Origin of the sequence: Flavobacterium sp. 38-13 (genome assembly GCF_001899155.1) — a bacterium.
GTDB lineage: Bacteria > Bacteroidota > Bacteroidia > Flavobacteriales > Flavobacteriaceae > Flavobacterium > Flavobacterium lindanitolerans.
On record NZ_MKVG01000006.1, the window covers coordinates 85097 to 142767 of the forward strand.

Genomic DNA, 57671 nt, shown 5'->3' on the forward strand with positions numbered 1-57671 from the left:
CAGCCGCATTAAAGGAATACGCAAAACAATACACTTCGGGAGTCTGGATACCGTGCTTGGAAAGGGGGGTACCTCCGTCTGTGAACTGTTCAAAAATCTTCTGCCTTAAATCAATAATCGCGTTCCATCTCTTTCTGTTGAGCTCTTCCAGAGCCTTTTCCTTTTCCCGCTCCAACGCTTCTTTGCGTTCCCTCTCTTCCCTTTCAGAACTATTAAATAAGGAGGCTACCGTTCCCACAAATTCTGCCGTGGCCTGTCCCGAAGCCGTACCGTCGTTAAAGAGAAGATTCGTTCCTGCACGGGTGGATTCATCCGCAGCCTGTTTCCAGTTTTGTGCATCTTGGCTAAGGGCATTGTATTTCTGGTTAAATTCCGCTTCCAATTCTTCGACTGTTCTATAGTTTCCCGACAGTTTTGAGTTCTGCTCCATCTTTTGGTAACCTTCAGATGCCGCCTGGGCAGCATAAAATGTAGTATTCAGGTTATTGGACCACTGGTTTACTTTTCTTTCCGTCTCCTGCCGATTCTTCTCATTTTCCGCCAATATTTTATTCGTCCTTTCTATTGCCTGTTGCGCTTCCCTTGTCTTTTTTTCCTGCGCCGTTTCTGTCTTGGATGATCTTGAAACATTGGATTTACTGCTGCTGTTTCCATCCGCACTGTCCCAAAAATCACTTGTTTTCGAGCTTTTTGACGTGTTTTGTTCTATTTTTGAGACTACCATTTCCTTCCGGTTTTCTTCCTCTTTCTGTGCTGAGTCGACCTTCCTATACCAATTCTGCAGTGCCTGTCTGTCATTGGCATCAAGATCCAGTTCATTTGCCTTATCAAGAGCTATCTTGGCACCGTTATAGTTTTTCTGCTTAAGGTATTTTTGCACATTTCCTAAAGTTGCCTGCCATTGCTGTTTGGCCTTTCTTTTGTCCATGGAGTGGTTTTTGGTGACGAGCCCCAGATAGCTAACCCCGACGATCGTATTTTTTGTTCCATCAACTTCGGTTTTTATACATTCCTTATCGGTCGTTTCCTTCAGCCAATCGCTTGAGATAATTTGCTCCATTCCCCTTATGTAGTAGTTGATCGAGTTTTTTTGGACCCTTCCGCAGGTATAGGTTATGGCTACCTCGAATTTGACATCAACATCGTCGCCCGTTTTGTTTGTGATAATGAACCGGGTCGTTTGGTAGCCGGTCATAGTAGAAAAGGAGCTGAATGCCTCTACGGTAAAAGCATTATCGCCTTGGAAACTACCAAAGATTGCGATACGGTTTTGTGCACTACTTATGTTGCACAATAAAATAAGGCAAGGCAGTAGAAAGTTTATCTTCATTGTTTCTCTATTACTGTTAGACGCTTTTGATTCGGGGGACAGCTAACTGTAAGGATGCAGGCTTACGATAGCCTATTTGTTAGAAATAAACTGGGACGAAGGCCCCTGACTTTGTTACGGAGATAAAATTAGGCACTTTAAACCATCAAAAAAATACCGCGTATGCGGTATTTTTTTTAAGAAATGCATTATTTTTGAATCAAGCACTACCAAATATGAAGCCGATCAGACACGTTTTAAATAAGGTCTGGGAGAAGTATCCCCAGGCAATGGAGAACAAGCATAAGGAAGTCAATGTGCCTATCAACATTGGGGCGCTAGTTTCAGAAATGTTCGCTGTGGGAGAATTTTACTACTATGTGATTAACATTACAGATAGCACGATTTCCAATTTCCATTCCAACATTTTAAGCATCCACGGTCTTTCAGCTTTTCCAAAACACTTAAGTGAAATCATTGCACTGATTCATCCTGATGATGTGAGTTTTGTAATCGATGCGGAAAATTGGACATTGGTCAAACTCGCCGAAATAGGTTTTGAACACCAGCTCAACATCAAGTCGGGCTATTGTTTCCGTATGAAAACTGCCGACGGAACTTATAGACTATTTCACCATCAGGCCATACATACGGCAAAGGATGAGAACGGAAAACTGGTACAGTCTGCCAATATCCATACCGACATTAGCCATCTGAGTTCGCAAAACAACCATATTGTGACACTGTCCGGCATAGGAGGAAGAAGTGATTTTTATCAGATACAGCTCTCGGCCGACCCTTGCTTCACCTATCCTAGCCCAAACCTTACAAGAAGGGAAATCGAAATTTTAAAATTTCTTGGACAAGGATATACCTGCAAAGAAATCGCCAGCCACCTCTTCCTTTCGTACCATACGGTACGCAGCCACCATAAAAATATCCTGAAAAAGACCGAATGCAATAATACTGCCGGATTAATCAAAAAAGCAATAGAATACGGCTATCTGTGATTCAGCTTCCGCTAGGCAATGGCTATTAGCGTACAATCGAAATCACAATTTAACAACTTTCACCTTGAGTAAAAGTTCAACTTCACTTCTGTACCTGGGATCAAAAGAAGGACGGTAGATTATATAGCCCATTTCCTGTAGCTCCTTAAAATATTTATGGTAAGTTGGTAAGGTGGCAATGTGGGAAAGAGCCATAAGCCTGCGCCTGCTTACACGAATGACCTTGTACTGATTTTGCAGACAGGCAAGGTGTAGAATCGCATTCATCAGCGCATGGTGCCAGACATTCAGTTTACGGTCATTTTCAAGCAACCTCATATAACCTTTTAAAACATCAAAAGTCATTTCTTTCCTCCTTTTATTTCAAATAGCGCCCTGAGATCAGTTTCATTGTAATAATATGAGCCAAGCACCTTTTTGTATCGGACCTTTCCACTAATTCTAAGATTCTGTAATGTTCCCGCCGACATATCGAGCATGCTTCTCACCTTCCTGCTTTTAATCCATCCCGGATAAATTTCGGTGTGCTCTGTTTGGGTACTATTTTGTATCTCTAACATTTTACGTATTTCATTTTTAAGCACTAATCCAAATTGCCTAAGGTCGTCTTTTGTTATTCCTCCTTCCATAATTCCTTCTCCTTTTAAATTTCTTACCGATCTAGCTGTTAAAAAACACCTTGCTACCCTGATTATTCTTATAAGATGGGATATATTTTATATATCCGTAATCATTCAATTCCCTGATACATTTATAGTATGTTTTTACAGCAGATATTTTCGCTATTCCCATTATATCATGGCTGAATAAAACGACAGGATTAATAAAATTATTTCTCATCCTGTATTCCAACAATGCCGCGTAAATTCCGATATGGGTAATGCTTATCCTTCCATCCTTTTCAATTGCAGCAAAGAAATCATTCAACGCTTTTACCTGTTCCATCATTTTAATTAATCTTTTTTGAAGCCTTTCTATTGATAGGCTTTTCTCCTATCCAATTTACCATGCTGCGCACGGCACTCAAGTCATTTGGCTCTACCGGCTTGTTTATTGTAATGTTTTTGGAATGTTCATCGTAAATGGTAAGCGTCCTGAACTGTGGATTAGCCTCAATAAAAATCTTTACCTCCTTACCATTAAATATTAGCGTTGCCTCTCTACGTTCGCCTGCTTTTAGGGCATCTACCAGCTTTTGCTGGTTATCAAAACCAAAATCCTTCAGTGGCAAATTTTTCAATTTTTCCCGCAGATCGTACTCTTGGCCCGTGCGGTAATCTTTTAGGAGATAGTTTCCATTTTCGTCCCTGTCATTAAAATCCAGTTGGCACCATTTGCCGTTCATTTCCACCGAGCGGCCTGAAAGCAGATGGAACGCCTGAATGGCATCCACACTATTTATTTGTCCCTGTTCAAAGAACCGCCCTTTAATGTCAGCCGTTTTTCTACGATCAAACAAAGCCGCCTCGAAACCTTTTACATGGTAACTACCATTTCCGTGAGCAACTACAGCAATCTTGTAGTCCATTCTCCTCTGGTCATCCATAAAGTGCGATACCGGAACACTGAATTGGCTATGCCCCTCCCCAATCTTTTCCTGCACTTTCTCGAATACGTCTGAAAAGCCCATACGTTGGAGTCTTTCTTGCAACGCACGGGTATTTGCTTCCATATTTTTTTCTTCAATTTTTGCCACTGCACTTGTTAGTATAGGCGCTGTCAACACACGGCGAAAGAGTCTTATCAGCAGGTTCGGATAAAGCTGCCTTTCGATGTTACGCCTTTCAGCCGCAACAATAGCCAAAGTATATCTTTCGCTTAAATTGGACGTCGCCTTGTATTTGCTGACCAATAGGTTATACCGTCCCAACTTCTGCTGTAATACAACCCTATTGGCAGAAGGCGTATTGGAAAATAGTTTCCCAATACGTGCCTCCATTTCCAGCCATCTGGCTAATTCCGTTTCAACCCTGTTGCTATCCATCGTTTACCTGTCTTCTAAAATTACCTAGACTGCCTTGCCGCCCTTTTTTTACTCTTTTGCTCTGGAATATCGGGCGCATCGTCATGGTCATTTGCCTGCCTTTCGGAACGCTTCTGCGATTGGCCGTTTTCCTGTCCTTCCTTTTCCTGTTTTGCTTGTCGCTGTCCTTCACGCTTCATATTTGCATCGTAGACATTGATCGACTTGAATTGCGGGCTGGCTTCAATGAACTTTTTGATTTCCTGGCCATCTTTTTGAAAGGTCGCCGATTGAAGATTTCCCTTCTTAAGGGATTTCAACAGATTCGCTTTGTGCTCAACATTTGACAGTTCTTTTATCGCATGTTTGCCAAGCGCATCTTCAAGGTCATAACCGTACTTTTCGCTGTAGTATTTTGTCTTGAAGTTTCCGTGTTCGTTGGTTTGTGTGAAATCCAACTGTAGCCATGAGTTGTACATCTCTCCCTCGCGGTTGATTAAATCCTTATTGACACATCTTCCGCACAGTAGGTTGTAGGCTTCCTTCAGATAAATATTGTTCTGCCTGTTCTCGAAACCGTTAATGAAAAAGGTCTGTGAAACCTTTTCCTCATTTCCTTCCTTTTGCACTTCGGCCTTATAGGAATTGAAGAAATACATGTCTGTGGACTTTGACCTGCTAAAACTCAATTCAGCATTCACCTCATCGTTTCCAAACTTCGTTTGAAAGTCCAACTTGAAATCTGCGGGTCCCCCTGATATTGCATTAGCAATTTTTTCAGTCAATTGGTCTCCAAATCCGGTCTTTTTGACCTGCTCTTGCAGGTATTCTAAATTTGCCATGTTCATCGCTTTTAGTTTTATGTTATCGATTATTTCGTTTTTTTTTTTTTTGCACTGGTAAGGTAGTTTGTAACCATACCCCCAATGTCCACGATTCCGTTGCTATGCATTAGCTTGTCCAGATCGTTCTTGGCGTCTGACATTAACCTGTATGCCATTCTAATGGCGATGTAATCGAAACGGGCCACGTCGGTAGTCATTTCATAACAGAACTCTGCCGCTGCCTCTGCTGTGGAAAAGGTGTGCATTCCCTGCCTGTCAACGGGCGAGTTGCTGTCACAGAATGCAATTAATTCGTCCCCGCCCTCCCACCGTTGTTTCATTAGATACTCCAGGACTTCTTCATAGTCCTCTATCCTAATCTTCATATTTATTTAAATTTTGCTTTCGATTTCTATCGAATTCTTGACTTCGAACCCGAATACATCCCATCCCTTAAAAATTTCGCCATGTCCTGCATCCGGCCTGTCCCTTGCGAAAAGTTCCACCCGTGGGAGAGCTCCGAAAAGCTTGGTAATGCGTTCCCGCACAGCGTCCGGTTTTTGGGAGTGTCGGCTTCTGGGCTCCATAATTACCTGTCTGACATCCTTCGCCTTTCTTTCCAATGCCTTCCCCTTGGTAAAAAGGAGTACCATTTCGGCATTCGCCCTGGTGTAGTGGCCAAGCCCGACAAACAGTCCGCCGCTTTTAGGATTGGTCTTGACCCATACGAAGGCAACGGTCTTGTACCTGAATCCCCAACTGCCTGCCAATTCCAGTCCTTCCCTAAGATTGGGAAAGGTTACCCAAAGGAACAGGACGCAGTCAGCGGCACATATCTGTGGCACATTCAGTTTTTTAAGGGATTCGAGGCTTAGCGTCAGATAGTGGCTTGCGGCTGTCCTACCCTTTCCCTTCTTCTTCCAAACATTATATTCCCAGGGAGGGTCTGCATATATGATACTATATTTCTTCACAAGCCTTCCTTCTATCTGGTTGTAGGGATATTGATCTGGTTGACCTTGAAAAGTATCCTGTTTTTTATACGCAGTTCCAAATGCCTGCCTCCGTTGCCTTCCATTAGCTGTATGGCCAGAAACTTCTTTTCCGGGATGGTAAATTTTGGCAGTGCTACGACCATGGTGCTTCTCTCACGCGGAAGTATCCTGGTAAGGCCATTAAATAAATTTACGGGTGTAACCTCCACCTCCTGGCTGGCAGTCCTCTTGGCCTTCTTCTGGTCGAGTATATAGAATCGCAGCTGGTCAACATCATAACCGATATTGGACCTGTTTTCTACCCTCATTCTGAAGTACATTAGTTTTTTGTGTATAAATATCCCGTCCAGCCTAAAACCGATCCCGAAGTTTTTTTCATGGATGCCGCCCAGCCTCTTTCGCGAGTGAAATGCCTGTTTCGAGCAGGCCAGAATTTCGGCATGGTCGATCTGGTCCGCCGAAAGGAAAATGGCACCCTTTCTGGCATCATCTCCAAGCGATACGTTCAACTGGGCCGGTTGCTTTGCATAGGTGACAATGAAGGAATTGAGCTTGCCATCGGAAGTAATAACGCTAAGGTTACTTTCCCTGATGCTGTCGTTGGCGGCCTTCACCTGCAAAATGTTCTCGGCCCCTTTCGCCTTTTGTACCAGGATATGCCTATCGCCCCTATCCACACTGACTATTCCAAAGGGAAAAATGATGTTGGTGGTCTTGTCAGTGCTTATCTGTATTCGATAAGCCTCTATCGTTCCCAATACCTTCTCCTGCGCCATGCCCTTTAAAGGCATTACAAATAGGGCCACAGCCCAAAAAATCTTGCTTATTGTTTTCATTTCTCTGTGTTTTGTTCATTAATAGGATTGTTTCTGTTTTTCGTCCCTCAGAAGGACCTTGTAGCCGGCCTTTACCATCACCTTTACCAGTTTTATTTTTCTGCTGACCAGCGATTTCACGGCCTCGATTCCCGCTCCCGCGGCCTGCGCTTCTACCGACGGGTCGAGCGAGGTCATTCCTATGGCCTGAAGGGAACGGTCAACAGACTGTTTGGCAACATCCCTGGTAATCGCCCCCGGAATACGGATACCGTCCATTCCGTCAAGGTCGAAGACTGCAAGCTCAACCGGATAGAGGGAATTTCTGTACCGGATACTGGCAATTTTGATTGTCAGCCTTTCGCCTTCGAGCGATGCCTTACCGAACACAAAATTGTCCTTGGGGATGAGCGTGCCGTTCACCGTGATGTCGTTCAAAAGCCTTAGCTTTATGGTTGAACCTGTCACGATCGTCTGGTTCTCGTGTACAGCTGCCTGTATGGCATTCTGCCCTATCGTTTCGGCATTCTCCTCGAGAGCGAAGAAACCGGCTTCATTTCCTGTTCTTCCAGCTGTTAAAACTGTAATGTTATTCTCCTTTTGTGCTCCGGTAACGGCATAGACCTGCCCGCGCTTTGCATCACTACCGTCTTTCAGCTTTTGCCTAACCCTGTCGGGATGTTGGATGTCAAGGATTTTCTCCAGCATGCCGTTAAGCTGGCGCATTTCCGGATCATCGCCTTCCGGCTGGCTCATCATGTTCATCATCTGCTCCAAGCGGTCGACCTCCGAACCTTTCAGGGCATTGGCTCCCCTTTGTCCCATCGCATACGGATCCTGGTATGGATTTCCGCTGCCAGGTCTTGCCAGTTCCCTGTTGAGCATGGAGAGGCGTTCATAGACCTTTTGGGTATTCGGGTCATTGTAGCCGGAGCCATACAGGGAATTGTTCATGCCCGTACCGGCTGGCGGGTAGCCGTTAAATTGCTGGGCCTGTCCTTCCATCGGCCCTGCGTCCCGATAGGAAGGGTCGTTCCTTAGCATCTCCTGGAATTTGATGGAGTCCTTTTTGGCCTTGGTATAGTAGCCCATTTTATCAAGGTCCGCTTCCTCGGATATCTGCGCATCCGGTAACCTGAAGTTAACTCCGGGTATCTTTTTTTCGGATGATTCTGTTCCGTAGGTTCGCCCACCGCCCAATGCCCAAAAAATGAGGGTAATAAACGGCAGTACAAGCACGGGGAGAATCAACATCAGCTTTCGCTTTCTTTCTCGTTTCAATTGATTTTCCATTTTTATCTATTTTTAATTTGTGATTGGTAATATTTGATGATCCTGCCTAGGCTATCGGGAATACCGGGATGTCTGCTGACTATCTTCAGGTATCTTACCCGCCCTTCCGGGCTTTTCTGGAGGCTATCGAGAAACGCCCTATATTCCACCAGCCTATCAAATTCCGCTTTGGTCAGCTGATCCCGATTTGCACCTTCATTTTCGGCCGGCGGACTGCTAATCGTTCTTGTGATCCGTTCAAGGCTAAAGGCTTTTTCAAGCTCTCCTGTCAGCCCGCCGATGAGCAGTAATCCTGATACTGCACCTCCGAGCATGATGAAGATTGCCAATAAAATTCCCCATGTCCTCCTGTTGTAATGTCTGGTAGATTTTTCGAGCCAGTCGGCGCCTCGCCTCTCGGCCTGTCGGATTTTTGCGGACAGTCCCCTCTTCGCGAATCCCTCTTCTTTTGACTTATCCATAATCATTATTTTTAGTGGTTTCTATTCGTGCTTTTGATATCCCTGTTATCCAATGTGTTCCATCGTTCGATGAGAAAACCGTGCGGGTTATTATCGCTTCTGGATATGCTACGTAGGCTGCCTTCCGTTAGGAGGCTCCTGGTAGTTACCGTGGTCGGCCTTATAATGGTTTGGGTGGCATAGCACCGGAAACGGTAGGGATGTGAATTGATGTCAATCATTACGCTGTCAATGGCGATGGTCTGGTTTACATTCCCGCTGATCAGCCCCGCATAGTACCCGTTTTCCTTCAGGTCATCATAGGCCCTTTTTGCGCTACCGTCGGCCAGATATAGGGCTTTGGCGATATTTGCCTGTATCGCCTTATCGTCGGGGTCGAGGGTAAAAAACAGCTTGTGAAAGGTTTTTACGTGGTCTCGGGCCTCAACAGGGATATTTTCCTTACGGTCTGAGGAATAGGCTTCCAGCGCCTTCCCGTTAGCCAGGATGTAGATGCGGGCCTGCATTTCACTTACCAGCCTAAAGCTGTGGTACACCGCAAAACATGTGGCCAGTATGCTGCCGCATACTACCGCCAACGTAAACTTTCTGACTTGGGCAAACGCGGTATCTATATTTTTCATTTTTGTAAACATGCTGATGTCTTTAAGAATTTCCCTTTAACCTTTCATTCTGGTAGCCTGCCGGCTTCCCGTTACCGTCATCGAAATACGGTGCGCTGTTTCCGTTTGCGGCCATGCTCTGTGACATCTGTCCTGCAACTTTTCCCATCGCGTCAGCAGCCATGCCCACGCCTGCTGTAGTGGAGCTGACCACGGTCTGCGTGCTTCGTCCGAACATGCCCGTAATTTTCTGGCCCAGGGCTCCGCCTCCCCCTGCATGGACGATATAGTTCGCCACGGACGGTACGGTGAAATAGCCCACGATTCCGATTATCATAAAGACCAGGTAGGCCGCATCCGTACGGCTGAAAAAGGTATCACCAGTGGCATTGATCTGGGAAATGTCATAGGCCAGCATCTTTTCCTGGATTTTGCCTATAATGCTTCCAAATATGTTTGCTACCGGAAGCCATAGGAAGATGTTGATGTACCTTGCAAGCCACACAGTGAGCGTATGTTGGAAGCCGTCAAAGACTGCCAATCCAAATACCAATGGGCCAAGTATGGAGAGCACGACAAGTTGGAAGGTCCTGAGGGTATCTATGCAAAGTGCCGCAGCTTCAAACAGTATACGGAGGACTTCGCTCATCCACTCCTTGACGGAGTTCCTGAAATTGTAGGACAGCTTGGACATGGCAAACTTGATGTCATTGCCTATGCCTTCAAACATTCCTTCGTCATCAGGGCTTGCGTTATCGTGCGTGTATTTGTACCAACGGTCGCGGTCCCCGCTGCCGCTTTCTCCCACGTACATCTGCCACGCATTTGTGGTTTTGATGGCTTCCTCCTTTTTTTTCAACAGGACGGCAATGGCCTTGTTGCTTCCCTCGACCATTTTGGCGGTTCCGGTAACGGGGGGTTTCATCACGCCGTTGATGATTGCCATCACGGACGGGAAGAGCAGGATGCACAGGCCGATGGCAAATGGCCTCATCAGGGGATAAAAGTCTATGGGCTCGGCATTGGCAAGATGGCGCCAGACCCTCGAGGCAATGTACCATAGTGCTGCAAATCCGGCCAGGCCCTGGCCGACCCCGATCAGCTGGCTGCATAATGGCATCATTTCATTGTAGAGCTGGTCCAAGACACCATGCAGCCCGTTCATTTCATCGGCAAGCCCCTGTGCCCTTCCTAAAATGGGAAGAAGTAGCATCAGCATTGCCAAGGCTATTTTTTTCGTTGTTTTCATGTGATTATTAGTTTGGATTTATTCCGTGCAGCCTGCCGACGGTTTGCGCGTCTTTTCTTTCTTTTGCCCTTTGCAGTGCCAGCACCGATGTGTTGTTATTAAAGTTTCGCAGGAACAGCACCTTGTCCTCCATATCCGCGAAAATGCGGTCAATCTCCCTAAGGCGTTCATCGTCGCTCATACGTGCCCTGCCTGCGGTGATTATGGTAGCCAGGTCATCGAGGTTCCTTAGGCTGTCGTCGAACAGCCTACCGTAGACCGTGGAAAGGTATTGGATTTCCTGGGGCGTGAAATTGCCCTCCCTCCTGAAGCGTCCGAATGCGCTCCTGTATTCATCGACCAGGGTAATCTGGTAGTTTACGATGCCCGCCACCTTGCGGTAGTTCCTGACTGTGGGACTTACCTGGAGAAGGCCATCAAGGAAAGTTTTGTGCAGGCTGAAATTCCCTTGGGAGATATCCTTGACCGTATTGTAGCCATAGGTCAGTATCTCGTAGCCTTTTTTCATATCCTTTAGCAATTGCTTGAACTGGGACAGTTTTTCCACGTTCAGCAGTAGCTGCTGCGCCTCATGTGACTGCGCTCGTGCCGATCCTCCTAAAAGGACCACGCATAAAATGGAGGTCAAGATGCTTTTCATGGTTCCTGGTTTATGCCATACATTGCACGGCTGGTTTTAACATCGGTCTCTTCGTACTTTCTGGAAAGGGCCATTACTTTGGTATCGTTGGTAAGCCCTTGCAGAAAAGTGTATTTCTGCTGCATGTCATTGTGAAGGGCGTCAATGCGCGATAGCCGCTGGTCGTCGGTCATTTCCAATGCGCCGCTTGTAGTCACATCAATCAGCGCATCGATCGTTTGGGAACAGTCTACCATCAGCCGGCCAAATACCCTACTGAGATATTCCAGCTCATCGATGGACAGCATACCGCCATCACGCAGCTGCCTTACCGTCCTGTTATAGTCCCGCACCATCCTCAGCTGCAGTTCAATGGTCTGGCCCACCTTTACCGAGCGTCTCACTTTCGGGTTTACCGTTTTCAGGGAATTGAAAAAATCGGTGTGCAGGCTGAACTCGCCACGTTTGAAACTGCCGATGGTAGTCAGTCCTTTCTTGGCAATACTGTAGCCTTCCCTTACATATCCCGCATATACTTTCAGTGCTGCGATCTGCTGCACGAGGTACTTGCGCTGTGTCTTTTTCTGCTTGGTCCATTCGCTCCACGTTTGTGCCTGGGAGGTGTGTATTGCTGCTATCAGCAGGAATAAAATGATGAATGTCTTTTTCATGTTCAAATCTTTAGGGTAGTCCATATAGTTTCTTTACGGCCGCTATTTCCTGGGCGGTCTTGGCACGATGCAGGCTTAAAACCATGTTCTGCCGGTTAAAGCGGCGTAGGTCATCGTACGTAATGTCGATCTTATCTGCGGCATCATTGATGAGCTGCAACCTTTTGGCATCGCCCATATGAAGGGCAAAGGACTCGATGATTAGCGTAATCTGGTCTATATTGTCTATAGTGGCCTCCAAAATGCCGCTATACACCTTTTCCATATAGGCCAGCTCGTTGGCGGTAAAGTTCCGGTCGCTACGGATGAGTGCCCAAGCCCTGCTGTACTCGTTGACCATCGCAACCTGCTTTTGGGCCACTTCACGGATACGCTGGTAATAGGTAATCATGGCCTTTACCTTAGCGAGCTCCTCATAGTATTTCCGATATTGTTCCTTTTGCTTTTCGGTCCATTCCGCTATTTCTTTGAGCTTCAGTTTTGACAGGGCATTTTCGAGTGTCTTTTGCGCGTTCTGCAACCATATCGTTTTGTTCTGGAGCCTTTGTATCTTCAGGTCAACGGCACGGATTACGCGCTTGATGCCCTGTTGTATTACTGCCATAATGCCGGCCTGGGCCCTAGCTTCATGGACTGGCACCGAGGCAATGGACAGTGCAAGTGCAGCCAACAGTATTTTTAGGTATTTCTTCATGGTTTTTGATTTTTAGGTTTTACTCCTGATTTCTTCGGCCATCGCCATGATGCCTTTCTGGATATTGCAGCCGAACCTTTCTGCATATTCGGCCAGTTTTACCTTTTCGCTCTGCTCGGTCGTATAGGCGAGATATTCTTCCAGGCTAACCTCTGTACGGTACACCTTGCTCAGCATACCACCGAGGCTGATAAAGACCTCCTTGTATTTTTTGGAAGGGTCATTGGCTTTGTTGACGGATAGCACCAATGCCTTCTCCTTTTCGGTAAGTCCCAATAGTTCCTGGATCTGGTCGAATTTGTTCTGGTACTTGCTCTGGTCGAGCAGTATCTTGCAGTCTGAATTGTTAATAATGGCCTGTTTTACGATAGGCGATGAAATGATATCCTCAACCTCCTGTGTCACGACAATGGCCTCCCCAAAAAACTTCCTAACGGTTTTGAAAAGGTATTTGATGTATTCGGCAAAACCCTCCTTCATCAACGCCTTCCACGCCTCCTCTATCAGGATCATCTTCCGGATACCCTTCATCTTTCGCATCTTATTGATGAAGACCTCCATGATGATGATCGTTACGACCGGAAAAAGAATGGGATGGTCCTTGATATTATCCAGCTCAAACACAATAAACCTTTCCGTGAGCAGGTTTAGGTTCTCGGTGGCATTAAGGAGATAGTCGAATTCCCCTCCCTCATAGTACGGACGGAGTACATAGAGGAAGTTGTCAATGTCGAAATCCTTCTCCTTTACCCTGTCGCCTTCCAGTACCTTTGTATACTTCTCACGCAGAAAGGCATAAAAAGAATTGAAGCACGGAAATACCTCGGGATGGTTTTCAAGATGTTCGTAGTACCCGCCGATGGCGTTGGAAAGCGCCACATACTCGCTGCGCCTGAACTGCTCGTCGTGCTTCTTCCAAAGTGCGAGAAGTAGGGTTTTGATACTTTCCTTTTTCTCGGTGTCCAAACTGTCGCCCTCCCCGATATAGAAGGGATTGAAACGGATGGGGTTCTGCTCGCTATAGGTAAAGTAATATCCATTTACCATGTCACAGAGTCCCCTGTAGCTATGTCCGACGTCTACCAGCACGATATGCGTTCCCTGTTCGTAGTAGCTACGTACCATGTGGTTGGTGAAAAAGGATTTTCCGCTGCCCGATGGGCCAAGGATAAACTTGTTCCTGTTGGTACAGACGCCCAAGTCCATCGGCTCGTCCGATATGTCCACATGTACGGGCTTTCCCGTCAGCCTGTCACCCAAACGGATGCCGAACGGACTGAGCGAGGTGCGGTATCCAGTTTCGAGATTTAGGAAACAGGTGGCCTGTTCGGCAAACGTATCAAAGGTGTCGTTCATCGGAAAGTCGGCCGCGTTGCCTGGAATGCCCGCCCAAAAGATCTGTGCTGCGCCGACTGTTTCCTGCTTTGCCACGGCATCCATCTGCGCCAGTGCGGATGAGACCATATTCTTGAGCTGCTTCAGTTCCTCCCTGTCATCGCACCATACCATTACGTTGAAATGTGCCTTTACGGGCAGCCTCTGCTGAGAGATGGCTTCATTCAGGAAGGCATTGGTCGAGTCGCGGGCAATAAGGTTCTCGCGGCTGTAGGCGGAAAGGGACTGGAGACGGAGGCGTTTGGCTTCCAGCCGCTGGATGGCCTTCTGTGCATCGTCGATAAATATAAATTGGTTATAGATGTGGTTGCAGGGCAAAAGCTGTCCAAGAGTCGAGGCAAAGCCGATGCTGAACTTGGTCCTGTCGGTGGAATACCTGTCATAATTGATTCGGCTTCCGCACAGGGCCGGCAGATCTGCTGCATCTCCCAAAGTATAAAGCTGGCAGTAGCGGTCTCCAACCCTGAGTCCTTCGTCAAAGCTGATATCGTTGATGATATGGCTGCTTTCCCTTTCGCTCAGGTAGACATACCTTTCAATAAGCCCTTTGGTCCGCCTGTTGCTTTTCAGGAAATAGTCCGTCATTCTTTGCAGTTTGACAAAACCGCTGTCTTCCATGATGCGGCGGAACTGCCCCGAGCTGTCGACGAAGTCCTGCAGGGCCTGTTTGGACAGGGTCTCCTCCGGTACGATATTCCTTCTTAGCAGGTTAGAAAAAAGCGAGCTTGCGCCTTTCCTGTTCGCGGGCTTTTTGGTGAGCATGATGTAGCACGAGTGGTCCAGAAAGGGACGTTCGTTGAAGAACCTGTCACTGCTCCTGCTTAAAAAGCTATTATCCGGTCCCGAGAAATCGGGACTGAAGGTACTGTCCAAAAACCAGTCCTGCTTATGCAGTACCGTGTGTTTTGGCAGAATCTTGATTGCCTTTATCCACGTCTGGTGGAATGCCTCATATTCCTGGTCCGAAAGGGTGAATATCTCTGGCAGCTCGGCCCTAAATACTATCGTTACATCGCCATTTTTACTGAGTATGCAGTCGTGCTGCACATCCATGATAGGGAATATATCCTCCAACATCTTTTCCATCTCACTATTCCTTTATGGTTCATCTTCTTTTATATCTTCCTGGGTCCCTGTTTTGGCCTGCGCCCCCTGCTTTCCTTTTTTTCCAGTCTGCCCCGGTTACGGTCCATAATCCTTTGGAATATTGTGCCCTTCAGGTCAACTGCCCTTGCCGAGAAATGCGTCTTTACGGGAGTTTTTTTCAACCCATGCAGTTTGTCATATCCGGCCTTCCTGTTGCATCCGATAGGGTCAAGAAATCGCTCGTGGGGGAAGCCCACCAGTATGAGGTCTTTGGGAAACTCGACCATATTATGAAGATCGACATCTTCAAATTCACGCCTCCCTGGATGGTATGGTATAATGTATTCCCCCGTACCTTCATTGTCATAATAGATTTCGAGGTCTTCGAAACGAATACCTTTGGATTGAAAGTCATCGTGTGGCCTGAGCATATCCATGTGGATGTCAACATAAAAGACATGTCCTGCAATCTCCATCGTCGGAAGCCTTCCCTTTAACCTCAGTTCCAGCGCCTCTTTGTCAACCATCACATCCAAGTCCCTCTTTCCTTTTAGGTCGGACAATGGAAGGCCGTACTTCGCCGCCATCCCTTCGGGGTCCATCTCTACCAGTTCAGGGAGGTGAACCCGTACCAAATCAGGCCTTTGCCAACCGGGACCCTGTATGGTCTTATTATTCCGGCAATAGTTGAAGCTGTAACCATTGCCGTCGTCGTCCATTTCAAAGATTGAAATGGTGTTGGCGGGGTTCCCTCTTTGCACCAACTGTAAATTTTCAACCTCTATCAGGAACTCGGTTCCCGAAATGGTGATAAATGGCAGTTCTCTTTCCATTCCACTGTCCCTTTCGCTTTAAAAAATCATTAGTTTACTTATCCTTTATGGGCGGCATTAAATACGCCTGCCCTTCTTGCGTAACCTTTCCGACCTTGGGTCGTCATCTTCAAAATCCTTGTTTTTGCGTTCCAGGTTTTTTGCTATGTAGATTGGCACGTCCGTTTCTGCCAGCGGGTATATCCTGGCCTTCAAATCATGCTGGAGCGGAAATGAGCCGAGCAGAGAAAGCTCGTACGTGCCTTCCTTTCTGGCCGCACCAATTGGATCGAGCCAAAGGTCATGCGGCAGTTCCACCAGCACTGTGTTTTCGGGCTCCTTCTCTATGTTGTCAAGATCTGCATGGATGACATTGTGTCTTTCGTGGTCGTACAGAAAAATGTAGTTTCCCGCGTCGTTTATCTCTAGCGCTTTTAACTGGATCCTACTGTGTGGCTCTGTGCTGTCCCGAAGCTCACCGACTCGGATATCTATATGGTATTTTCTGCCTGCAATGTCGATTTTTGGCAGGATTCCCTGCAACCGCTCCTCGATTAATCGGGGGTCGCACCGCAAATCATTATCGTCCTTGGGCAGGCTGTCCTTTTCAAGCCCATACTTGATACAGATACCCTCGGGATCAAGGTCCACCATCTGCCCTATGATATGTTTTGAATAGTACGGATGCGGCGTCACGGAAAGTCCCTGTAGCTCGGGCTCGATGTAAACCGCATAGCCGTTTCCTTCCCTCTCCATTTCATTAAAGCTTGCCCTGCACGCGCGAAATTCCTTGTGCCTGACATCGGCAAATGCTACATCTACGATGAGGGTGATATCGCCGACAACGATTTCGGGTAATACTCTTTGTAGTTCCATAGTTATAGTTTTATAAATAGATTCCTTGTTCGAGATCGCAGGGCCTTGGGCAGCCGCTTTTTTGCCAGTGCCTTCATTAGGCCATGTTCGCCGTACTTGTGGCTCATTTTGTAGATCTTGATGACCATTACGGTTCCGATAGCGGCAATGATTCCTACGCACAGGTAGGAAGGCAGTCCAAAGAAATACAGGATTGCGAACATTACCATCAGGATTACAATACCTCCTCCCAGGTACCATATGTACTGCGCCTTTAGTCCCTTGAACTCAATACTTTGGTTGATTCCCTTATTGATCTTGTATACGCTATTTGCCATCTGTGATTTTATTTTATGATCTTATCTGAATTTCATCCTATTGTTCCTGCGCATGGCCGCATAGGTCTGCTGCATCAAATTATGCGTAGGAATCTGTTCCGTTTTTTCAGGCTCTATGATTTCTGCCATTTCCACTTCCTCCGGTTCGCAAACCCCTTCGTTATCCGCTTCGGCATTTCCGTCCCTGTCCATCTGTTTCTCCCCAAGCTTTTTGGCTATGTCGGCTTCCAGCCCGGCCAATTCGCTTTTCATGCTTTTAAGTTCTTCTTCCTGCGCGAAGGCTTTTCCGGCAAGCCTTTCCAATTGCGGCCTTTCGTTTTCAAATTCGAGGAGCTCCTTTTCGTACCGCTGTTTAAGCGTGACAGTCCTGTCAATGGCATTCAAAAAATGGCGGGCGGAAAGTTTTGGATTGTCGATATTCGGAAAACCGTCGTTATAGGTATATTTTATCCCAGAGTTGGCCGTTGTTGCATAGAAATTATTGTAGCTCCTGTATTGTACGAGCCCGTCGTCTATGCGGTAGGGTTCCCGTTCCTGCCTGATGTAAAGGTCGAAACCGTATAGGCTTCCTATCTTTTGCTCCGTGCTGCCTTCATTCTGCGGTTTCCAAGCTTTGTACAGGTTGATGATATGGTTTCCTACCGCCTCGGCATCGCTGCCTTTAAACCCGGTCAACTGGATGTGATTGGATTTTGTTCCGTCTGGTTCAAGTACCAGCCTGCTCTGGTACAGTTCGCAATCGCCCTTCAGCTTTGCGAGTAATGTGGCATTGCGCTCGGCTTTTTCTGTTTTTTCCCTCAGTGCAGACTTGTTCCTGCTTACTTCCCGGTAATGGGCGGTCCTCAGGCTTTCCATCACGGCTATCCTTTTTTCCAACTTGGATTTTTCCAGCAGGGAATTATCGCCTGAAAGGATGGCAATGTATTCTGAAAAGTTCATACCGCTCTTTTCGTCCATTGCGCCTTCATCCAGCGTCCTTACCTGAAGTTCGTTGTTTTTCATCTGCGAGATGAAAAGCTGCTTGTTCTTCAGAAGATTGAACTTGTAGTTATCCAGTGATCTCTCTTTGGCATAAATGAAGTTCTTTACCTTGTTGTTGCAAAATTCCTTGGCGATGAGATTACCCTGGCGTGCCCCCCGACCATTCCGCTGTTCAAGATCTTTTGGTGTCCATGGAATATCCAGGTGGTGCATGGCAACGATCCTCTTTTGCACGTTAAGGCCCGTACCTGCCATTTCGGTACTTCCTATCAGGATGCGGACATCCCCGTTGTTCATCAGCTTGCAGAGCTGTGGTTTTTTGCGATCCTGCCAGTCATGGATAAAGGCAATTTCGTGTGCCGGAATATCAAAATCATTTACCAGCTTGTCTTTCAGGGCCTGATATAGGTTAAAGCCCTTACTGCTCGGTGTACCCAAATCGCAGAAAATAATCTGCGTTCCCTTATGCGGCGTGCTCTCGGCATAAACTTCGGCAACGTTCCTGCTGCACACATTGGACTTTTCATTTGGATGGTCGGAGTACTGGTCTCCGACAAGCCTCATGTCCAACGCCATTTTCTTGGCATAGTTGGTCGCTATCAGCATTCTGGCATTATCCTCCGATGGGGTAAGGGGCGGCCTGTCGATCAATAGGCCGTTTCCTGTACGGGCAAACTCCATAAGCCTTTGGGAAAATTCCTCCTGGTCCGGTGTCAGGGGAATATTTACCAGTACCTCCTCAATTTCCGGTTTGTCGAGATTGATGTGCTTGGCAGTCTTATAGTCCGTAATCTCGTTATAGAACAGGGCCAGTTCCGGTACCTTGATAAAATGCCTGTACCGTTCCTTGGCTACAATCTCATTGGTGATATTGAATTCATAATCGGTAGTCTTTTTTGCGAATACGGCAGCCCAGCCATCAAAATTTTCGATATGCTGCCTGGCCATTTCCCTGGGCCTCATATACTTGAAAATAAGGTACATCTCCGTAAGGCTGTTGCTAATGGGAGTACCTGACAGGAATGTGGCGCAGAGGTCGGCATCGAATTTCTCCTGAAGGGTCCTCACGGCAAAAAGCATGTTCAGCGCCCTCATGCTGCCTTCCGTATTTCCAAGTCCCGCGACGCGGTTGTGCCTTGTCGTAAAAGTGAGGTTCTTGAACTTGTGCGACTCGTCAACGAATAGGTGGTCAATGCCCAGGTCCTTAAAGGTAATGCCGGCATCTTTTCTTTCTTCGATGTTCCTGACAATGCTTTTGAGCTTGTTCCCCAGGTTGTTTTTGCGGATTTCGAGCCCCTTTAATATCTTCTTGCTGATTTCGGTTCCAAGCTCCTCGGCAGTTTCCAGATCTTGTTCCACTGCCAGCAGTTCTGTTTCCAGGATCTCCCTTTGTATCTCATAGGATTGTGGGATTTTCTCAAACTGTTCATGGGTCATTATAATGCAGTCCCAATTGTTGTTCTTGATCTCGTGCAGAAGTTGCAGCCGTTTGGCAGGCGTAAAATCTTCCTTGCCGGGAAACAGGATACGCGCTGTTGGATAGGCCTTCTGGTAGGTTTCCGCAATCTGGTCGATATTGGCCTTCAGCGCAAGTATTGCCGGTTTGTTGACAATGGAAAGCCTTTTAAGTTCCTGTGCCCCTACCACCATCGTAAGCGTTTTACCAAGTCCGACCTCGTGGTCTACCAGCGCTCCGCGATTTTGTACGATACGCCATACCGCGTTCTTCTGCGAGCCGTAAAGGTCAGCGATGCCCAAAGATTTCTTATCGAGACCTGGAAATGTCAGATGCGTACCGTCATATTCCCGTAGTACATAGCAGTTGAAGATTTCGTTGTAATGGTCGGCAATTTCATCTTTGTCCCCCTCCGACAGCCCTTCAAGGTAATCCGTAAAAGAGGAGCGGATCTGCTCTATCTTCTGGCTGGCCAGCTGTATGGCTTCATTGTCGGGTTTGCGGATTGTACTCCCGTCAATTCCGGTTACTTCATAGGTAAAAAAAGGCGCCGTATTCTCCAGCGCATGTTCCAGCAGTGTATAGCCATACATCGTGCGCCCGCTTTTTGGAGTTACCGCAAATTCCCTGTCCACCTTTGCATTATGCTTGGCCGTGACCTTAAAGGTATCCACGGATGGGAAATAGACCACTTCGGTTTCCTGCTCGAACAGTTTTTTGGCGAACTCCTTGAAGTGCCTTTCCGGCATCCACCTTTCACCCAGGTTAAAGTCCAACAGCTCAAAGGGAATGGGTTCGGGCTGTACTTTTTCCAAAGCGTCCCTACTTGCGGCAAAAAAAGGATTGTCGGGATGTTCAAGGCAGTACTTTCTTGCCGTTTTTAGCTTATCAACAACGTTTCCGCTCAGGTAGGCATCCGCGGTCTGCCATTCATTCCATGAAGGATTGATATAGACGTGCCCGTGCAGAGACTTGATTGTGGCAGCGGCATCCGTTCCCAAGATGGTCGATATAAATTCAATGTCCACTTTTCCCCTTTCATTCAGGCAGTGGGCCAGTGCATCCAAGGGACTTTCGGTCCTGAACAGTTCTTCCTTTTTGGCTATGGACTGCGTAAGGATGTCGGACTTGACATGGGCCTTACCTTCCCTGCGTTCCAGAGAGGAAAGCAGGGTAACGCCATAGCCGTCTGCTAGGATAAGCCTGCGGTTGTCCATACCGTTCAGCTGTCCGTACCTGGCCACAAAAACATCATACATCCTGTTCACCACTTCCCTGTCCCTTTCTGCAACAGCCATTCCCGATATTTCAGACGCGGAAAGCTTCAGGTATGCATCCCGCAATGCCACATAGCCCTCATAGAATTGCTTTTGCCTTTGGTCGGCCATAGCTTCAAAATGTACCACATCGGTGCTTTTGTCGATTGTGGAAACGTGGCCTATTTTTTCGTTATGGATTGCAAGCATTCCTTCCGTATAGAAAGCTGGCAGTTCCCGCACAATCTTTTCCGCTTCCTGCCTGAACTTAAAATGTCCCGCAAAGGTCTGGTCGCCTTCAAAATGGAAGCTGTGCTGGTATGTGGCCAGCACGTTCTTGATTTCGGACAGCTGGGCTGCCAATTGCAGCCCGCCCATCCAATTCGTTACGCCTGGCTGTACTTCCCGTACGTTGGAACGTAGTTTATAGAGATAGTTGCTGCTTTTTTTATGTTTGGCCGTGAGCAGTACGACCACTTCATGTTCCGGCCTGTCCTCCGTACGTATGGTTCCGATGATGCGGGCTGTCTCTTGCAGCACAATGGTGTCGGCTTCGCTCACATACGCAGAGGCCCTTCCAATATTTTCGGCAGGCAGGCTGTCAAACAGGCCAAGTTGGACAGGAGCGATGTTCTCCCTGCTCCTTGGCATGCTCAGGTAGGTCAGCTTTCCGACCGCACCAAGTTCTGGAACTGTTTCCGGAACGCTTTGTTCGAGATTGGGATAAAGATCCCTTTTAAGATTGGCGCCAATCGCCTTTGTCAATACCTCCTTTAGCCTCTCGGCAGCCTGATTGATGTCGTCCGATACCCAGACCTTGTCATGGATATGCCCATACTGGTTTTTGCCGGCACTGACCTCCCCGATTATGATTTCAGGATGCTCCTGGATATAGCTGTTCTGGAAAAAGGAGCCGAAATCGTTCTCTTTCCTATCGGTTACCGCCAACAGCTGCTCATCCTGCGAAAGCTCCTTTTTCGCACTGTTTTTCTGGACAATTAGCAGGTGGTTGGGAGCTTCCGTATTGCCTGAGTCTTTCATCAGGTTGTCGGGCATCACTGCCAATGCGACAAAATCGGCCCGATCAAAAAGATAGCGCCTTGCCTCCATGTTTGAAGGACTGTTCAAAAAGCCATCTGTAGTGATATAGGCCATGATGCCGCCCTCTGCCAGCTTGTCCAATCCCTTGGCAAAAAAATAGTTGTGGATTTTTCCAGTAATCGCCGAATTCCTGTACCCGGGATCATAGACTGAGAAATTACCGAATGGTATATTGCTGGCCACCAGATCAAACCCGCCATTTTCATCAATTGAAGTCTCTTCCAATCCCTTTATTTTCGTAGTGGTTTTTACGTGGTTTGTACTGTTTAGGGCAGTCAGTACCATTCCAGTCAAAAGGTCCTTTTCAACAGACGTAATATTCGTAAGGCTTGGAAATGCCTTGATGGCTTCGGAAATGAATATTCCCGAACCTGCTGAGGGCTCATATAGCTTTTTGGGCTGGATGCCGTTGTCCTTAAGTACCTGGTATATGGTTTCCGGGACAAAACTTGGGGTATAGAAGGCAGTAAGGACACTGTTTTTAAGTGAGGATAGGGCTTCTTCATACGCCTTTCCGTCCAGATTTTCGCGCAGCAGCCTGTGCAGCTTTTGCACGTGGGGATGCAGGTTGAGATCGGCATTGGATGCGCCGCTCTTTATCCATGAGGTAAGGTCGCCTTCTGGGTAAAGGATAGCTTTTAGGCCTCCAAACCCGGCATATTCTTTCAGGGCAAGGGCACCGTCATCAGGTAGCAATCCCGATTTCTGGTAACCCAAAGCCACCGAAAGGGCACGGATGTTTTTGTTAAGCGTATCGACTGTACTGTAGGCCATCTTCTCTCCCTCTTTTTCTCTCTCACTTTCAATACCCAGCCTGTTATTTCAGGTATTCGTCAATTTGCGCTATCACCGCGTACCGCAGGAAGCCGTACTCCCCGTTTTCCCTAAATCCCAGCTCACCGAATAGTGGCTGGCATTCCCTGATAAGGTTTATAATTTCGTAGGTCAGTGTCCCGCTTTCCTGTAGGGCCTCAAACTGTACCGGAAATTCTTCTTCGAATATTTCCCGGATGTATAGGAACCTGGAAGGTCTAAGCTCTGCGGTCATTGCCTGAAGGCAGGCTTCCTCAATGATGTATGGTGGCTTCCGTTCTGCCTTCATCGCTTCAATTAGCTGGCTGACGGCACTGACCTTTTCAGTCAGATAGGATTTCACCGAAAACTCATCCTGAAGGCCAAGTATGAGTTCCGGATTATGGGATACGATGTAGTCCCAAAGCTTTTCACGTAGTATCTGCTGCATCCTGCTCCGTTTAGACTCCGAAAAATGACTGGATTACGGTTGCGACTACTACAAGGAATACGCATGAGCCGAACCAGGCGGCGGCAACCTTTCCGGTATCTTGGTCGCCCGCATTCCATTTCTGGTAAACCTTGACCGCTCCTATCAGCCCAAGGATTGCACCTATCGCATACATCAGCTGGGTTCCCGCAGCGAAATAGCTTCTAACCTTTTGGTTGGCCTCGTTGATGCCGGCAAGCCCGTCCTGCCCGTAGGCCTGATACTGTGCAACCAACATTAGTAGCAGTGCCGCAAGCATTGCCAACCTTGTAATTTTTTTGTCTCTTGATTTCTGTACGTTCGTTTTCATATACATGATTTATGATAAGGTTTGGTTTACTTAATTAAGCGAAAGGGTTTCGCCGCCGCAATGCCCACTTTTCTCCGTCACATTTGCCATATCGCATCGGGATGGGCGGGGAAACTGCCTCCGCTTGTGGTCTGGTTCCTCAGCTGCCTACCACAACTGATCCACTTCACTTTTGCCAAGGAAACCGATACCATTTTTTTCGCACTCGGAAACGACCAGCTCACTGATCGATTCGCGGAGCCCTGATGTCTTTAGGGTCGGGTAGTCCCTGAAGAGTTGCCCGATGTATACCTGTAGTTGCTCTTTGTTTGGATTGGTTTTACCTGAAAGGGTATTGCTAAGCTTTTCCGCAAGGTCTTCTATAAGGTCAATTTCATTGCCTATTTCTAAAGGTTCCTGAACTTCCATTGCCATGGCTAGCGGACCTGTATCTCCCGTATCTTCGTACACGAACATTTCCCGGCTGTTGCCCCGTTTACGGTTAAGTGCTTTCTTTAGGTCGTTACGGAAATACGTAAATCCGATAATGATGTAGTAAAGAATGGTGGCCGCTCCCATGATCCCCAGGTAGTCTTGCCATGAAATGTTGTTTAGCATATCTGTCCTTTTTTTGTTGTTTCCCGCAGGGCTGTCTGCCGTGCTTTTCAATCAAATTTCTTGGACAAAGAAAGCCTGGATTTCAAGGGCTTACAAGTACAACATTTTGCTGGTACCCTTTCTGTAACCTTAGAAACCCTCACTTTTACAGGCACATACGGTGGCTTAAATTCTCAGAAGAAAAGTAAATGCCTAATACCTTATTATTATTTTTTAGAGCTGTTGACTTCAAATAATTATGGGCAATCCTGTAAATTTGCTTTAAACCATCGATATAAAATTCTCATGAAGGAAATTGTTATCAATCTTATTGAAAACGAAAGCGAAAACACCAAACTGGATTTTAAACAGGAGCAGTACCCTATAGATAAGGGTAATGCCAAGAAAGGTGAGTTTTTGAAAGATATGTGTGCTTTTGCCAACCTGACCAGCAAAGAGGACAAGTACATTATTATAGGAATTGAAGAAAAAGGTGGTACTGCGGTAGGTTTAAAACCTATCGATGGGTTGCAGGATCAGGCATCCTATCAACAATTCCTAAATCAATATATTGAGCCAGAGATAAATTTTGAATACAGGGAATTTGTATATAAGGATAGCCGATTGGCCTATTTTAGGATATTTGACAATGACAAAGGACCCTACTTATTTAAAAATGAATATAGGGACAACCTGCCGAAAAGTCCCACATACCGAGCGGGAACCGGCTTTGTGAGGAGCGGAAGTTCCACACGGGAACTGAGACGTGATGACTTTGAAAAGATCTATGCGGAACGTTCCAGTATTGAAGACCGTAGCAACGACATTGATTTTGATTTCTCAATATGGGGTTTCACGTCTCAGGAGCTAAAGTATAAGGGTTACATAAAACACTTACGGGTTGACGTCATCAACCTGTCAAACCGTTCGATAGATTTGGACATCGAGGCTAAAATTTACAACAAAAAAAATGTTAGGGCAAAGTGCACCCAAGATTTGGCATATATTTTTTTCAGGGAAGACCAGGAGAAAAGTTTGTTGGCTTATCAATCTTTTCAAGGTAAGGTAACTCCCCAATTCAATTTTAGGGAGACGAACGTGAGGTTTGAAAATTATAAGGAATACTCCATCTACGAAATCACCCCTAGTAAAGGTACACATACTGCTCTTCGCGCCAAACAGAAGGGTAAGCAAATCGACATCTTTAACGGCCAGATTGCTTTGGTTTTTTCGCGACCGACGGAAATAAATATAGAAATTACAGTGAGAAGTAATGATTTTCCGAATGGCCCAAAGACATTTGAGTATGAAATTCCGCAGGAGGAGATTAGCGAATTTTTAGATCCACGTGACCTGTAGCAAGCCGTTTCCTTATTACCTGTTCTTAACCAGTAGCCATTTTTGGCCATCATACCTGAATGTAGCCGATAAATCCTTTGGCTTGTCTAAGTTTTTAACAAGCACCGCAAAAGGAGTGGCATTCCTAAAACTTGTCACATAAGAAACCATTACCGTACCTGAACTTTTATCCTCAGTAATACTTCTAATTTCAACCACATCTTCATCAGCAATCCTTACCTTTTGCACTGCCATCTTTTCATCTTCAGCAGTAGCAGGTAGCAGGAAAGGTTTTGCCCTTTCCGTAAAACCTATCAGTGGATTTCCAATTTCACCAAGTTTCTGCGTCTTCTGAACGGTCACATAGCCTTTACTTTCCAGGTTGGCATCCAAAAGCTTTTTAGCATATTCGGGATCAGCTGTAAATATGTCAAAGTCCATGCTTCGCGGATAACCCTTTTCCTTTGCCAGTAGTTCGATCGCCTCATCTTTGGTCAGTTCCTTCTCGCTGCATGCAGTTAGAAAAATGCAGAACAGCATAATCAATGCATTTGGTTTCATAGTCAATTGATTTATATGGTTAGTAATCTCGAATCTTCTTAATCATCCGCTCCAGCGCTTCGATAGCCTTTTCCTTGTCCCTTTCTTCCGGCACATACGATTTGCTCCGCATTCCGTTATATGAAAGGTTATCGCTATGGGGCGTTGACAGATAGGGCACAATACTCCTGAAAACTTCAGTCATGGACCGTGCCTCTAATATCCTTGCTTCATCCGCTGCCCTTAAAATCAATCCGGTCTGGTCACTGGAAAGGGCACATCTTATCTTATCCTCTGCCTTGACTTCGGGTGCCTTGACCTTTTGTCTTACCTGTCCCTGCCCGATGGCACTTTCATCAAGTTTGGCTTTCTCTTCCACGTATTTGATTTCACTGTCAATCCATTTCTCGAGTACCGTTTCCAAATCATGATAGTCGGGGTCGAGCATGATCCCTGGCCTCCTGTGCGATTGCTTAAAGAACTTGCTGTAATAATGCAACATCCGGAGCTGGCCTGTCGGTGTCTTATCATCTGCCAACTTTGAACGAACCATTTCAATAATGTAGTCAATATATCCCCTACTATTGAAGTTCATCAGGAACAGAATTTCATTGAGCTGGTCCAACACCTCCGATTCCTTTCTCTCCCACCTTACGGTTTCCAATCGTCTAACCAGTTCCTTGTTGTAAAAAAGTGAACGGAAAGTAATTTCAAAATTACGATTGGCGGGTATTGTAAATTTATAAAGGATTTCGAAAACAATTCCCTTCAATGGCCTTAAATTTTCGTATGTGTCAGCTGTCTCCTTCAACCTGTCAATCTTTTTCATCAGGTCCAGCCTGCTTGAAGCCATATAGCTCGAAGGGACAACGAGGTCCATGTGCAGGTACTTCAGATAGTTTATTTCCAAAAATGAAAGCAGGTTCTCGATAGTCGCCGAAAGCGTCCTAAATACTTTTCTTAGTTGCGGATATTTCTTTGCCGTGTTTATATCATTCTCATGTGAAGTATTTAACAGCGTGAGTAAAGAAGAGTGGTAGCGCCAGACCGTAAGCCTTATACTTTCCTCGTCGGCAACCTCGAAAGTCTGCTTCTTGATAAGCAGCTGGAGCTTGGTCTCCTCCAGCGACAGTACCTCCAACATCCTGGCTATCTGCTCTTCATCAATCAGGGCTATCTTTGATTTTACTGGGTTTAACGTGAGATTGACGAACAGGTCAAGCCATTCCAGCGGATAGGCAAAATAATCGGCACTTGGCAGGTCGGAAAAGTTATCGGATATTTCCATATACGAGCAATTCTTAGTTGGCGTTTAACCTAATGCTTTTTTTAAAGATAGGATTTACGGGCCAAAAATTAAAGGACACATGAAAAAAACACGATTACAATCGTGGCTTTGCGCCATCACTGTGGGGGAAATTGTGTTGTTGGATATACTCAATAGAAATCATTATGAGTTGAAAATCTCACATCCTTTGCAGATGAAAACCGTGCGTACAACAAGTACTATCCTGGCCAGATATTGCTGTCGGTTTCCGAATAGATGGGAATACGGTTTTAACCTTGTCAGAAAGATACAAATAAACTTACAAACTTTTACGCTCCCTCCACAACTTTCACCACATTTCAACGCAATTTCACTGATTTTTATAATCGGGGCATCAACCTGCGCTTGGTTTTCGTCCAATTTCTTTGTAATTTTAAGATACTTTTCAATGAAAACCCAGAAACTATATGACGAGCAGGAACTTTTGCGAAGGCTAAAGTCTGGGGACCATAATGCCTTTGAAAAAATATTCCACAGGTACAAATCAAAGATGGCACAAAATGCAGTGCGGGTCCTAAGATCGTCTGCACTTTCCCAAGATCTGGTACAGGAGCTTTTTATCAGGCTATGGGAGCAGCGGTCCAAAATAGATACCGATAAGACTCTTGGGGCCTACCTATACAAGATCGCATCAAACCTTGCGCACGATTACTTTAGAAAAGCAGGCCGTGATCAGAAATTAAGGGAGCAGCTTCTGGCGATATCACCAGTAACCTACGATCCTATTGAGAAAGTGATCTATAACAAAGAAGATAAGCTGTTACTCGATAAGGCTTTGTCCATGCTACCGGAGCAGCAGCGAGCCGTCTTTACGCTATGCAAGGTTGAGGAAAGAAGCTATCAGGAAGTGGCCGAGCTGCTGAACATAAGTATTGGCACCGTCAACAATCACCTGACAAGGGCAAACCGTTCGTTACGGGCGCTTTTACAGAAGGCCCAGAGTCCGGCACCCCTGCTGGCTGCACTCCTTTTGCAGGGAATCCTGTAGTTTTTTTTATTTTTTTCCGTTTTCCACTGTTTGGTTTTCCTTTCCCGAGCGTATTAACAATAAAAACAAGCCGTGGAGAGAGACGAACATATACGCCGACTATTTGAAAGGTACATTTCCGGAAACTGTACCGAAGTGGAATTTGACCAGCTCCTATCTTATTTGGAAGACCCCGATGGGGACAGTGAACTATTGGAACTCATCTCTGCCGAAATGCAAAGGGACGGGAGTATCGCATATAGCAATGAGGTTCTTGCCATTACGCAAAATGCCGAAAGGCATATTTTCGAGAGGACACGTCCGAAGCCCTTCTACCAGACTACACTGTTCAGGATTGCCATTGCTGCATTACTGTTAGTAGGAATGGCAGTTCTCGTTATTATCGGGGATAAAAAGAAACAGGTCGAGATTATTGCGGATGCCCAGATTAGCCTGCCCGCGGGAACTGAAAAGGCCACACTGTCCCTATCCAACGGCCGGAAGGTTGAACTCGGCAATACCGCCAATCCTGAGGTAGCCAAAGAAAGTGGCGCCAGCATCAGCCAGCAGGATGGCGAAATCGTCTATAATGTGAATAAACTGGAAAGTAGTGCCACCAACCAACTGGAAGTCCCCAATGGCGGTAAATATTCGGTTACCATTTCTGACGGAACAAAGATCTGGCTGAATGCCGGAACCAAGATTATTTATCCCGTAAGCTTTGCAGGAAAAGGCCGCCGTGAAATCAGGCTTGATGGCGAAGCATACTTTGAAGTGGCAAAGGACAGGGATAAGCCGTTTATCGTTCGGACCGAACGCCAGAAGATTGAGGTTTTGGGAACGCATTTCAACATCAACAGCTACATTGATGAACCGCAGGCCGTTACTACCCTGACTGAAGGCTCCGTGAGGATTACAGAGACAATAGGGAAACAACAGACCTTTACTTTACGTCCCGGCGAAATGGCAGCAACTTCCAAAGACCGGACTAATGTCGGCACGGCAGATATGGAGTCAGTCATGGCTTGGCAGAAAGGACTCTTCTATTTCAAAAAAGCCCCGCTTAGGACCATCATGCGTCAGGTTTCCAGATGGTATGACGTACAGGTCGAATTTAAGGGTAACGTAGAGGAAAGATATTTTACAGGTGGCGTACATCGGGATGCTGACCTTTCAGAACTACTTAAGATACTAATGCTCAACGATATTCATTTCACACTGATGAATGACCACAAGAACAGAAAACTGATTGTTGAACCCTAAACCCCGTGCCTATGCCGTAAAAATTTAATGGATAGTTAAATAAGTTAATTAGGCCCCAGTAATAAAAATGCCAGCAATACTGTGACGAGTAATTGCTGGCTAAGTTGGGGCTAACAAAACCACTACACAAGTAATTCATCAACTAACCCAACAACACAAAAGTATGATTTTTTCCCAATGCTTTTGGCTGCGCCGTCTGCGTAACCGGAAGCAATCGGATATTCTTATCCGAAATCCTGAATCCCACGCCTCCTTTAGGAGGCAGATACATCGCCAATTTGCCTGGCTTATGGCTGCGTTGTGCCTCTCCATTTGCTATTTACCAAAAACCTACGGACAAAAGGTAAACCTTAATGCAAACCAACAGCCTCTCGAGCGTGTTTTTGAAACGCTCCAAAAACAGACGGGATACCTTTTCTTCCACGAGGAAGGCACACTGAAGAACAGTACAAAAGTGACCATTGACGTACAGAACAGAAATTTAAAGGAAGTCCTTGACCTGCTCTTTAAAAACCAGCCTCTTACTTATGAAATGGTGGGAAAGACCATCGTCATTAAAAAAAAGGAAAATACACCAACACTTCCCGGCAAAAGTCGGAAGGATAAAATTACGGTTAGCGGTACCGTAACTAGCGAGGAAGGCTTACCATTGCCCGGAGCATCCGTAAAAGTTGTAAAGAACAATAGAACTGCCGTTGCCGATAGAGAAGGCAAGTTTACACTTATAGAGGTAGATGAGGGCGATATACTTATGGTTTCATACATCGGTTTTGAGACAACAGAAGTGAAGGCCGCCAGTGACATTAGTGCTAAACTGCACCCAGTTCCCACAAGCCTTACGGAAGTCTCAATTGTTTCCACAGGCTATCAGACAATTCCAAGGGAAAGGGCCACCGGGTCATTTGTCGTGATAGGCAATGAAATGTTAAATAGAAGGATAAGCACAAATATATTAGACCGGCTAGAAAATATTACCAGCGGTATGGTGTTTAACAAAAATACACTTGGAAGAAACGAACAGACTGGAATCGCTATTCGGGGACGAAGTACTCTTGACATTAACGTAAACGCAAATCCATTAATCGTTGTGGACAATTTTCCATACGAGGGAGATCTATCTAACATAAATCCAAATGATATCGAAAGCATCTCGATACTTAAAGATGCAGCCGCAGCTTCTATTTGGGGATCCAGAGCTGGAAATGGCGTTATAGTTCTTACGACTAAACGAGCCAAGTACAACCAGCCGGTATTAATTACACTAAATGCAAATGCAACATTCGGTGCCAAACCTGACATATTCCAATCGAGAGACTTTGTGGAAGCACCAGAATATATTGATGTAGAAAAAAACCTTTTCTCACAGGGCTTCTACGATGCAGACATAAATAATACTATTCAATACCCTGTCCTGTCTCCAGCAGTTGAAATTTTTTTGAAACAAAGAAATGGTACAATTTCAGCAATTGACGCAGAAATGCAGCTACGCCGCCTCAAGGAGTTGGATGTCAGGAATGATTACAGTAAGTATTTCTACAGGAAAAGCGTCAATCAGCAATATGCGTTAAATATATTGGGTGGGAATTCCACTTCGAGCTATACCTTCTCTGCAGGGCTTGACAATAACCTAGCTAACTTGACTAAAAATAGTACCGAACGTCTTACACTACGGGCAGCAGGAAATTTTATTGTGCTAAAAAACATTACACTAACAACGGGCTTGAGTTACCTCCAAAACAATGCGGTCAACAGCTCATCCTTTTTAACCTTTAACAGAATTACTTCGGACCCTTCAAAACCACTATATCCCTACGCAGAATTTGCGGACGAACATGGCAATCCATTAGTAATTCCGAAGCTGTTTAGAAATGACTATATTAATAATGCAGCAGGGTTAGGCTTTTTGGATTGGACCTATCGCCCTTTGGATGAGTTGGAGCTTGCAGATATAACTTCGAAAATATCTGAAGTAATCTTGCGTTCGTCGCTGGACTATAAGTTTTTGAAGGTTTTTGGTGTTTCGCTTCAATACCAATTCGAAAAGCAGCAGAGCAATTCTAGGAATCATCAGCCTATGCAGGCCTTTGAAACGAGAAACCTGATCAATAGGTTTTCTGTCCGTAGTCCGGCAGGCGCTTTTTCTTATCCAGTCCCAAGAGGAAGCATTCTTGATTTGGGTACCAATAATCTTGAAGCTCAAAATTTTCGTGGGCAACTAAACTATAATCACGTAATAAGCCCACGCCACCAGATTGATGGAATTGCAGGTTTTGAGGTAAGGCAAGTTAGTACTGAATCATTTACAAGAAGATCATATGGCTACGACAACGAATTAGGGACCGCAGCAAGCAATATTAACTTCGCAGATTTCTTACCGGTTAATCCATCAGGCAGCCAGCGAATCCAGTCTACTCCATCTGAAGTCACCGGAACTTTGAACAGGTTTGTTTCCTATTTTGCTAATTTCGCTTATACTTTCAATAACAGGTACATTCTTTCTGCCAGTGGCAGAAAAGACGGAGCAAATATCTTTGGAACAAGAGCTAACGATAAAATCACTCCCTTATGGTCTGCTGGGTTGGGATGGATTATTGACAAGGAGCCATTTTACAATTTCCCGTTGATCCCGCAACTTAAATTGAGGGCTACTTATGGCTATAATGGGAATGTTTACAATGCCTCCTCCTACCTCACCGCCCAATATATGACCAGCGTAAGGACGGGCTCACGATATGCGCTTATAACAAGGCCACCGAATGATCTGCTAAGGTGGGAAAGGGTAAAAAATTTAAACTTAGGCATAGACTTTTCTGCCAAGGAAAATAGAGTTTCTGGCACAATTGAATTATATCAGAAAAAAGGCATGGATCTCATCGAGAACATCGTGCTTGCCCCTTCCGCTGGCTTTTTATCCTATAAAGGTAATTCTGCCTCAACTAAAACTGAGGGGATTGACATACAGCTTAACTCAGAGAACTTTAAAGGCAATTTCAAATGGAACACGAGTCTGCTGTTCAGCTATCTTTCGGATAAGGTTACGTCTTTTGACCTTAAGTACACTTCGACCGCCCTGGTGGGGAATTCCGCCACCGAGGGACTGATTGAAGGTACTGGACTGTTTGCAATCGTCGGAAGACCCCTTTATGGAGTTTACAGTTATAAGTGGGCTGGCCTTGACCCCAGCAATGGCGATCCTCAAGGCTTTTTGAATGGGGAAGTGAGCAAAGACTATTTAGCAATCATCCAAAATTCGAACGTTGACAATATTACTTTTCATGGCTCATCAAGACCTAAAAAATTCGGTAGTATCATAAATACTTTTAAATGGAAATCTATTACAGTTTCAGCAAACGTCAGCTACAAGTTTGATTATTACTTTCGCAAGACAACGGCTAGCGGAAACCTTGCAGATGCCTTAAACGCTTTGGGCACCAATTCGGATTTTTCCCGACGTTGGAAAATTCCAGGTGATGAAAATGTCACAAATGTGCCATCAGCTATTTATCCAAGTAATGCAAATCGAACAGCATTTTTCAAAGCTTCGGAAGCAAATGTACTTGAAGCCGACCATGTAAGGTTGCAAGACATTACAATTGGCTATGACATCAATAAGGCAAATTTCAGAAAATTGCCGGTAGAAAGGCTGCATATCTACGCCTATATCAATAATGTCGGAATATTGTGGCGGGCAAACAAGGAAGGCATTGATCCAGACTTTATAACAAGGTATGCGCTTCCAAATCCAAGAACTTTTGCGGTAGGCATCAGAACCTCTTTCTAAAACTATAATTATGAAAAAAACACATATATTACTTATTGCGGGGTTCATGATGGCATCCTGCGAAAAACAAGAAAAATGGCTCGATGTTAAATCAAATAAAAGCGATGTTGTTCCCACGACGTTACAGGATTATCGGGCTCTTCTGGACAACGACCAGACTTTGAACGAAAGCGAGCCGGCACTCGGCTTTATCGGAAGTGATAATTATTATATTACTGATGCCGTATATACATCTCTTTCAGGAGCTTACTTAAGAAATTCATATACTTGGTCAAAAGAAATTTATGAAGGCGGGATCGGTTTCGACTGGAGGGCTTCCTATCAGCATGTCGGCATTGCAAATGTAGTCCTTGACGGACTCAAAAAAATCGACAAGGCACAAAATACTAGCGAATACAATTCTATTAAGGGCGATGCCTTATTTATAAGGGCTAAAGCCTTTTTCAATCTGGCATCACAATTTGCAAAACAATATGACAAGGAAACTGCTGATACGGATCTTGGAATTGTGCTAAAAATGACTTCAGCGGTACAAGAAAAAGTTTCTAGATCTACTGTACTGCAAACTTACCAGCAGATTATCGATGATTTATTAGAAGCTGAATCTATCCTGCCCAGCATTGCGGTGTACAAGACCAGAGCGTCAAAATCTGCCGCCCGAGGCCTCCTTGCAAAAGTCTATCTTTCAATCGGCGACTATGTGCGTGCACTCAAATATTCTAATGCCGTGCTCGAGCAAGATAATGTCCTTATCGACTTCAATAACCTGAACGCAGCACTCGCTTTTCCATTTCCAACATTCGCAGCCGGAAACCCAGAAGTGGTGTATCATTGCATTATGACCGGTGTCACTATATCGACAAATTCAAGAATGCTGGTACCGGATTTTCTTTACCAGATGTATGATACCGATGATCTCCGCAAGACGCTATTCTTCAACACTTCCATTCCTTCGCAGATAAAATTTAAAGGATACTACACTGGTGAGAACTCTGCTATCTTCTGCGGAATTGCCCTAAATGAAATGTACCTGATAAGTGCTGAATGCGAAGCACGTAACGGAAATAAAGATGCTTCTCTCCAGCATTTAAATAAACTTCTGAACAAAAGATATCGCACAGGAAGTTTTACAGCCCTAAGCGCCGCAGATGCTAAACAGGCATTGGCGATTGTTCTCAGAGAACGCAGGAAGGAAATTCCCTTTAATGGCATTAGCAGATGGATAGACTTGCGGAGGCTGAACAAGGAACGTGACTTTGCGGTAGAACTATCTCGAACGGTAAGAGGCACGGTATATTCTATTCCCCCTAATGACCCTAGATATATCTATCCAATACCTCCGGAAGAGATAAGAGTTACTGGTATCCAACAAAACATCCGATAGCATGAAAATCTCTAAGATATATTTGCCCTTGCTCATGCTCGTATTTGCATTTGGGAATACCAATTTAGCTAAAGCTAGTTCATTTGCTTCGATTTCGGGAACTGTATGGATAAATGGTTTGCCTGCCGATTCCATATCATTTAGGATAACGCCAGAGTTTATATATAACAAGATCAATAGCAATACCGTTACGGTCAAATGCGACAACCAAGGGCGCTTCAGCTTCAGGAGAGATGTGAGGTCCGACATGGAACGTTTGGATATTACCATATGGGGTAACGGCACCAGATTTATCACTAACCAGCTCATAAATGCTGGTGATAGAATATACCTTTCCTACAGTGAAACATCATACGCTGCAGCCGTGAAATTTACAGGCAACGGATCTCCTAAGTATAACTGTAGCTACGCGATACAGAATGTACTGTATCCACTTGCAGGTTCCGAACATGAATTGCTCCCACTTGTACATTCTAAAGACCTGAACGGTATGATTTTCTTCAACAGATTAATTCCGAGAACCGACAAAAGAGAAAAACTGGCTGAAAAAATAATTGATCTCGCAAAAGATAGTATTCCACCTCTATTTGCAAAAATGATTAAAGCTGATGTGAAAGGTTATTTTGCTGAAGCTAGAATGCGATGGTTCATCTATGATTTTGCTTATTCGAAAGGGAGTGCCGAGGTTAGGCAATTGTTCGAAACAGAATCCAGGAGATACTTGGATACAGCCGATGCTGCAATAATATCCCGTAGTCCAAACCAGATCAAATTCTTGTACAGGTTGGCAGTTGCAAAATTAATGTTTGATAAAGGATCCGAAAGCAAAACAATATACGAAATCTGCCAAAAGATAAGTTCCGAATATTCTGGTACTTTAAGGGAGAAGGTTCTGACATTCTATCTGCTAGCGTCGCCTGATGGAGACAGCGAAGAGTATGAAGGATGCCTTAAAAATGCAGCCAATAGCTTTAAGTCAAAAACATCCGTTCACTTTCTAAGGGAACGGCTCATTTCTTCATACTCGAAGCGACCTTTAATGGATTTTGCCATGCCCGACAGCACTGGAAAAATAAGAAAGATATCTGAGTTTAAGGGAAAGGTAGTTGTTATCGATTTCTGGTTTACTAATTGTGTCCCGTGCGTAGAACTATCTAAGAATTTAAAGGAAAATATTCTGCCACTGTATAAAAGTGAAAAAGAAATAGTTTTTATCACCATCAACCTCGATAAGTATAAAAAGACATGGATGAAGAGCTTAAAGTCTGGTTTATATACCAGCTATCGTTCAATTGATTTATTCAGCGGCGGAGTGGCGTTTGAGCATCCGTTTGTTAAGCATTATGGGCTTCAAGGGGCACCTTACCTTTTTCTGGTTAACAGGCAGGGTATTTTGCTTGATTCTAACCTGTCGAAAGAAAATAAAAATATGGTTGATCAAATTAATAAAGCGCTTTACCAAGAAAAGTAAAAATGGGATGTAAAACTACATCCCATTCTATTTTAAAGTGATTCCCAAGCGCGGTCAACGTCACCCGGAACCGGCTGATAGTTATTCGGCGAAACAAGGGTGTATTGGCAATGGTCATTATCCTGATCGATACATCTTCCTGAGCCAGCCTCATCTTGAGGTGTAAACACTCCATCAACTTTTACATAAATTGTAGTTGAATCCTCTTTAATTGTTGTAAACGCGCTGCCTGCACCTAGCACAATGGCCAAAGCAAGCAATAATTTAAAATTTTTCATAATCGTAAAGTTTTATTGGTTTGCCTACTCTTTTTTGAAGGTTTTCGGCTTCCCCTTTCTATTCCGGCCAGGAATATCCTTTTGTATGGTTAGGTCCGTTCAAAACGGAACGACTTGCTTCTATTCAAAACAATTGCGATACTGATAATCACGACAAAAAACAGATTGAAGAAAAAGTGCTGCGCCCAAGTCAGGTAGCTCACAACTCCCCCACAACTGCAAGGGACATAGGCAAAAACATCAAGCAACACCAAACAGGTGTAAACTGTGAAAGCCGACATCAAAACAAGGGAAGCATACAATCCCGCCAATCTCGTCTTCTCAAAAAGGAGGAAGCAGACAATGACCAATTCCGTAAGCGGAATTAACCATGCCAAATATGGCGTGAAGCTATTGGGGAACGGCTGGTTGTTCAGGTCATAAACGAAACCCTTAAAGTCCAAAAATTTACTGATGGCCGTATGCAGGAAAAGAACAACCAGAAGCGCTACGGTAACTTCGACAAACAATTTTCTCGCTCTCATCACAATTACAGATTTGGTTATACAATCGCCGAATGCGAACAACACAAATGTATTCACGTAACACAATGCGAAACAAGAGGGTACCGATCCATTGGGCACGAAACCGACAGGATTGGGAATGAAACCGACAAAAAATGGTCATGAAACCGACAGAAAAAAGTACTGGCCTATAATTCCTGTAGTCCTTCTTTGAACTGCTTCAAAAATTCCTTTGTAACCACAAATTCGTGACTTTGCCAATCTTTGATATATGGCTGGTAATCGGGTCTGATAATTAGCTCCGCTGTATTTCTTTTTGTTCCCGCATTATAGCCCTTGACCATTTTGTAGTTGATAATGGTTGACCTGCTTATACGGCAAAGTCGGGTGCCTGTAAAACGTTCTTCCAAATCCGAGATGGAAGCATTCACAGGATACCGGTTCCCATGGAAGGTCGTACATTTAACGCGCTTGCCTTCCCTGTAAAAAAACATGATGTCATTCTCCACATTGAAAAAAAGATGCTGGCCATTATAATGGATATTCAACGAAGTTGGCAGCGTGCCTTTATCATCTCCTTTCGCTAAAGAAAACAAAGGATATCCCTTCGCTCTGTCTTCCAAAGGCTTCCCCTCTGTAAGCAACAGATAATGGATTAGGTAGTACAGGTTTAAAAATATTATCAGGCAGATGATGACTGGGAAATCGATAAGGAGAAAACCATTTTCCATTACGCTTTCACCCAGAAATCCGAAGTATACCGATACTAATAGCAGATCTATTAATGCCGGTACGACTACTCCAAAAATCAACTGTAAACCGCCCCGTTCAAATGGACGCAGACGCCAGGGACATCTTTTGTCAAGCCATACGGTAACGGTATGTACGGTATTTACCAAAAGCAGCGAAATCGTAAAGCTGACGGCCACCGCCACATAAAAAGCAGGGGAAGAAAATGCCCTGACAAGGTCTACGGGAATGCCGTGGAATACGATGTAAATGGACGCAATTGCAGCTGAGAGCAGACGGAGCCTCCTATTGTTGTACGAGACCGATTCCATAAAGTTTGCTGTTTTTATTTTGCGTAGTGGCAAAAGATTGTTGAAAGAATAAAGGTACAAAAAATGTTTTAGTTATATTTGTGTACACCACTCCCACTCACTAGCACGTAACCTTAATTTTTTATAATATGCCGTTATTTCCGTTTACACCGCAAGGGGTGCAGGATCTGCTCGACCAATTGTATGCACTTCCGGACCCAGACCTAGCTGTCGAAGCTGATGCGATTGCCAACAACTTCAAGTCGTGGATGGCCAGTCATTTTTCATTTACTGTTGCCCAGCTGGCCTATCTGGATTACATAAGCAATACTGTAACCAACTACTATGGGCAGCAATGTTCCTTCGGTTTTAACAACCGTTTGCAAATCAACCTGAACTATCCGGACAAGCCAGGTAACCCAGGCTATTCCAAATGGAATTCTTCAACCAATACGATTACCGTTCAGGCTGATGGCACGGGCCTGTCAAAAGTGTCAGGCGAGCTAACTTTCAGTCTGACGTATGTCTAAAAAAATAAAGCTGCCATAGTCAAATATGGCAGCTTTTCATCATGTCCTCTATTGCTCTCACTTACAGCTTTCCAATTGATAATGCGGAAAGCTTCTCACTTAACTCAACAAGTCCCGCTTTCTGCAAGCAGTCCTCTGAAATAGTTTTTAAATCGGAAAGGTTTTCTTTTGGCACAATTGCTAGAAGGTTGCTTGTCTTATCGTCTCCTTTGGCTGCCAATCCACGTTCGATAACATGGTTGAGCAACAGTACATTTTTTCGAGAAATTTTAAGGTCAATCTTCACCACCTCACTCATGCCCGGGATACTCAAAATGGTATCAAACACTTGGGCCACTTCACTTGACGTCATCATAAACTCTGTGTTTTAAATTAATAAAAGTTACAGTCACAAAAGTAATCCTTAAAACCATTGGCACCCTAAGTAAAATATACCTAGGATAGGTAAATCCCAAACATGCTTTCTAATTTCGTAATGTAGTGTATAGGCCTGGAGGCAAAAAAAGGAAACTTGCAGAATCAGGTTTTCCCTGTCACAACAGGAGTTTTTATCAGGTGCAGGAACGTTGGAAATTCTTAAAATCTTGATAGGAAACTGGCAGTTTGCCTCTTTGGTGCAAACGGCAAGATGAACGGTTGTGGACACAACCGACATCTTGCCACCCTTTACTCGGAACTCGTGGGTGGATAGCGACCACCATGTATTTAGTGGATTGATAAGTGAAAACGATAAGTGATGGAAGAGAAAAAATCAAACCGAATCCGCATTATTAAATGCAGGTTGACATTGCAGGAATACCAGCTTTTGGAAAAAAAATGGAAGGCAACTGCCTGCCGAAAATTAAGTGACTACATACGCAGGCACCTCTTTGACAAGCCTATCATAACCATTTACAGAAGCAAAACCGAGGACGAAGCCATTGCCGAATTAGGCAGGTTACGGACGGAATTAAACCATATCGGAAACAACTTCAACCAGGCCGTAAAGCGACTGAACACTATCGAAAATTCAGATGAATTTAAGGACTGGTTCACGGCATACGAACTTGAAAAAAGGACCCTTTCCAACAAGGTTGACGAGATAAGATTGCACATGAAAAAAATGGCGGAAAGATGGTTGCTGTAATCAAAACAGGGCACTCAATCCACCGTATTTTCAACTATAACGAAAACAAGGTCGCAGAGGGCGCCGCTTCAATAATTGGTGCCGAAAATTATCCATTGGATCCCGAAAATCTGAGCCTCAAAATGAAACTTTCCCTACAGGAAAGGCATTTGGCCCTTAACACCAACGTTAGCAGAAACAGCGTCCATATTTCGCTCAATTTTGCCCCCTCCGAAGAAGGATTGGGAAAGGACACGCTTAGGGAAATAGCTACTAAGTACATGCGGGAAATTGGATTCGGGGAACAGCCCTTCTTGGTCTACCAGCACTTTGATTCGGGCCACCCCCACCTGCATATCGTAACCAATAATATCAGGCGGGATGGCAGCCGAATAGACCTCCATCATCTAGGCATCAGAAAGTCAGAACCGGCAAGAAAGGCCATTGAAAAAGAGTACAATCTGGTCAGGGCGGAAGACCAAAAAAGACAACGGTATATTGCGCAACCTGTAAGTCCTCAAGTCGTGCACTATGGCAAAATACAGTCAAAGAGGGCCATCCAAAATGTACTGGATTTTGTAATCGGAAATTACCGTTATGCCTCCCTTCCTGAACTCAATGCAGTCCTGCGGCTGTTCAATGTTCAGGCCGAACGCGGTACCGAAGATTCAAGGACCTTTCGGCACAACGGGCTATTGTACCGTATCATCGACAGCCACCAGAATCCGGTGGGTGTCCCAATAAAGGCAAGCAGCTTTTATAGCACACCAACATTACAAAACTTGGCCAACAGGTATGCCGAAAACGATAAGAAAAGACAGCCATTTAAGCAGAGGATAAGAAACGCTATCGACCTATTGCTAAAAGACAGAAAAATACCATTCAGGGAACTTTCTGCACAACTACAAAGGCAGGGCATCATCATATGCGAGCGCAGAAGTAACGAAGGGCAGCTTTACGGTATTACCTATATCGACCATACGACCAAATGTGTATTTAACGGCAGTGTCTTGGGCAAGGCTTATAGCGCAAAGGGAATGCTGGAAAGATGCCATGCCCAAACTGCTACTGGGCAAGATTTGCAAACCAAGCAGCTAAATCCAACGCAGGCAGAAATCAGGCCGCTCCAATTGCCGCAAACTCCTGCTTTTGACATCACTCCCAAAGTTACCATGCATCCTGAGACCTCTATCGCAAAAGAGGCGCTTGGCAAGGACATCATAGAAACCCTTATGCACCCCGTCCACACCGCAGACCATGTTTCAGGGCAGTTCAAAAAAAAGAAGAAAAGGAGAAAAAGAAGAAATAAACCAGACGGAAATCAGTAACCGCTAAAATCTATAATTATGAGTACAGGAGAGAACGAACAGGCGCTGAGGAAGATACTCGACATGACTAGACTGATAAGTATCATCTTATTGGTAATACACTTCTATTATTGTTGCTATGCAGCATTCCATCTCTGGGGGCTGGCCAGCGGTTTCAGCGACCGCATTTTGGAAAATATTTACCGTACAGGCCTACTCAAAAATTTTGTGACGGCCAAACTTATTTCACTTGGCTTTCTTTTTATATCCCTGTTGGGAGCCAAGGGCCGAAAGGATGAAAAATTGGACCACCGCACAGCTTTCGCCTATATAATTTCCGGACTGGTATTGTATTTTATTTCCTATCTGATAATGCTGGTACAACTACCCAGAAATATAATTGCCATCCTATATATTACCGTTACTACTACAGGTTTCCTTTTGGTACTGACGGGTGGTACGTTGCTTTCCAGAATTATAAAGGACGGGCTAAACGGCAAAGATATATTCAACAGGGAAAATGAGACCTTCCCTCAGGAAGAAAGGCTTTTGGAAAATGAATATTCGGTGAACCTTCCCGCAAGATATAGATTAAAGCACAAGTACAGGCAAAGTTGGGTGAATCTAATAAACCCGCATCGCGGGACGCTTGTGATGGGTACACCTGGAGCCGGGAAAAGTTACTTCGTTATCAGGCATTTTATTACCCAACACATCGCCAAAGGCCACGCGATGTTCGTCTACGATTTCAAGTTCGACGACCTTTCACGCATCGCCTATAACACATGGCTACAGCACAGGCACGCTTACCCTATTCCACCTAAATTCTACGTCATCAATTTTGACGACCTGGCACGGACAAACCGCTGCAATGCATTGGAACCTTCCGCAATGACCGATATCACGGACGCCGCCGAATCGGCGAGAACTATCTTGCTGGGCTTGAACCGCGAGTGGATTAAGAAACAGGGAGACTTTTTCGTAGAGTCCCCTATCAACTTTTTGACCGCTGTGATATGGTACCTTAGAAAATTTAATGATGGTGAGTTCTGTACGCTCCCGCATGTTATAGAACTGATGCAGGCCGACTATGATAGCCTCTTCACCCTGCTTCGTACCGAAAAAGAAATAGAAGTACTTATCAACCCATTTGTAACGGCTTATCTCAATGACGTAATGGAACAGCTAGAAGGACAGATTGCCAGTGCCAAAATCGCGATGGCAAGGCTGGCCTCACCGCAGTTATACTACGTGCTTTCTGGCAATGATTTTAATCTGGACATCAACAATCCACACGATCCGAAGATTGTATGCATGGGAAACAATCCCCAAAAGATACAAATTTACGGAGCCGTCCTCTCCCTATATGTAAACCGCTTAGTAAAGCAGGTAAATAAAAAAGGAAAGGTCAAAAGCAGCCTTATTTTTGACGAGTTTCCCACCATTTACCTGAATGGTATCGACTCGCTGATTGCCACAGCACGTTCCAATAAAGTAGCCACCTGCCTGGGAATTCAGGACTTTAGCCAGCTACGAAAAGACTACGGACGTGAACAGGCCGACGTCATTATGAATATCACGGGAAATATCATCTCAGGTCAGGTTACGGGAGATACCGCCAAACAGTTAAGCGAAAGATTTGGGAAAATTATGCAGGACAGGGAAAGCCTTTCCATTAACCGGAACGATACCTCTATCAGCCGTTCCAAACAATTGGAAGCAGCCATTCCGCCCTCAAAAATTTCAAGCCTTTCCAGTGGCGAATTTGTAGGGATGGTCGCTGATGATCCCGATAACAAAATCGAGCTGAAGACCTTCCACTGCGAAATCCAGAACGACCATGCCTCGCTTAAAAAAGAGGAAGCAGCTTATAAGGAAATACAAGTAATCCGAAAAATTGATAATTCAATGGTTCAGAGAAATTTTATACAGGTCAAACAGGACATAAAAGACATTATTGACGCAGAAATCGGCCGTATGCTCAATAGTCCTGAAATGAGACATCTTGTAATAAAAAAATAATGCCCGAAACAAAACTTAACTGATCGTATGCCTATACGACAAGCAGAAAGGTTTCGTGGCTTAGTTCCGAAGCATGGTACTGCCAGTTGGTTTTCATCACCTTACCAATGACATCCTTAAGACAACCAAAACTGCTAGGTTTTTTGATATAGATATTGGCGCCTTCGATAAGTGCTTTTTCTATATCTGTTTCGGCAGAGGAGGTGGAATATATGGCAACGGAAAGGGACTTCCAGCAGTCGTTCTCACGTATTCTCCTAAGGGTTTCAAAACCGGACATTACCGGCATGTTTAGGTCCAGAAAGACAATGTCGGGAATCTGTCCGCAGCGGTTGAGGTAATCTAGTAGTTCCAAACCACCATCGAATGTCATAAGCTCATTTCCAGACACGAGTTCATCGAATGCATCCTTAAACAGTTCCCTGTCTTCGTGGTCATCGTCGACCAGACAAATTTTTAAATTTTCCATAGGCTATCTTATTACTCGCCTGAGGGATAGAACGGAGGGAAATTTGCAAAAATTCAGACTAGGCAGAAGTGAACCGCAAAAATATGATAAACAATTGACAAACAGACATTAATAAAAAACTTTAACTAAAAAACATCACGTTTTGAGATTATTAGTGCCGGCGAAACAGCAAATTATTTCTGCGAATATGGTACGTTAACGCCCGCAAAAAATTCTTCAAGGGTAACATCAAGAAGCCTGCATACCTTAATAAGGGTCTTCAGCTCGAAGTTGGCTCCCGACTCCAATTTCCAGTAGGCGCTCCTGCTCATGCCAAGGTCAAAGGCAATGTGCTCGTAGTTGGAATACCCCTTAGCCTTCCTTAGCACGCGGAGCCTTTCGGCTATGTGCCCGAACTCGGGAAACTCATTATTTACTTTGGGCTTTTCCATAGCACCAAATGTCAAAAAAAAGCACCTGATAAAATACTCTATTATATAGTGTACTTTTAAATAGAATTTATATATTTGTCATGTACAATACTTATCAGCTGCCTATGCATAGAAAATCAACCCATTTACCCCTATAGCATTTGCTATTAAAGAACGAACGCCACACCAAATACCACAATATGGCGCCCCGCTTAGCAATCTGCTGGTCCAGACTACAGGGTGCAACCAACTTTGTTAATAACTTTCTGACAGCCAGCAGAGAAGCTAAGGAAAAGTTTACTACTTTTCGTACATCATTTACTACCGCAACACACCCCGCCGGTAGGATTTTCCACTAAGAAAAGCATCTGGCTACGGGCCAGATCCGAGTGTCGTATTCTAACTTAAATTACATTTATTATGCAAACAAGACTTTGCCTGGCATTGCCCTGCGCATTGCTATTTGGGGGAGTCCTGCAGGCGCAGGATATCCTCTGGGAGAAATCCTACGGCGGGAAGCATTCGGATTACCTCTTCGATGCCCAGCCCACGCCCGACTACGGCTTTATCCTGGCCGGAAGCTCGCTCTCAAAAAAGACCGGAAACAAGACCGATGACGGTAACGGGGACCTTGACTATTTCCTCTGGAAGATGGACGAAAAGGGAGAGATGGACTGGCAGAAATCCATCGGGGGAACCGGTGCGGACCTGCTACAGTCAGTAAGGCTCACGCGTGACGGCGGCTTTATCCTAGCGGGTACCTCGGACTCGCCAAAAGGCGAACACAAAAAAGACGAGGGTTTCGGTAAGGAAGACTTCTGGATCATAAAACTGAATGCCAAGGGAGGCGAGCAGTGGCAGCGGACCATCGGAGGTTCCGGACAGGAAATATTGCAGAGTGCCGTGCCGACTTCCGACGGCGGATACCTTCTTGCCGGTTCCTCCAGCTCCTATAGGAGCGAGAAGCTTGCCGCAGGAAAGCCCGACCCGTTCGGGAAATCCGAAACTGGGTTCGGGAGCCTGGACTATTGGGTGGTAAAGCTCGACAGCGAGGGTAATATCGAATGGCAGAAGACCTTTGGGGGCAGGTATGCAGACCAGCTCCGGAGCGCCGTGCAGACCAGAGACGGGGGCTATTTGTTAGGCGGCTCATCCAATTCGCCTGAATCGGGCAACAAGACCGAGAAATGTTACGGCATGTCGGATTACTGGGCCATCAAACTGGATTCGAAGGGTGAACCGGAATGGCAGAAAGTCTACGGCGGGGAGGGTGACGACCAGCTTCAGGCCGTCCTTCAATCAAGGGATGGGAACTTCCTGCTGGCTGGCAGCTCGGCTTCCGGTACATCGGGAAACAAAAACGCCTCCAACGGCAAGGGAACGGATTTCTGGCTGCTGAAAATCGACCCTGCCGGGGAAATCATTTGGCAGAAGACCTATGATGTAGGGAAAACGGACCTCCTCACCTCCTTGGAGGAAAATAACGACGGTTCCCTGCTCCTGGGCGGACACGCACAGAGCGAAGCCCACGTGACCAAGAAAAAGGACAGGGAAGGAATCAACGACTACATAGCCATAAAAACCGACAGCAAGGGCGAGGAACAGTGGACCCGTACACTGGGAAGTAATGGCGAGGACATTCTACGAAAAGTAATAGAGACCAGGGATGGCGGCTATATATTGGCCGGAACCTCTATGGGAAGCCCTTCCCGTGACCGATACTCGGTACAGGGCCGCAACGACTTCTGGGTCGTGAAGCTGAAGGACAAAAAAAAGAAGGAGGAAAAAAAGAATCCTATCGAGGCCTACCCCAACCCTACCCTGCATTACACCAACGTACTGGTAGGCTACGAGTTCCAGAAGGGAACCGCAACCGTGTACGACCTCTCGGGAAGGCAGTTGCAACATTTCGAGATTAAGGAGCGTACCGTTCCCGTTGATCTGGGAGGAATGCCGGAAGGCATCTATATCGTTGAAATCCGTACAAACGTACAGGATGATTCCGTAAAGGTCGTTAAGGCCATCAGCAAAAACCAATAAAGATTCTAATATGAAAAGATTATTGACAATCATAATATTTCTTGCCGTGAACTTCCTGACGGATGCCCAGGAACAGCCGGCTACACTGGAATATGGCCAGGGGGCCATTTCGAACACTGCGGCAAGCGTGTTCAGGTTTGACAATGTGCCTGTCAACCTTTCGACAGGCGTGCCGGACATCAGCATACCGCTGCTGTCCCTACCAACACGCAGCAAAAACATTGGGATAGGTATGGAAATGTCATACCACCCCAGCAGCATATCTTCCGAAGGGGCGGTGCATGACGACATCAGGCAGCCCGGCTGGTCAATAAACAGGGGCGGCAGTATCGTAAGGACAATTGAAAATGCCTGGTACAGTTACGTAAGTGAAGAGACTGCTACCGAAACAAGATACTACAGCGACCGCTACCAGTTCAATTTTATGGGACATTCCGGAATCTTCTATCTTATTACGGATGCCAACAACAATCTCGTCCCTTCCCTATATTCCGGAAAGGGGGAAACACTTAAGGTAACCCTTGATTATGAACCTTCGACTTTCAGGGTAAATTCCTTTACAATTTATGATTCCCATAACTATAAGTACGTCTTCGATGTGGTAGACAGAAATTTGGGCTATATTACCCCCGGCTCTATCAGCAAGAACATACCTAAAAGTTTCAACCTGTCAGCAGTCTATGACAGCAATGGCAAGAAGCTGCTCACCTTTACCTATAATGAATTGAGGACTTTGGACCGGCAAACCGTAGCAATGCACGAGTATTCGACCATCAACAAGCTGACCTCCATACAATCCGAAGGTGTAGGGAAAATAAACTTTTCCCATACTTTTGGAACGAGCTCGGCAAATTCTGTCTCTGCAACCCTGGATGAAATTACCCTGACCGACCCCAACTCCAATATCCTGAAAAGAATCGACCTCAGGCAATGGGACAGGCTGACATTCCGCGATGCGGCACAAACAAAAGGAGATGAGTACCAATTCAGCTACAGCGACGGAACTTACGGAAATTACAGTACGGACAACGGCATTTTCGGAATAGATCCCTACGGGTACCCGACCTTTATCCGCTCCGAACAGCATGAGGACCTTCAGGTACTTGTAGACTATGCGGTAAATCCGAAGTTCTGTACCAAGGGCGTACTCGAAAAAATCTTGCTCCCTACGGGCGGAAGCGTCCTGTACGAATACGAGTCAAACACCTATTCGTACTTTAAGGGGAGCTCAATTTCTGAAATCTCTGTTCCCGGTGGAGGGCATGCAGAAGACCCTGAAAGCTATTATACCTACTACCCGGGAGAAACTACCTATCCCTACAACCATATTGTGGAAGAACTTTACAACGGCAGGATATCGAACCATTCCTTCTTCACTATCAGCGGCGCTCCAAAGGAGGTGTGCATCTTCATAAGGGAAGACCCATATTTCAGCGAACTGAGCAACACCTGGGTAACCCCCTCAATTACAATTGCAGGACAGGAACTGCCCCAAACAGAAAAACAGTTCCCCTTTTACAGGACCTACAATCCCGAAAACTTCGGCTATGGAAGGAGCTATATCCTTAACCCCGGAACCTACACCATCCAGTTGGGTCATATCTCCCAAAGCAATATTCCGATGGGCGCAACCCGGGTACTGCATTCCATACGTCGCAATCCCGACCTGAAGAAATGGAAATATGGCGGGGGGATACGTATCAAGAGGATTGCGCATTTTGATGCCGACGTGCCTGCCGACTATTTCAGGAAGAAGGACTATTACGGATATCCTGAATATACGCCCGTGAAGGAAACGCGCTACGACTACAACCTGTTTGACGAACCGAACCGCAGCAGCGGCAATCTGGTTTCCAGCGACAGGCATAATTTTAGGGAAGCATACGGGCACCTGGAGTTCGTAAGCTACCGCAACGTAACGGTAACCGATAGCGGAAACAACGGAAAGTCACAGTATACCTTTACCACATCGGCCGATTATCCCGGATTGGACCTCGACTACGATGGCCATATCAGCCTGTCACAGGATTTCAGGAGAGGCCTGCTCAAAAACAGGAAAGACTACGACAGAAACAACGTCCTTGTCAAGAACACCGACTATACATACCGCTTTTATGACGGTACCCGCTGGCAGAACTATTACATGGACAGGACAGTCGTTGACCGTACGGCCAAGGTAAGGACCGAAAGTGAGACCGTTACGGTCTACTCCGCAGGCTCCGCCCCTATCACGCAGACTACCCAATACAAATACCATCGTGACGCCAACCGCAGCCTTGAATCGGAAGAGACTACCAATTCGGCAGGAGAGGCAATCAAGAGCGTCTACTATTACAATACGATGGGACTGCCATTGAGCGAACACAAGTTTGCGCTGCTCGAAAAGAGCGAGGACTACTACAACGGCAGCATGGTTTCCACAAAGTGGACCAGACACTCCAATGCCTGGTCCGGAAATGCCTCATGGCTGCCATCCGAACTCGCCTATTCAAAAGGGGGCGGTCAGGAAGTTGTACAGACTAAATACAACCTTTACGATGAGTTTGGGAACCTGCTGGAAAGCGAACAGCCAAATGGCAGGAAGACCAGCTATATATGGGGCTATAACAAGACGGTTCTGGTAGCACAGATAGAAAACATGTCCTATTCCGCCATACCTGCCAGCATTATTACGGATATCCAGACGGCTACCGACAGCGGGGCAGAAACAACCGTATTGCAGAAACTGGAACTGTTACGCAGCAACGTAGTGCTGGCCAATGCCATGCCTACCACCTATACGTATAAACCGCTTGTCGGCATCTCGACCGTGACAGACCAGAAGGGCGACAGGATATCGTACGAATACGATTCCTTCGGGCGCCAAAAGGCGCTAAGGGACACGAACGGCAAGCTGATTTCGGAAACCAGCTACATTTTAACAAACTAAAACAGGCCAAAATGAAAAAAATATCATTCATCACAATGCTCCTAATGGCCGCCATGGGGCAGGCACAGCAAAAGAGCCATATAAAAACCACCATATACAAGACAGAAACATCGGTCTCGATAGCCGAACCTTCCGTGTCGCAGGCCATCCAGAACTATTCCTACTTTGACAGGTTGGGAAGGCCGGTCCAGCACCGGGCACACATGCAGTCAGATACCGGAAAGGACATCGTTACGCATATCGAGTACGATGCCTCCGGAAGGCAGTCAAAGGGGTTCCTGCCCTATGTGAGCTCTTCGGCCACAAAACAGTATGACGCCAATGCGGCTGCCGAAGTCCTTTCCTTCTACGCTTCGCCAACATTGGCAAGGACAGGGAACCCCGATTTTGAGGCAACTGCTAACCCGTACTCCGAAAAACAGTTCGAGGCTTCGCCCTTTGGAAGGGTTTCCAAACAGGCTTCGCCGGGAAGCAGGTGGCTCCTGCCCCCTTCCCCAGCCGGTAGCGACCACACCGTCAGGATGGAATATCTAACCAATGCCACGGCAGACCAGATAAGGCTATACAGGGCCGTTGCTGGAACACCGAGCGGCGGATATTATCCTATCACGCTTATGCATGACGGCTTTTATGGCGAAGGTACCCTTTACAAGTACCTGATGAAAGACGAGAACTGGACTGCCGGAAACGCCAACACGGTACAGGAATACAAGAACAAGAAGGGACAGGTCATCCTGAAAAGAAAGTACGGCATGTCAAGTGTCAACGGCGTACCGGCCGAAGGATGGCACGACACCTATTATGTCTATGACCAGTTCGGAAACCTTGCCTACGTGCTGCCGCCAATGTCAGACGGCAGCGGTTCGGCGGCGGATTTGGATGGGCTCTGCTACCAATACCGGTATGACGGGCGCAACAGGCTGGTAGAAAAGAAGGAACCTGGCAAGGATTGGGAGTTCATCATCTATGACAACCTGGGCCGGCCAGTCGCGACCGGGCCAGCCTATTCCCCGTTTTCCGACAGCGTCGAGCCGAATAATATAGGATGGCTGTTTACCAAATATGATGTGCATGGCCGAATAGCATACACGGGATGGATGCAGGCCAGCGTCAGCTCAGCGGACAGGCATACGCTCCAGACGGCCCGCGATACCCAGACTGCAAACCTCAATGAGAATAAAACGGTTACGGACAGCAACGTAAATGGCGTGGCAATCCGTTACTCCAACCAGGCATGGCCGACTGGTCCCACATGCCATATCCTGTCGGTCAACTACTACGATGATTACAATTTTCCCGGGGCACCTGCAAGTTTTCCCGATATTGAGGGGCAGCCCGTACATTATAACCTGTCGGTAAAGCCAAAGGGACTTCCGACGGGCTCATGGATCAGGGTACTTGAAACCGTGGCTGCCACCGGTGGGGAAACAGGCTATATCCTGTACGACTATAAGGCAAGGCCCATCCGTACGTGGTCGTCCAACTATCTCGGCGGCTATACGCAGCAGGACGCTAAGTTCGACTTTAGTGGCAAAACGCTTTACACCACCCTCGAACACAGGAAGACGGCAACGGGTAGCCCACTTGCCGTAAGGGAGGACTACACCTATAGCGGCCAGGGGCGCCTGCTGACCCATACGCACAAGATTGGCAGCAGGCCAACGGAACTTCTGGCCATGAACGGTTATGACGAGATGGGCCAGCTTGTTTCAAAAAGGACAGGGGGAACCGACCTGACGGGAAACACGCCCTTGCAGAAAATCGACTATTCCTACACCGTGAGGGGCTGGTTGAAGGAAATCAACAAGGTTGCCTCCCTGGCACAGCCCGGAGAACCTGCGGACCTTTTTGCCTACAAGATTGTATATGACTCCCCCGAAGCGGGCCAGGCACAGTTCAACGGGAACATCTCCGAAACCTACTGGAGGACGGCAAACGACAATATCCTGCGTAGGCATGCCTACCAGTTCGACGGCATGGGCAGGCTTACCTCCACTTCCTACCATAAGCCCGAAAGCGTTTCGGCACCAGACTCCTATAAGGAAAGCCAGGAATATGACAAGAACGGGAATATCAGGAAGCTGCAACGCTACGGTGAGTTCGACGACGTCGTAACGGCAATGATGATAGACGACCTGGTATATGCCTACCAGCCCAACACAAACCGCATCGCCAAGGTGACCGACCTTACTGGAAAGCCTGCCGGCTTTCGGGATGACAGTGACGGTTTCAACGACAATGCGGACGATTATACCTATGACATCAATGGAAATATAAAATCGGACCAGAACAAGAACATTGACAGGATTGCCTACAACCATCTTAACCAGCCGATAAAAATCATCTTCTCCACGGGGGCGACCATCGAATACCTGTACAACGCCGCCGGTGAAAAGTTAAGGAAGGTGGTTACGGAATCCCCCCGTCCGGTAAAGGTGGTGGAATATCTTGACGGGTTCGATTATGTGAACGGTACGTTGGAGGCCATCGCCACGACCGAAGGGTATGTCAAGTGCTCGCCTGCAGGTGGGGCCAGGCCCGCTACCTTCAACTACGTATACAATTATCATGACCACCTTGGCAATGTAAGGCTGAGCTATACCAGGGACCCTGCCACCGGAGAGGTAGCCATCATGCAGGAGAACAACTACTATTCACTTGGCCTTTCCCATAGGAACTACAATATGACAAAGAGGATGTATGACAGGGAGGGCACAGAGCTGATAGAATTCTGTCCGACCTGCCCAATCCCATACGTATACAACTACGGGTTTAACGGACAGGAGTTTCAGGAAGAACTGGGACTTAATCTTTACGATATGCCTTCTAGGGACTACGACCCGGCCATAGGAAGGTGGACCGGTATTGACCCGGTCGTGCATCACGAAAGGTCGCCTTACAACGGCCACGACAACAATCCAGCCTACTGGTCCGATCCCAGCGGTGCCGATGTCTACAATTGGGGCTGGGGTGTTGAAGCAGATGGTGAAGAAGCGAAGGATATTTACAAGTTCATTAATGCCCTGCTTAGCGGAAATTCAGCCCAATTAAAGATAAAGAAATCCAAGATACACGACTTCACGCACGTTATAACCCTTCAACAGGTTACTATTGAAATTATCGACAATAACTATAATTCGGCTTCCTACCTTGCCCAAGACTGGGTTTACAGGAAAAGCGGCTACTATGAATACCATTTCAAGGAATTGCGTGAAAAGCGATGGACGGATTTCCAGCGCACGATGGACTATATGGGTACCGTACCGGGTATCGGAGAACCTTTTGATGCCATCAGCGGTATCATGTCCGCGATAGACGGGGACTGGACAGGTGTAGCATTGAGTACGGCCGCCATTATGCCGATAGGCGGACAGGTGGCTACAGCTATCAAGATACAGCGCCACCATATCATACCGAAGGCGGTGTATAAAAACGCGGACAAAGCTGTAAGGGAAGCATTAGAATTGAACGGAGGTTTCAATCTGAAAAAAATACCAGCTCCTTTCCACGGCAATCACCCGCAGTACAGCGAATACGTAACACGTCGTTTAAATAATTTAGAAGATGTTAGTCCAGGCTCAATAAGGGCTTTACAAAAGGAGTTAAGCGGGATGATAAATAAAGCATACGATAATTATAAGGCAACAAATGGTCAGGAAAATTTAAATGATTACTTTAGAAAGCTAAATTCAAACTAACTATGAAATATTATCAGATATTTAGAAGTGCAGAACCAAAAGTAATTGGAATCAAAGATGGGACTTCGCAGGTCGAACTTATTACAAAAGATATGCTTAGCGAAAGTAGTTTCATCGATTTTGACAATCACTTTAGTGGCTCAAATAAGGTATTTTTTCAAAATCAGGATAAAATTGATTCTCTTTTGCCTCCTATTTTCAGAGGAGTTTTGCGAAAAAGAGCCTTTGTTACAGATTTGATGCAGTATGGACAAGTATTTCGTCATTTATATTACCTTTACAGTGAGAGATATATTAATATCTTAAAGACCCATAATATAGGTGAGTTCAATTTGTTTCCATTTAAAATTGAAAACGTCGAAAATCTGTACTATCTCTTATTTGTGAAAGCAATACCTCGAGAGGAAATTATTTTCAAAGACTCATTACTCTATACAGGGCAGAAAGTATTAGAGAATGTAAAATATTACGATGTAAACAACTTGCAACAGTACACAGATTTGGTAGCAACAACGCCCCTAGCGACTTTTGAAAAAATTGCTATTTCGAAAGAACATTCAGGAAAAGATTTGATTTCTATTCAAGGAGCTGCAAACTATTTTTATTCTGAAAAACTTGTTGATTTCTTATTAGATTGCGGCATTACGGGTTTACAGGTTGGTTATAACAATTCTGTTCAGTTGGAATTTGTATAATTTAATTTAAGGCATCTCCTAATCAGGGATGCCCCTTTTTATTAGTACTATCAACATTACAAGAACTAAAGGAACTCCATCCTTAGCAGAAATAATTATGAAAAAGATAATTTATGGTTTTATCCTATTATTTTCAATTTCGGCCTTTTCACAGGATTACAAATTCGGCTTTTCGAGCCGTTATCCCATAACTTATGACTCCAAGGGAGATTATATTAGGGGGGCCGAGGAAAAGGTTGAGGGTTCATTTTTCTTTGTCCTGACTTCCGTAGATTTTGAACTCAAAGGAGATGTCTATAAAAAACTAACTGCCTCAGGGACTAGTTTTGACGACAGACATCCTGACCTTTATGAGATGGTAACTATCACTTCAATCCAAACCCCCGAGCGGCAAGTGCGAAATCAAGCTCTATCAGTTTCTTGACCGTAGAATGCAGGTATTCTCATCCTGTGAAGGGAAGGATTATCTCTATGTTATTGATAAAGCTATTGCAGAAGACGGTACGGTATATGGCGTGAAAATATAAATAGAAAAACTCTTTCTGAAAATGAGAATAGTTTTGGTGCACATATGCTAGGTATTGTTAATGGCATAAATAATGTGATAATGGGAACTGTAAATGCAGTAACCCAACCAAAGGAAACTTTAGAAGGTCTTGGAAATTTGATGATCCCTAGTCCTTTCCCTGGTGGAGGTTTCTCCATAGACGCTACATTTGGGACAAATTCAATGGGGGCGAAAATGAATGCTGTAAATTCGTTGGTCAATAGTGCTGATAATCTTGCTAATGGGAGTGGATTTGAAAGAGGAACGGTTATTGGCGAAATTGCAGGATCATTTGTTGCGGCAAAAGGACTTAACTATTCATCAAAAGCGCTTGGTGGATTTGTTGAAGGTAACAAGACGACAAATGTCTTTAGGGTTTTTGGTGGAGACGCAAAGGCAAAAGGTTTTTCTTGGACACCTGATAATCCTAATTCAGTTCCTGATTTTAGGGAAGCTGCTGGTCTACCATCGGGAGGAGCTAGCGGAGCAACTAATACAGGACAGTTTGTAATAGAAGGAACTGTCAAAAATAAAAATATTATGAAAAAGAAAATGGCAGATCCTTTAGATGGAAAAGCTGGGAATGGGGTGAGAGAATATATAATAGATCCAAATAATGTGGAGATAAAGAGAGTATCAGGAGCTAACCCAACATTTTAATTATGAAAAAAGATAAATATATCCTTTCGTCCTTAGACAGTTACGAGTTTGAAGAACCTAGAATAATAGAAATCATTAAATCAATCTTTATACAGTCAGACGTAAAACGCAAAGAAGGTTGGCTTGTAAAGATTGAGCCTAGTTTAATAGGGCAAAGCTATGGATTAGGCGCAGAGAATATTGATTATTTAATCTTAAGCCCAAGACATTTGGATGTGATAATATCTGATATTAAAGAGTTTCCTTGTTTTGTTTACATAATTAGAATTAAAGATAATAAAGTGCCTTCCGTAGATATACTAGATGTTAATGATACAGAAGTAATTGCTTGGGGAGAAATATATCTTAAGGATAGGTAATATTAGGAGCCTTACGATATAATCTCAGATAGGTTTAAGCAGTATTGTTTTATAATTAGCATTATTAAAACAGATTAGGGCTATTTATTCAAATAGTCCCTATTTTTAATATTATGGGAAATGATTTAGAAAACTTACAAAGAGAAATTTGCTCAAATTATGGGTTAGAATTTCAAAGATCAGATTTGAGTCTTAAAGTTGGTGTTTCTTTAAGCGTTAAAGACAATCAACAACCTATACATGCTTTAAGGCATCAAAAAGGTGAGGATACAACAGGCTGGTACATATGGGCTGGCGAATATTCCGAAGAGGAAGACTTCTTTAAACCATTACATACAGTTCATCTTGATGAATGGTGCCCTGTAATTATGCCTTATTTAGGTTTGCCAGCTGGAACAAGAGTTTTAATTGCTGAAGATGGTAAATATGTTGATGTATGGACAGACCCTACATTATTAGAAATTTAATAGTCAATAAGTCTCTGTAATAATAAAAAATGGGGCTATCTATTTTAAATAGCCCCTATTTAACATTATACAAATATTATCGCTATTCGATAGACCAAAAATATGTTAGAAGTATTTAAAGGAAAGGTTATAAAGTTTGTAGATCCTTATTACATTACTGAAGGATTAAGCAATGATATGGTTTCAGAAGTAAGGGTTAAAAAGGGAAGTTTTAAGGAGGAGGATTACATTTATGTATTAAAGTACATCATTGAGTATGTAACGCAAGAAAATGCCAAAATCCTTCCTGACCAAACTATTGGCTTCAACTCATGGATTTTAAATTTTATACTCAAACAAAACGAATATCTCGAAATTTATGAGACGCATCCAGTAACCCACGAACTTGTGCAAGGCTGCGATTATTCATTAGAAGTAATGAATAATCAGATTAAAGTCTGTGACAAACACTCTTCGAAATACCTGTTCACACGGGTTAATCAAAACATAGCTATTTCCGATGGTGTTTTCGAAGGAGTCGCAGTTGAAGGGGTAAGATATGAGGCTCCTGAACATATGTCGGGCCGGTATCTTACGACTGATCTTTATAACGATGATATCAATTCACTTAAACAAATTAGACTTCCTGATTTGGCCCGTAGAAGACCTGAATTAATAAAATACCTAGCATTGGATAATGGTTTCAGATTTTTTGCCGACTCAAAAAATGATGAAGTCTGGTTTGATGAAGAAGTATTGGATTAATCTTATAATCTAACAATTCTAAATGATGGGACTATTCTCTTAAAAGTTCTAGCCACAAAAAAGCCAATCTTAAGGATTGGCTTTTTTATTTCTCTTTAGTTCAATAATCTCATTTCTCAACTGCCCAAACATTTCCCTAATGGTCTGCGGGCTCAGGTCATCAGGTTCAAATTCATGGGTAGAAATACTTGCGGCATAGGCCCAAACTTCAATAATGCTTTCGGCAGTAATCTCATAGGGCGTATAAAAATCATTGTCAGAAGACAATACAAAACGCCCCTCCCCGTTCCTACGCACCCTTTTATACACCACTCCATTATCTTTGGTTAAAAGTACATAGGTTTTGCCATTGGAAATATCCGAAAGGCTTTCCAGATAACGCCCGACAACCAGCGAGCCGTCTCGATGCGGAGGCATCGAATCCCCATTTATAGGAAAGGCCCTAAACTTCCCATTTCTTAAAAAAGGCAGCGAAACATGTTCAAGTGCTTCTATAAACTCAGGATCGGCATAGCCCGTCAAATAACCTGCCTTTACCTTTTGGGTAACCACCTCGATTCGGTTTTCCCCCTGGCTGTCCACCATAATCGGAAGTACCAGCCTGTTGTCCTCAAGCTTCAATAGGTCGTCCGTTGGAATCTTGCGTATATCCACGGAAAGCAGCAGGTCGATGCTGATATGGTGAAAGTGTGCGATGCGCTTCAGTATGTCATAAGGGGCCTCAGAGGTACCGTATTCATATTTAACATAGCGCTCTCGCGTAATTTCAAGGCTTGTGGCGATACTTTCCTGAGAAATACCCTTTTTAACCCTTAGTGTCCTGATGTTGTCGGAAAACAGTGACATATTGATTTTGTTGCTATTTGGAACACCAAAATTAAACAAAATTGTTCTAATCAGTACTAATTTTGTTTCACTAAACTTTTGATGATGATGGAGCGTGCGATAGTCCATATGGATTTGGATACCTTTTTTGTATCCTGTGAGCGGTTGGTGAATTCCCAATTAAAGGGCATTCCGCTGATTATTGGTGGTGGCGACCGTGGGGTGGTTTCCTCCTGTTCCTATGAGGCAAGGGCCTTTGGCGTACGCTCGGCCATGCCTATGAAGATGGCGCTGCGCCTTTGTCCGCAGGCAAAAGTGGTCAAAGGCGACATGGAACTCTACTCCAAGCTATCGCATACCGTTACTGAAATTATTGAGGAAAAGGCACCAGTGGTAGAAAAGGCATCGATAGACGAGTTTTATCTCGACCTCACGGGAATGGACAAGTTTTTCGGCACCTATAAGTGGACCAACGAGCTGGGCGCAAGGATCGAAAAAGAAACGGGACTGCCGATCAGTTATGCACTGTCTGTCAACAAGACTGTTTCAAAAATAGGCACGGGCGAATCCAAGCCGAACGGCCATCGGGAAATTCCGAATACCGACGTAAAACCCTTTCTCGACCCGCTTTCCATCCGCAAAATACCTGGACTTGGCGAGGTTACCTTTACCCTGCTCTCCCGCATCGGCATCAGGCAGATCAGGACGCTTTCCGAAATGCCCGCCGAAGTCCTTCAGCAGATGATTGGAAAAAACGGAATAGAGCTTTGGAAAAAGGCCAATGGCATCGATTTTGCCCCAGTAGAACCCTACAGGGAAAGAAAATCGCTATCGACCGAACATACCTTTACACAAGACACCATCGATATACCCAAACTCAGGGCATTGCTATCGGGTATGGTTGAGAAACTTGCCTTCCAGTTACGCGATGAGGAATGGCTTACCTGCACGGTAACGGTCAAGATCCGCTACAGCAATTTCGATACGGAAACCAAACAGTGCCGCATCCCCTATACCTC

The 57671-nt window shown here is 45.2% G+C and carries 55 protein-coding genes (1 of these 55 cut by a window edge); 21 read left to right on the top strand and 34 right to left on the bottom strand.

Features of this window, described 5'->3' with window-relative positions; translation table 11 throughout:
- A partial coding sequence (locus BGO88_RS02455) for a hypothetical protein (RefSeq protein WP_286705820.1) occupies positions 1-1330 on the bottom strand: 1330 nt, incomplete at its 3' end.
- A gap of 215 nt (positions 1331-1545) precedes the next feature.
- Between BGO88_RS02455 and BGO88_RS02460 the strand changes: the two genes are divergently transcribed.
- On the top strand, positions 1546-2319 hold the full coding sequence (locus BGO88_RS02460; protein ID WP_286705821.1) for a LuxR C-terminal-related transcriptional regulator: 774 nt from the start codon (positions 1546-1548) through the stop codon (positions 2317-2319).
- Positions 2320-2361: 42 nt separating this feature from the next.
- Here BGO88_RS02460 and BGO88_RS02465 read toward each other — a convergent pair whose 3' ends face one another.
- The 23 genes from BGO88_RS02465 to BGO88_RS02575 form a co-directional block, all read right to left on the bottom strand.
- Entirely contained in the window at positions 2362-2664 is a 303-nt protein-coding gene (locus BGO88_RS02465; protein WP_286705822.1) for a hypothetical protein, read from the bottom strand.
- Positions 2661-2948, bottom strand: a complete 288-nt coding sequence (locus BGO88_RS02470; protein WP_286705823.1) for a helix-turn-helix domain-containing protein — start codon at positions 2946-2948, stop codon at positions 2661-2663. The genes BGO88_RS02465 and BGO88_RS02470 overlap by 4 nt, the downstream gene beginning before the upstream one ends.
- 31 nt (positions 2949-2979) lie before the next feature.
- Positions 2980-3267 carry a hypothetical protein gene (locus BGO88_RS02475; RefSeq protein WP_502686498.1) on the bottom strand — a complete coding sequence of 96 codons (288 nt, stop codon included), beginning with the start codon at positions 3265-3267 and terminating at the stop codon, positions 2980-2982.
- Position 3268: 1 nt separating this feature from the next.
- Positions 3269-4303, bottom strand: a complete 1035-nt coding sequence (locus tag BGO88_RS02480) for a hypothetical protein (protein ID WP_286705824.1) — start codon at positions 4301-4303, stop codon at positions 3269-3271.
- A gap of 20 nt (positions 4304-4323) precedes the next feature.
- On the bottom strand, positions 4324-5124 hold the full coding sequence (locus tag BGO88_RS02485) for a hypothetical protein (RefSeq protein ID WP_286705825.1): 801 nt from the start codon (positions 5122-5124) through the stop codon (positions 4324-4326).
- A gap of 29 nt (positions 5125-5153) precedes the next feature.
- Positions 5154-5492: a hypothetical protein gene (locus BGO88_RS02490; protein ID WP_286705826.1), complete on the bottom strand. Its 339-nt coding sequence runs from the start codon at positions 5490-5492 to the stop codon at positions 5154-5156.
- Positions 5493-5498: 6 nt separating this feature from the next.
- Positions 5499-6080 carry an MT-A70 family methyltransferase gene (locus BGO88_RS02495; RefSeq protein ID WP_286705827.1) on the bottom strand — a complete coding sequence of 194 codons (582 nt, stop codon included), beginning with the start codon at positions 6078-6080 and terminating at the stop codon, positions 5499-5501.
- Between the two features lie 11 nt (positions 6081-6091).
- Complete coding sequence (traN, locus tag BGO88_RS02500; protein WP_286705828.1) at positions 6092-6937, bottom strand: conjugative transposon protein TraN; 846 nt, start codon at positions 6935-6937, stop codon at positions 6092-6094.
- Positions 6938-6955: 18 nt separating this feature from the next.
- Entirely contained in the window at positions 6956-8209 is a 1254-nt protein-coding gene (gene traM / locus BGO88_RS02505) for a conjugative transposon protein TraM (RefSeq protein WP_286705829.1), read from the bottom strand.
- A 2-nt stretch (positions 8210-8211) separates the two neighbouring features.
- Positions 8212-8670 (bottom strand): hypothetical protein, encoded by a 459-nt coding sequence (locus BGO88_RS02510; RefSeq protein WP_286705830.1) that lies wholly within the window; start codon positions 8668-8670, stop codon positions 8212-8214.
- Between the two features lie 11 nt (positions 8671-8681).
- Positions 8682-9293: a conjugative transposon protein TraK gene (gene traK, locus BGO88_RS02515; protein ID WP_286705831.1), complete on the bottom strand. Its 612-nt coding sequence runs from the start codon at positions 9291-9293 to the stop codon at positions 8682-8684.
- Positions 9294-9315: 22 nt separating this feature from the next.
- Complete coding sequence (traJ, locus tag BGO88_RS02520) at positions 9316-10521, bottom strand: conjugative transposon protein TraJ (RefSeq protein ID WP_286705832.1); 1206 nt, start codon at positions 10519-10521, stop codon at positions 9316-9318.
- A gap of 7 nt (positions 10522-10528) precedes the next feature.
- Positions 10529-11161, bottom strand: coding sequence for a TerB family tellurite resistance protein (locus tag BGO88_RS02525; protein WP_286705833.1), 633 nt, complete (start codon positions 11159-11161; stop codon positions 10529-10531).
- On the bottom strand, positions 11158-11811 hold the full coding sequence (locus tag BGO88_RS02530; protein WP_286705834.1) for a hypothetical protein: 654 nt from the start codon (positions 11809-11811) through the stop codon (positions 11158-11160). The genes BGO88_RS02525 and BGO88_RS02530 overlap by 4 nt, the downstream gene beginning before the upstream one ends.
- 10 nt (positions 11812-11821) lie before the next feature.
- Positions 11822-12505: a conjugal transfer protein TraI gene (locus tag BGO88_RS02535; RefSeq protein ID WP_286705835.1), complete on the bottom strand. Its 684-nt coding sequence runs from the start codon at positions 12503-12505 to the stop codon at positions 11822-11824.
- 12 nt (positions 12506-12517) lie between these two features.
- Positions 12518-14986 (bottom strand): TraG family conjugative transposon ATPase, encoded by a 2469-nt coding sequence (locus BGO88_RS02540; RefSeq protein WP_286705836.1) that lies wholly within the window; start codon positions 14984-14986, stop codon positions 12518-12520.
- Between the two features lie 29 nt (positions 14987-15015).
- Entirely contained in the window at positions 15016-15819 is an 804-nt protein-coding gene (locus BGO88_RS02545; RefSeq protein ID WP_286705837.1) for a hypothetical protein, read from the bottom strand.
- Positions 15820-15876: 57 nt separating this feature from the next.
- Entirely contained in the window at positions 15877-16674 is a 798-nt protein-coding gene (locus tag BGO88_RS02550) for a hypothetical protein (RefSeq protein ID WP_286705838.1), read from the bottom strand.
- A gap of 2 nt (positions 16675-16676) precedes the next feature.
- Complete coding sequence (locus tag BGO88_RS02555; protein WP_286705839.1) at positions 16677-16991, bottom strand: DUF4133 domain-containing protein; 315 nt, start codon at positions 16989-16991, stop codon at positions 16677-16679.
- A 21-nt stretch (positions 16992-17012) separates the two neighbouring features.
- Entirely contained in the window at positions 17013-22559 is a 5547-nt protein-coding gene (locus tag BGO88_RS02560; protein WP_286705840.1) for a helicase-like domain-containing protein, read from the bottom strand.
- Between the two features lie 43 nt (positions 22560-22602).
- Positions 22603-23028 (bottom strand): hypothetical protein, encoded by a 426-nt coding sequence (locus BGO88_RS02565; RefSeq protein WP_286705841.1) that lies wholly within the window; start codon positions 23026-23028, stop codon positions 22603-22605.
- Between the two features lie 10 nt (positions 23029-23038).
- Complete coding sequence (locus tag BGO88_RS02570; protein ID WP_286705895.1) at positions 23039-23326, bottom strand: DUF4134 domain-containing protein; 288 nt, start codon at positions 23324-23326, stop codon at positions 23039-23041.
- Between the two features lie 198 nt (positions 23327-23524).
- Positions 23525-23833: a hypothetical protein gene (locus BGO88_RS02575; RefSeq protein WP_286705842.1), complete on the bottom strand. Its 309-nt coding sequence runs from the start codon at positions 23831-23833 to the stop codon at positions 23525-23527.
- A gap of 426 nt (positions 23834-24259) precedes the next feature.
- Here BGO88_RS02575 and BGO88_RS02580 point away from each other — a divergent pair, with 426 nt between their 5' ends.
- Positions 24260-25312, top strand: a complete 1053-nt coding sequence (locus tag BGO88_RS02580; RefSeq protein ID WP_286705843.1) for an AlbA family DNA-binding domain-containing protein — start codon at positions 24260-24262, stop codon at positions 25310-25312.
- 15 nt (positions 25313-25327) lie between these two features.
- Here BGO88_RS02580 and BGO88_RS02585 read toward each other — a convergent pair whose 3' ends face one another.
- The gene (locus BGO88_RS02585; RefSeq protein ID WP_286705844.1) at positions 25328-25852 is read right to left on the bottom strand and encodes a hypothetical protein; all 525 of its coding nucleotides are present in this window, start codon (positions 25850-25852) and stop codon (positions 25328-25330) included.
- Positions 25853-25871: 19 nt separating this feature from the next.
- Complete coding sequence (locus tag BGO88_RS02590) at positions 25872-27119, bottom strand: hypothetical protein (RefSeq protein ID WP_286705845.1); 1248 nt, start codon at positions 27117-27119, stop codon at positions 25872-25874.
- Between the two features lie 79 nt (positions 27120-27198).
- Between BGO88_RS02590 and BGO88_RS02595 the strand changes: the two genes are divergently transcribed.
- Together BGO88_RS02595 and BGO88_RS02600 are read left to right on the top strand one after the other, a co-directional pair.
- Positions 27199-28146 (top strand): RNA polymerase sigma factor, encoded by a 948-nt coding sequence (locus BGO88_RS02595; RefSeq protein ID WP_286705846.1) that lies wholly within the window; start codon positions 27199-27201, stop codon positions 28144-28146.
- Between the two features lie 72 nt (positions 28147-28218).
- Positions 28219-29388 carry a FecR family protein gene (locus BGO88_RS02600; protein ID WP_286705847.1) on the top strand — a complete coding sequence of 390 codons (1170 nt, stop codon included), beginning with the start codon at positions 28219-28221 and terminating at the stop codon, positions 29386-29388.
- Between the two features lie 142 nt (positions 29389-29530).
- Here BGO88_RS02600 and BGO88_RS02605 read toward each other — a convergent pair whose 3' ends face one another.
- Entirely contained in the window at positions 29531-29665 is a 135-nt protein-coding gene (locus BGO88_RS02605) for a hypothetical protein (RefSeq protein WP_286705848.1), read from the bottom strand.
- Positions 29666-29677: 12 nt separating this feature from the next.
- Between BGO88_RS02605 and BGO88_RS02610 the strand changes: the two genes are divergently transcribed.
- Genes BGO88_RS02610 through BGO88_RS02620 form a run of 3 tightly spaced genes read left to right on the top strand, consistent with a single transcriptional unit; the run spans position 29678 to position 36024 of the window.
- Complete coding sequence (locus BGO88_RS02610) at positions 29678-33169, top strand: SusC/RagA family TonB-linked outer membrane protein (RefSeq protein WP_286705849.1); 3492 nt, start codon at positions 29678-29680, stop codon at positions 33167-33169.
- A gap of 46 nt (positions 33170-33215) precedes the next feature.
- Positions 33216-34553: a RagB/SusD family nutrient uptake outer membrane protein gene (locus tag BGO88_RS02615; RefSeq protein ID WP_286705850.1), complete on the top strand. Its 1338-nt coding sequence runs from the start codon at positions 33216-33218 to the stop codon at positions 34551-34553.
- A 1-nt stretch (position 34554) separates the two neighbouring features.
- Positions 34555-36024 carry a TlpA family protein disulfide reductase gene (locus BGO88_RS02620; protein ID WP_286705851.1) on the top strand — a complete coding sequence of 490 codons (1470 nt, stop codon included), beginning with the start codon at positions 34555-34557 and terminating at the stop codon, positions 36022-36024.
- A 32-nt stretch (positions 36025-36056) separates the two neighbouring features.
- Here BGO88_RS02620 and BGO88_RS02625 read toward each other — a convergent pair whose 3' ends face one another.
- The 3 genes from BGO88_RS02625 to BGO88_RS02635 form a co-directional block, all read right to left on the bottom strand.
- Positions 36057-36302 (bottom strand): DUF6520 family protein, encoded by a 246-nt coding sequence (locus BGO88_RS02625; protein ID WP_286705852.1) that lies wholly within the window; start codon positions 36300-36302, stop codon positions 36057-36059.
- Between the two features lie 89 nt (positions 36303-36391).
- Positions 36392-36826 (bottom strand): MauE/DoxX family redox-associated membrane protein, encoded by a 435-nt coding sequence (locus BGO88_RS02630; RefSeq protein WP_286705853.1) that lies wholly within the window; start codon positions 36824-36826, stop codon positions 36392-36394.
- A 167-nt stretch (positions 36827-36993) separates the two neighbouring features.
- The gene (locus BGO88_RS02635) at positions 36994-37866 is read right to left on the bottom strand and encodes a LytTR family DNA-binding domain-containing protein (protein WP_286705854.1); all 873 of its coding nucleotides are present in this window, start codon (positions 37864-37866) and stop codon (positions 36994-36996) included.
- 128 nt (positions 37867-37994) lie between these two features.
- On the opposite strand from BGO88_RS02635, the gene BGO88_RS02640 reads away from it, so the two are divergent.
- On the top strand, positions 37995-38375 hold the full coding sequence (locus BGO88_RS02640; RefSeq protein WP_286705855.1) for a hypothetical protein: 381 nt from the start codon (positions 37995-37997) through the stop codon (positions 38373-38375).
- Between the two features lie 61 nt (positions 38376-38436).
- Here BGO88_RS02640 and BGO88_RS02645 read toward each other — a convergent pair whose 3' ends face one another.
- Complete coding sequence (locus BGO88_RS02645) at positions 38437-38730, bottom strand: hypothetical protein (RefSeq protein WP_286705856.1); 294 nt, start codon at positions 38728-38730, stop codon at positions 38437-38439.
- Positions 38731-39111: 381 nt separating this feature from the next.
- Here BGO88_RS02645 and BGO88_RS02650 point away from each other — a divergent pair, with 381 nt between their 5' ends.
- Genes BGO88_RS02650 through mobC form a run of 3 tightly spaced genes read left to right on the top strand, consistent with a single transcriptional unit; the run spans position 39112 to position 42809 of the window.
- Positions 39112-39501 carry a plasmid mobilization protein gene (locus tag BGO88_RS02650; protein ID WP_286705857.1) on the top strand — a complete coding sequence of 130 codons (390 nt, stop codon included), beginning with the start codon at positions 39112-39114 and terminating at the stop codon, positions 39499-39501.
- Positions 39489-40808: a relaxase/mobilization nuclease domain-containing protein gene (locus BGO88_RS02655; RefSeq protein ID WP_286705858.1), complete on the top strand. Its 1320-nt coding sequence runs from the start codon at positions 39489-39491 to the stop codon at positions 40806-40808. The genes BGO88_RS02650 and BGO88_RS02655 overlap by 13 nt, the downstream gene beginning before the upstream one ends.
- Positions 40809-40826: 18 nt before the next feature.
- Positions 40827-42809 (top strand): conjugal transfer protein MobC, encoded by a 1983-nt coding sequence (gene mobC, locus BGO88_RS02660; protein WP_286705859.1) that lies wholly within the window; start codon positions 40827-40829, stop codon positions 42807-42809.
- Between the two features lie 31 nt (positions 42810-42840).
- On the opposite strand, the gene BGO88_RS02665 is transcribed toward mobC, so the two are convergent.
- Together BGO88_RS02665 and BGO88_RS02670 are read right to left on the bottom strand one after the other, a co-directional pair.
- The gene (locus BGO88_RS02665; protein ID WP_286705860.1) at positions 42841-43278 is read right to left on the bottom strand and encodes a response regulator; all 438 of its coding nucleotides are present in this window, start codon (positions 43276-43278) and stop codon (positions 42841-42843) included.
- 173 nt (positions 43279-43451) lie between these two features.
- Positions 43452-43709: a helix-turn-helix domain-containing protein gene (locus BGO88_RS02670; RefSeq protein WP_286705861.1), complete on the bottom strand. Its 258-nt coding sequence runs from the start codon at positions 43707-43709 to the stop codon at positions 43452-43454.
- A gap of 399 nt (positions 43710-44108) precedes the next feature.
- Between BGO88_RS02670 and BGO88_RS02675 the strand changes: the two genes are divergently transcribed.
- The 9 genes from BGO88_RS02675 (at position 44109) to BGO88_RS02715 (ending at position 55827) form a co-directional block, all read left to right on the top strand.
- Positions 44109-45728, top strand: coding sequence for a T9SS type A sorting domain-containing protein (locus BGO88_RS02675; RefSeq protein WP_286705862.1), 1620 nt, complete (start codon positions 44109-44111; stop codon positions 45726-45728).
- A 10-nt stretch (positions 45729-45738) separates the two neighbouring features.
- Entirely contained in the window at positions 45739-48657 is a 2919-nt protein-coding gene (locus BGO88_RS02680) for a hypothetical protein (RefSeq protein ID WP_286705863.1), read from the top strand.
- Between the two features lie 11 nt (positions 48658-48668).
- Positions 48669-52355 carry a DUF6443 domain-containing protein gene (locus BGO88_RS02685; protein ID WP_286705864.1) on the top strand — a complete coding sequence of 1229 codons (3687 nt, stop codon included), beginning with the start codon at positions 48669-48671 and terminating at the stop codon, positions 52353-52355.
- Positions 52356-52357: 2 nt separating this feature from the next.
- Complete coding sequence (locus tag BGO88_RS02690) at positions 52358-53050, top strand: hypothetical protein (protein WP_286705865.1); 693 nt, start codon at positions 52358-52360, stop codon at positions 53048-53050.
- Positions 53051-53078: 28 nt separating this feature from the next.
- Positions 53079-53474, top strand: coding sequence for a hypothetical protein (locus BGO88_RS02695; RefSeq protein WP_286705866.1), 396 nt, complete (start codon positions 53079-53081; stop codon positions 53472-53474).
- 183 nt (positions 53475-53657) lie between these two features.
- Positions 53658-54257, top strand: coding sequence for a hypothetical protein (locus BGO88_RS02700; protein ID WP_286705867.1), 600 nt, complete (start codon positions 53658-53660; stop codon positions 54255-54257).
- 2 nt (positions 54258-54259) lie between these two features.
- Positions 54260-54616: a hypothetical protein gene (locus tag BGO88_RS02705; protein WP_286705868.1), complete on the top strand. Its 357-nt coding sequence runs from the start codon at positions 54260-54262 to the stop codon at positions 54614-54616.
- Positions 54617-54729: 113 nt separating this feature from the next.
- Positions 54730-55083 carry an immunity protein Imm33 domain-containing protein gene (locus BGO88_RS02710; RefSeq protein WP_286705869.1) on the top strand — a complete coding sequence of 118 codons (354 nt, stop codon included), beginning with the start codon at positions 54730-54732 and terminating at the stop codon, positions 55081-55083.
- Positions 55084-55185: 102 nt separating this feature from the next.
- Positions 55186-55827: an immunity protein Imm33 domain-containing protein gene (locus BGO88_RS02715; RefSeq protein WP_286705870.1), complete on the top strand. Its 642-nt coding sequence runs from the start codon at positions 55186-55188 to the stop codon at positions 55825-55827.
- Positions 55828-55896: 69 nt separating this feature from the next.
- Here the strand turns inward: BGO88_RS02715 and BGO88_RS02720 are convergent, their stop codons facing one another.
- Positions 55897-56673, bottom strand: a complete 777-nt coding sequence (locus tag BGO88_RS02720; protein ID WP_286705871.1) for an XRE family transcriptional regulator — start codon at positions 56671-56673, stop codon at positions 55897-55899.
- 87 nt (positions 56674-56760) lie between these two features.
- Between BGO88_RS02720 and dinB the strand changes: the two genes are divergently transcribed.
- Positions 56761-57671: the 5' portion of a DNA polymerase IV gene (gene dinB / locus BGO88_RS02725; RefSeq protein WP_286705896.1), read on the top strand. It continues 241 nt past the right edge of the window; only the first 911 of its 1152 coding nucleotides appear in the window; its start codon is at positions 56761-56763; its stop codon lies beyond the right edge, outside the window.

Coding starts and splice junctions, on each gene's coding strand:
- traJ (WP_286705832.1), bottom strand. CDS start 10,521: ATGAAAACAACGAAAAAAATAGCCTTGGCAATGCTGATGCTACTTCTT.
- BGO88_RS02705 (WP_286705868.1), top strand. CDS start 54,260: ATGAAAAAAGATAAATATATCCTTTCGTCCTTAGACAGTTACGAGTTT.
- BGO88_RS02460 (WP_286705821.1), top strand. CDS start 1,546: ATGAAGCCGATCAGACACGTTTTAAATAAGGTCTGGGAGAAGTATCCC.
- BGO88_RS02555 (WP_286705839.1), bottom strand. CDS start 16,991: ATGGCAAATAGCGTATACAAGATCAATAAGGGAATCAACCAAAGTATT.
- BGO88_RS02560 (WP_286705840.1), bottom strand. CDS start 22,559: ATGGCCTACAGTACAGTCGATACGCTTAACAAAAACATCCGTGCCCTT.
- BGO88_RS02700 (WP_286705867.1), top strand. CDS start 53,658: ATGGGAACTGTAAATGCAGTAACCCAACCAAAGGAAACTTTAGAAGGT.
- BGO88_RS02655 (WP_286705858.1), top strand. CDS start 39,489: ATGGTTGCTGTAATCAAAACAGGGCACTCAATCCACCGTATTTTCAAC.
- BGO88_RS02475 (WP_502686498.1), bottom strand. CDS start 3,267: ATGATGGAACAGGTAAAAGCGTTGAATGATTTCTTTGCTGCAATTGAA.
- BGO88_RS02525 (WP_286705833.1), bottom strand. CDS start 11,161: ATGAAAAGCATCTTGACCTCCATTTTATGCGTGGTCCTTTTAGGAGGA.
- BGO88_RS02545 (WP_286705837.1), bottom strand. CDS start 15,819: ATGGAAAGAGAACTGCCATTTATCACCATTTCGGGAACCGAGTTCCTG.
- BGO88_RS02470 (WP_286705823.1), bottom strand. CDS start 2,948: ATGGAAGGAGGAATAACAAAAGACGACCTTAGGCAATTTGGATTAGTG.
- BGO88_RS02580 (WP_286705843.1), top strand. CDS start 24,260: ATGAAGGAAATTGTTATCAATCTTATTGAAAACGAAAGCGAAAACACC.
- mobC (WP_286705859.1), top strand. CDS start 40,827: ATGAGTACAGGAGAGAACGAACAGGCGCTGAGGAAGATACTCGACATG.
- BGO88_RS02490 (WP_286705826.1), bottom strand. CDS start 5,492: ATGAAGATTAGGATAGAGGACTATGAAGAAGTCCTGGAGTATCTAATG.
- BGO88_RS02565 (WP_286705841.1), bottom strand. CDS start 23,028: ATGCAGCAGATACTACGTGAAAAGCTTTGGGACTACATCGTATCCCAT.
- BGO88_RS02550 (WP_286705838.1), bottom strand. CDS start 16,674: ATGGAACTACAAAGAGTATTACCCGAAATCGTTGTCGGCGATATCACC.
- BGO88_RS02720 (WP_286705871.1), bottom strand. CDS start 56,673: ATGTCACTGTTTTCCGACAACATCAGGACACTAAGGGTTAAAAAGGGT.
- BGO88_RS02615 (WP_286705850.1), top strand. CDS start 33,216: ATGATGGCATCCTGCGAAAAACAAGAAAAATGGCTCGATGTTAAATCA.
- BGO88_RS02670 (WP_286705861.1), bottom strand. CDS start 43,709: ATGGAAAAGCCCAAAGTAAATAATGAGTTTCCCGAGTTCGGGCACATA.
- BGO88_RS02510 (WP_286705830.1), bottom strand. CDS start 8,670: ATGGATAAGTCAAAAGAAGAGGGATTCGCGAAGAGGGGACTGTCCGCA.
- BGO88_RS02590 (WP_286705845.1), bottom strand. CDS start 27,119: ATGGAAATATCCGATAACTTTTCCGACCTGCCAAGTGCCGATTATTTT.
- BGO88_RS02665 (WP_286705860.1), bottom strand. CDS start 43,278: ATGGAAAATTTAAAAATTTGTCTGGTCGACGATGACCACGAAGACAGG.
- BGO88_RS02480 (WP_286705824.1), bottom strand. CDS start 4,303: ATGGATAGCAACAGGGTTGAAACGGAATTAGCCAGATGGCTGGAAATG.
- BGO88_RS02640 (WP_286705855.1), top strand. CDS start 37,995: ATGCCGTTATTTCCGTTTACACCGCAAGGGGTGCAGGATCTGCTCGAC.
- BGO88_RS02535 (WP_286705835.1), bottom strand. CDS start 12,505: ATGAAGAAATACCTAAAAATACTGTTGGCTGCACTTGCACTGTCCATT.
- BGO88_RS02690 (WP_286705865.1), top strand. CDS start 52,358: ATGAAATATTATCAGATATTTAGAAGTGCAGAACCAAAAGTAATTGGA.
- BGO88_RS02575 (WP_286705842.1), bottom strand. CDS start 23,833: ATGTTCGTGTACGAAGATACGGGAGATACAGGTCCGCTAGCCATGGCA.
- BGO88_RS02610 (WP_286705849.1), top strand. CDS start 29,678: ATGGCTGCGTTGTGCCTCTCCATTTGCTATTTACCAAAAACCTACGGA.
- BGO88_RS02530 (WP_286705834.1), bottom strand. CDS start 11,811: ATGAAAAAGACATTCATCATTTTATTCCTGCTGATAGCAGCAATACAC.
- BGO88_RS02540 (WP_286705836.1), bottom strand. CDS start 14,986: ATGGAAAAGATGTTGGAGGATATATTCCCTATCATGGATGTGCAGCAC.
- BGO88_RS02570 (WP_286705895.1), bottom strand. CDS start 23,326: ATGCTTGCGGCACTGCTACTAATGTTGGTTGCACAGTATCAGGCCTAC.
- BGO88_RS02620 (WP_286705851.1), top strand. CDS start 34,555: ATGAAAATCTCTAAGATATATTTGCCCTTGCTCATGCTCGTATTTGCA.
- BGO88_RS02595 (WP_286705846.1), top strand. CDS start 27,199: ATGAAAAAAACACGATTACAATCGTGGCTTTGCGCCATCACTGTGGGG.
- traM (WP_286705829.1), bottom strand. CDS start 8,209: ATGGAAAATCAATTGAAACGAGAAAGAAAGCGAAAGCTGATGTTGATT.
- BGO88_RS02675 (WP_286705862.1), top strand. CDS start 44,109: ATGCAAACAAGACTTTGCCTGGCATTGCCCTGCGCATTGCTATTTGGG.
- BGO88_RS02695 (WP_286705866.1), top strand. CDS start 53,079: ATGCCCCTTTTTATTAGTACTATCAACATTACAAGAACTAAAGGAACT.
- BGO88_RS02645 (WP_286705856.1), bottom strand. CDS start 38,730: ATGATGACGTCAAGTGAAGTGGCCCAAGTGTTTGATACCATTTTGAGT.
- BGO88_RS02485 (WP_286705825.1), bottom strand. CDS start 5,124: ATGGCAAATTTAGAATACCTGCAAGAGCAGGTCAAAAAGACCGGATTT.
- BGO88_RS02715 (WP_286705870.1), top strand. CDS start 55,186: ATGTTAGAAGTATTTAAAGGAAAGGTTATAAAGTTTGTAGATCCTTAT.
- BGO88_RS02680 (WP_286705863.1), top strand. CDS start 45,739: ATGAAAAGATTATTGACAATCATAATATTTCTTGCCGTGAACTTCCTG.
- BGO88_RS02585 (WP_286705844.1), bottom strand. CDS start 25,852: ATGAAACCAAATGCATTGATTATGCTGTTCTGCATTTTTCTAACTGCA.
- BGO88_RS02635 (WP_286705854.1), bottom strand. CDS start 37,866: ATGGAATCGGTCTCGTACAACAATAGGAGGCTCCGTCTGCTCTCAGCT.
- traK (WP_286705831.1), bottom strand. CDS start 9,293: ATGAAAAATATAGATACCGCGTTTGCCCAAGTCAGAAAGTTTACGTTG.
- BGO88_RS02650 (WP_286705857.1), top strand. CDS start 39,112: ATGGAAGAGAAAAAATCAAACCGAATCCGCATTATTAAATGCAGGTTG.
- traN (WP_286705828.1), bottom strand. CDS start 6,937: ATGAAAACAATAAGCAAGATTTTTTGGGCTGTGGCCCTATTTGTAATG.
- BGO88_RS02710 (WP_286705869.1), top strand. CDS start 54,730: ATGGGAAATGATTTAGAAAACTTACAAAGAGAAATTTGCTCAAATTAT.
- BGO88_RS02625 (WP_286705852.1), bottom strand. CDS start 36,302: ATGAAAAATTTTAAATTATTGCTTGCTTTGGCCATTGTGCTAGGTGCA.
- BGO88_RS02685 (WP_286705864.1), top strand. CDS start 48,669: ATGAAAAAAATATCATTCATCACAATGCTCCTAATGGCCGCCATGGGG.
- BGO88_RS02630 (WP_286705853.1), bottom strand. CDS start 36,826: ATGAGAGCGAGAAAATTGTTTGTCGAAGTTACCGTAGCGCTTCTGGTT.
- BGO88_RS02465 (WP_286705822.1), bottom strand. CDS start 2,664: ATGACTTTTGATGTTTTAAAAGGTTATATGAGGTTGCTTGAAAATGAC.